Annotated in this window: 53 protein-coding genes (2 of these 53 running past the window's edge); 28 read left to right on the forward strand and 25 right to left on the reverse strand. The window is 70.4% G+C overall.

Annotated elements, in window-relative coordinates:
• On the forward strand, positions 1-1014 hold the 3' portion of the coding sequence (gene glyA / locus ACIHCQ_RS04425; RefSeq protein WP_399657846.1) for a serine hydroxymethyltransferase. 300 nt of this gene lie to the left of the window's left edge; the window shows 1014 of its 1314 coding nt (coding positions 301-1314); the start codon falls outside the window, past its left edge; the stop codon is at positions 1012-1014.
• Between the two features lie 60 nt (positions 1015-1074).
• Here glyA and ACIHCQ_RS04430 read toward each other — a convergent pair whose 3' ends face one another.
• The gene (locus ACIHCQ_RS04430) at positions 1075-1785 is read right to left on the reverse strand and encodes a transposase (protein ID WP_399657848.1); all 711 of its coding nucleotides are present in this window, start codon (positions 1783-1785) and stop codon (positions 1075-1077) included.
• Between the two features lie 240 nt (positions 1786-2025).
• Between ACIHCQ_RS04430 and ACIHCQ_RS04435 the strand changes: the two genes are divergently transcribed.
• The gene (locus ACIHCQ_RS04435) at positions 2026-4041 is read left to right on the forward strand and encodes a transposase (RefSeq protein WP_399657850.1); all 2016 of its coding nucleotides are present in this window, start codon (positions 2026-2028) and stop codon (positions 4039-4041) included.
• Here ACIHCQ_RS04435 and ACIHCQ_RS04440 read toward each other — a convergent pair.
• The 3 genes from ACIHCQ_RS04440 to ACIHCQ_RS04450 all read right to left on the reverse strand — a co-directional run bounded on the left by ACIHCQ_RS04440 (position 4038) and on the right by ACIHCQ_RS04450 (position 6421).
• On the reverse strand, positions 4038-4778 hold the full coding sequence (locus ACIHCQ_RS04440; protein WP_399657852.1) for a hypothetical protein: 741 nt from the start codon (positions 4776-4778) through the stop codon (positions 4038-4040). The two genes, ACIHCQ_RS04435 and ACIHCQ_RS04440, sit on opposite strands and share 4 nt — an antisense overlap.
• 103 nt (positions 4779-4881) lie before the next feature.
• Positions 4882-5775, reverse strand: a complete 894-nt coding sequence (locus ACIHCQ_RS04445; protein ID WP_399657854.1) for a hypothetical protein — start codon at positions 5773-5775, stop codon at positions 4882-4884.
• Positions 5768-6421 (reverse strand): RNA polymerase sigma factor, encoded by a 654-nt coding sequence (locus tag ACIHCQ_RS04450; RefSeq protein ID WP_399657856.1) that lies wholly within the window; start codon positions 6419-6421, stop codon positions 5768-5770. The genes ACIHCQ_RS04445 and ACIHCQ_RS04450 overlap by 8 nt, the downstream gene beginning before the upstream one ends.
• 101 nt (positions 6422-6522) lie before the next feature.
• Here ACIHCQ_RS04450 and trpS point away from each other — a divergent pair, with 101 nt between their 5' ends.
• Together trpS and ACIHCQ_RS04460 are read left to right on the forward strand one after the other, a co-directional pair.
• Positions 6523-7536, forward strand: coding sequence for a tryptophan--tRNA ligase (gene trpS, locus ACIHCQ_RS04455; protein ID WP_399657858.1), 1014 nt, complete (start codon positions 6523-6525; stop codon positions 7534-7536).
• 141 nt (positions 7537-7677) lie between these two features.
• Complete coding sequence (locus ACIHCQ_RS04460) at positions 7678-8265, forward strand: 2'-5' RNA ligase family protein (protein ID WP_399657860.1); 588 nt, start codon at positions 7678-7680, stop codon at positions 8263-8265.
• A gap of 78 nt (positions 8266-8343) precedes the next feature.
• Here the strand turns inward: ACIHCQ_RS04460 and ACIHCQ_RS04465 are convergent, their stop codons facing one another.
• Positions 8344-9099: a decaprenylphospho-beta-D-erythro-pentofuranosid-2-ulose 2-reductase gene (locus ACIHCQ_RS04465; protein WP_399657863.1), complete on the reverse strand. Its 756-nt coding sequence runs from the start codon at positions 9097-9099 to the stop codon at positions 8344-8346.
• Between the two features lie 33 nt (positions 9100-9132).
• Positions 9133-10530: an FAD-binding protein gene (locus tag ACIHCQ_RS04470; protein ID WP_399657865.1), complete on the reverse strand. Its 1398-nt coding sequence runs from the start codon at positions 10528-10530 to the stop codon at positions 9133-9135.
• A 159-nt stretch (positions 10531-10689) separates the two neighbouring features.
• On the opposite strand from ACIHCQ_RS04470, the gene ACIHCQ_RS04475 reads away from it, so the two are divergent.
• The 3 genes from ACIHCQ_RS04475 to ACIHCQ_RS04485 are packed head-to-tail and all read left to right on the forward strand — an operon-like array spanning position 10690 to position 13178.
• Positions 10690-11283, forward strand: coding sequence for a phosphatase PAP2 family protein (locus ACIHCQ_RS04475; protein ID WP_399657868.1), 594 nt, complete (start codon positions 10690-10692; stop codon positions 11281-11283).
• A complete protein-coding gene (locus ACIHCQ_RS04480; RefSeq protein WP_399657870.1) occupies positions 11276-12277 on the forward strand; it encodes a decaprenyl-phosphate phosphoribosyltransferase in 1002 nt (333 codons plus the stop codon). Before ACIHCQ_RS04475 ends, ACIHCQ_RS04480 begins: the two co-directional genes overlap by 8 nt.
• A gap of 16 nt (positions 12278-12293) precedes the next feature.
• Positions 12294-13178: a YihY/virulence factor BrkB family protein gene (locus ACIHCQ_RS04485; RefSeq protein WP_399657871.1), complete on the forward strand. Its 885-nt coding sequence runs from the start codon at positions 12294-12296 to the stop codon at positions 13176-13178.
• Here ACIHCQ_RS04485 and ACIHCQ_RS04490 read toward each other — a convergent pair.
• On the reverse strand, positions 13147-14379 hold the full coding sequence (locus ACIHCQ_RS04490) for a D-alanyl-D-alanine carboxypeptidase family protein (protein ID WP_399657873.1): 1233 nt from the start codon (positions 14377-14379) through the stop codon (positions 13147-13149). The two genes, ACIHCQ_RS04485 and ACIHCQ_RS04490, sit on opposite strands and share 32 nt — an antisense overlap.
• Positions 14380-14500: 121 nt before the next feature.
• On the opposite strand from ACIHCQ_RS04490, the gene ACIHCQ_RS04495 reads away from it, so the two are divergent.
• Both ACIHCQ_RS04495 and ACIHCQ_RS04500 read left to right on the forward strand, forming a co-directional pair.
• A complete protein-coding gene (locus tag ACIHCQ_RS04495) occupies positions 14501-14770 on the forward strand; it encodes an SCO4848 family membrane protein (protein ID WP_399657875.1) in 270 nt (89 codons plus the stop codon).
• 38 nt (positions 14771-14808) lie between these two features.
• Positions 14809-16284 carry a metallophosphoesterase gene (locus ACIHCQ_RS04500; protein ID WP_399658638.1) on the forward strand — a complete coding sequence of 492 codons (1476 nt, stop codon included), beginning with the start codon at positions 14809-14811 and terminating at the stop codon, positions 16282-16284.
• 193 nt (positions 16285-16477) lie between these two features.
• On the opposite strand, the gene ACIHCQ_RS04505 is transcribed toward ACIHCQ_RS04500, so the two are convergent.
• Together ACIHCQ_RS04505 and ACIHCQ_RS04510 are read right to left on the reverse strand one after the other, a co-directional pair.
• Positions 16478-17950: an ATP-binding protein gene (locus ACIHCQ_RS04505; RefSeq protein ID WP_399657877.1), complete on the reverse strand. Its 1473-nt coding sequence runs from the start codon at positions 17948-17950 to the stop codon at positions 16478-16480.
• 71 nt (positions 17951-18021) lie between these two features.
• Positions 18022-18720, reverse strand: a complete 699-nt coding sequence (locus tag ACIHCQ_RS04510) for a response regulator transcription factor (RefSeq protein ID WP_399657879.1) — start codon at positions 18718-18720, stop codon at positions 18022-18024.
• Positions 18721-18854: 134 nt separating this feature from the next.
• Between ACIHCQ_RS04510 and ACIHCQ_RS04515 the strand changes: the two genes are divergently transcribed.
• The gene (locus ACIHCQ_RS04515) at positions 18855-21329 is read left to right on the forward strand and encodes an MMPL family transporter (protein ID WP_399657881.1); all 2475 of its coding nucleotides are present in this window, start codon (positions 18855-18857) and stop codon (positions 21327-21329) included.
• 369 nt (positions 21330-21698) lie between these two features.
• Here ACIHCQ_RS04515 and ACIHCQ_RS04520 read toward each other — a convergent pair whose 3' ends face one another.
• From ACIHCQ_RS04520 to ACIHCQ_RS04535, 4 genes are read right to left on the reverse strand one after another with little or no spacing between them, the layout of a single operon-like run.
• Positions 21699-22406: a TetR/AcrR family transcriptional regulator gene (locus ACIHCQ_RS04520; RefSeq protein ID WP_399657883.1), complete on the reverse strand. Its 708-nt coding sequence runs from the start codon at positions 22404-22406 to the stop codon at positions 21699-21701.
• A gap of 11 nt (positions 22407-22417) precedes the next feature.
• On the reverse strand, positions 22418-22843 hold the full coding sequence (locus tag ACIHCQ_RS04525; protein ID WP_399657885.1) for a thiol-disulfide oxidoreductase DCC family protein: 426 nt from the start codon (positions 22841-22843) through the stop codon (positions 22418-22420).
• A gap of 6 nt (positions 22844-22849) precedes the next feature.
• The gene (locus ACIHCQ_RS04530) at positions 22850-23293 is read right to left on the reverse strand and encodes a hypothetical protein (RefSeq protein ID WP_399657887.1); all 444 of its coding nucleotides are present in this window, start codon (positions 23291-23293) and stop codon (positions 22850-22852) included.
• 37 nt (positions 23294-23330) lie between these two features.
• Positions 23331-24566, reverse strand: coding sequence for an MFS transporter (locus ACIHCQ_RS04535; RefSeq protein WP_399657889.1), 1236 nt, complete (start codon positions 24564-24566; stop codon positions 23331-23333).
• Positions 24567-24652: 86 nt separating this feature from the next.
• Between ACIHCQ_RS04535 and ACIHCQ_RS04540 the strand changes: the two genes are divergently transcribed.
• Positions 24653-25165, forward strand: a complete 513-nt coding sequence (locus ACIHCQ_RS04540; protein WP_399657891.1) for a MarR family winged helix-turn-helix transcriptional regulator — start codon at positions 24653-24655, stop codon at positions 25163-25165.
• Positions 25166-25178: 13 nt separating this feature from the next.
• Here the strand turns inward: ACIHCQ_RS04540 and ACIHCQ_RS04545 are convergent, their stop codons facing one another.
• From ACIHCQ_RS04545 to ACIHCQ_RS04570, 6 genes are all read right to left on the reverse strand, one after another.
• Positions 25179-25709: a hypothetical protein gene (locus tag ACIHCQ_RS04545; protein ID WP_399658639.1), complete on the reverse strand. Its 531-nt coding sequence runs from the start codon at positions 25707-25709 to the stop codon at positions 25179-25181.
• Between the two features lie 161 nt (positions 25710-25870).
• Positions 25871-26629, reverse strand: coding sequence for a succinate dehydrogenase iron-sulfur subunit (locus tag ACIHCQ_RS04550; protein WP_399657893.1), 759 nt, complete (start codon positions 26627-26629; stop codon positions 25871-25873).
• Positions 26629-28383 (reverse strand): succinate dehydrogenase flavoprotein subunit, encoded by a 1755-nt coding sequence (gene sdhA / locus ACIHCQ_RS04555; protein WP_399657896.1) that lies wholly within the window; start codon positions 28381-28383, stop codon positions 26629-26631. Before sdhA ends, ACIHCQ_RS04550 begins: the two co-directional genes overlap by 1 nt.
• 20 nt (positions 28384-28403) lie before the next feature.
• On the reverse strand, positions 28404-28892 hold the full coding sequence (locus ACIHCQ_RS04560; protein WP_399657898.1) for a succinate dehydrogenase hydrophobic membrane anchor subunit: 489 nt from the start codon (positions 28890-28892) through the stop codon (positions 28404-28406).
• 8 nt (positions 28893-28900) lie between these two features.
• Entirely contained in the window at positions 28901-29281 is a 381-nt protein-coding gene (gene sdhC / locus ACIHCQ_RS04565) for a succinate dehydrogenase, cytochrome b556 subunit (RefSeq protein ID WP_399657900.1), read from the reverse strand.
• 149 nt (positions 29282-29430) lie between these two features.
• Positions 29431-30066: a 2-oxo-4-hydroxy-4-carboxy-5-ureidoimidazoline decarboxylase gene (locus tag ACIHCQ_RS04570; protein ID WP_399658640.1), complete on the reverse strand. Its 636-nt coding sequence runs from the start codon at positions 30064-30066 to the stop codon at positions 29431-29433.
• A 203-nt stretch (positions 30067-30269) separates the two neighbouring features.
• Here ACIHCQ_RS04570 and ACIHCQ_RS04575 point away from each other — a divergent pair, with 203 nt between their 5' ends.
• The 4 genes from ACIHCQ_RS04575 to ACIHCQ_RS04590 all read left to right on the forward strand — a co-directional run bounded on the left by ACIHCQ_RS04575 (position 30270) and on the right by ACIHCQ_RS04590 (position 34777).
• Positions 30270-31904: a glycoside hydrolase family 20 protein gene (locus tag ACIHCQ_RS04575; protein WP_399657902.1), complete on the forward strand. Its 1635-nt coding sequence runs from the start codon at positions 30270-30272 to the stop codon at positions 31902-31904.
• 246 nt (positions 31905-32150) lie between these two features.
• Positions 32151-32741, forward strand: coding sequence for a hypothetical protein (locus ACIHCQ_RS04580; RefSeq protein WP_399657904.1), 591 nt, complete (start codon positions 32151-32153; stop codon positions 32739-32741).
• 348 nt (positions 32742-33089) lie between these two features.
• Positions 33090-33785, forward strand: coding sequence for an RNA polymerase sigma factor (locus tag ACIHCQ_RS04585; protein ID WP_399657906.1), 696 nt, complete (start codon positions 33090-33092; stop codon positions 33783-33785).
• Positions 33785-34777 carry a hypothetical protein gene (locus ACIHCQ_RS04590; RefSeq protein ID WP_399657908.1) on the forward strand — a complete coding sequence of 331 codons (993 nt, stop codon included), beginning with the start codon at positions 33785-33787 and terminating at the stop codon, positions 34775-34777. The genes ACIHCQ_RS04585 and ACIHCQ_RS04590 overlap by 1 nt, the downstream gene beginning before the upstream one ends.
• A 197-nt stretch (positions 34778-34974) precedes the next feature.
• Here the strand turns inward: ACIHCQ_RS04590 and ACIHCQ_RS04595 are convergent, their stop codons facing one another.
• Positions 34975-35865: a L,D-transpeptidase family protein gene (locus ACIHCQ_RS04595; RefSeq protein WP_399657910.1), complete on the reverse strand. Its 891-nt coding sequence runs from the start codon at positions 35863-35865 to the stop codon at positions 34975-34977.
• 201 nt (positions 35866-36066) lie between these two features.
• Here ACIHCQ_RS04595 and ACIHCQ_RS04600 point away from each other — a divergent pair, with 201 nt between their 5' ends.
• Positions 36067-37674, forward strand: coding sequence for a methylmalonyl-CoA mutase (locus ACIHCQ_RS04600; RefSeq protein WP_399657912.1), 1608 nt, complete (start codon positions 36067-36069; stop codon positions 37672-37674).
• A 93-nt stretch (positions 37675-37767) separates the two neighbouring features.
• The gene (locus tag ACIHCQ_RS04605; protein ID WP_399657914.1) at positions 37768-38388 is read left to right on the forward strand and encodes a Uma2 family endonuclease; all 621 of its coding nucleotides are present in this window, start codon (positions 37768-37770) and stop codon (positions 38386-38388) included.
• 39 nt (positions 38389-38427) lie between these two features.
• Here the strand turns inward: ACIHCQ_RS04605 and ACIHCQ_RS04610 are convergent, their stop codons facing one another.
• Positions 38428-38592: a hypothetical protein gene (locus tag ACIHCQ_RS04610; RefSeq protein ID WP_399657916.1), complete on the reverse strand. Its 165-nt coding sequence runs from the start codon at positions 38590-38592 to the stop codon at positions 38428-38430.
• On the opposite strand from ACIHCQ_RS04610, the gene ACIHCQ_RS04615 reads away from it, so the two are divergent.
• From ACIHCQ_RS04615 to ACIHCQ_RS04655, 9 genes are all read left to right on the forward strand, one after another.
• Positions 38528-38887, forward strand: coding sequence for a TetR/AcrR family transcriptional regulator C-terminal domain-containing protein (locus tag ACIHCQ_RS04615; RefSeq protein ID WP_399657918.1), 360 nt, complete (start codon positions 38528-38530; stop codon positions 38885-38887). The genes ACIHCQ_RS04610 and ACIHCQ_RS04615 overlap by 65 nt on opposite strands.
• 190 nt (positions 38888-39077) lie before the next feature.
• Positions 39078-40313 carry an amidohydrolase gene (locus ACIHCQ_RS04620; protein ID WP_399658641.1) on the forward strand — a complete coding sequence of 412 codons (1236 nt, stop codon included), beginning with the start codon at positions 39078-39080 and terminating at the stop codon, positions 40311-40313.
• Between the two features lie 285 nt (positions 40314-40598).
• Positions 40599-41648 carry a BMP family protein gene (locus ACIHCQ_RS04625; protein ID WP_399657920.1) on the forward strand — a complete coding sequence of 350 codons (1050 nt, stop codon included), beginning with the start codon at positions 40599-40601 and terminating at the stop codon, positions 41646-41648.
• Between the two features lie 252 nt (positions 41649-41900).
• Positions 41901-43430 (forward strand): ABC transporter ATP-binding protein, encoded by a 1530-nt coding sequence (locus ACIHCQ_RS04630; protein ID WP_399658643.1) that lies wholly within the window; start codon positions 41901-41903, stop codon positions 43428-43430.
• Positions 43427-44539: an ABC transporter permease gene (locus ACIHCQ_RS04635; RefSeq protein ID WP_399657922.1), complete on the forward strand. Its 1113-nt coding sequence runs from the start codon at positions 43427-43429 to the stop codon at positions 44537-44539. The genes ACIHCQ_RS04630 and ACIHCQ_RS04635 overlap by 4 nt, the downstream gene beginning before the upstream one ends.
• Complete coding sequence (locus ACIHCQ_RS04640) at positions 44536-45801, forward strand: ABC transporter permease (RefSeq protein WP_399657925.1); 1266 nt, start codon at positions 44536-44538, stop codon at positions 45799-45801. Before ACIHCQ_RS04635 ends, ACIHCQ_RS04640 begins: the two co-directional genes overlap by 4 nt.
• Complete coding sequence (locus ACIHCQ_RS04645) at positions 45798-46190, forward strand: cytidine deaminase (RefSeq protein WP_399657927.1); 393 nt, start codon at positions 45798-45800, stop codon at positions 46188-46190. The genes ACIHCQ_RS04640 and ACIHCQ_RS04645 overlap by 4 nt, the downstream gene beginning before the upstream one ends.
• 51 nt (positions 46191-46241) lie before the next feature.
• Positions 46242-47519, forward strand: a complete 1278-nt coding sequence (locus tag ACIHCQ_RS04650; protein WP_399657929.1) for a thymidine phosphorylase — start codon at positions 46242-46244, stop codon at positions 47517-47519.
• Positions 47520-47586: 67 nt separating this feature from the next.
• Positions 47587-47901 carry an STAS domain-containing protein gene (locus ACIHCQ_RS04655; RefSeq protein ID WP_399657931.1) on the forward strand — a complete coding sequence of 105 codons (315 nt, stop codon included), beginning with the start codon at positions 47587-47589 and terminating at the stop codon, positions 47899-47901.
• On the opposite strand, the gene ACIHCQ_RS04660 is transcribed toward ACIHCQ_RS04655, so the two are convergent.
• The 3 genes from ACIHCQ_RS04660 to ACIHCQ_RS04670 form a co-directional block, all read right to left on the reverse strand.
• Positions 47898-48944 carry a sigma-70 family RNA polymerase sigma factor gene (locus ACIHCQ_RS04660; protein ID WP_399657933.1) on the reverse strand — a complete coding sequence of 349 codons (1047 nt, stop codon included), beginning with the start codon at positions 48942-48944 and terminating at the stop codon, positions 47898-47900. The genes ACIHCQ_RS04655 and ACIHCQ_RS04660 overlap by 4 nt on opposite strands.
• A gap of 68 nt (positions 48945-49012) precedes the next feature.
• The gene (locus ACIHCQ_RS04665; protein WP_399657935.1) at positions 49013-49681 is read right to left on the reverse strand and encodes a L,D-transpeptidase family protein; all 669 of its coding nucleotides are present in this window, start codon (positions 49679-49681) and stop codon (positions 49013-49015) included.
• 229 nt (positions 49682-49910) lie between these two features.
• Positions 49911-51185 carry an MFS transporter gene (locus ACIHCQ_RS04670; RefSeq protein ID WP_399657937.1) on the reverse strand — a complete coding sequence of 425 codons (1275 nt, stop codon included), beginning with the start codon at positions 51183-51185 and terminating at the stop codon, positions 49911-49913.
• Positions 51186-51247: 62 nt separating this feature from the next.
• Here ACIHCQ_RS04670 and ACIHCQ_RS04675 point away from each other — a divergent pair, with 62 nt between their 5' ends.
• Positions 51248-52201, forward strand: a complete 954-nt coding sequence (locus tag ACIHCQ_RS04675; RefSeq protein ID WP_399657939.1) for a LysR family transcriptional regulator — start codon at positions 51248-51250, stop codon at positions 52199-52201.
• A gap of 903 nt (positions 52202-53104) precedes the next feature.
• Here ACIHCQ_RS04675 and ACIHCQ_RS04680 read toward each other — a convergent pair.
• Positions 53105-53824, reverse strand: coding sequence for an alpha/beta hydrolase (locus ACIHCQ_RS04680; protein WP_399658645.1), 720 nt, complete (start codon positions 53822-53824; stop codon positions 53105-53107).
• Positions 53825-54076: 252 nt separating this feature from the next.
• Here ACIHCQ_RS04680 and ACIHCQ_RS04685 point away from each other — a divergent pair, with 252 nt between their 5' ends.
• Positions 54077-54769 carry the 5' portion of an adenosine deaminase gene (locus tag ACIHCQ_RS04685; protein WP_399657941.1) on the forward strand. Its footprint extends 462 nt past the window's final position, so only the first 693 of its 1155 coding nucleotides appear in the window; its start codon is at positions 54077-54079; its stop codon lies beyond the right edge, outside the window.

Consider the following 54769-nt stretch of genomic DNA (forward strand, 5'->3'; position numbering starts at 1 on the left):
CCCTACTCCGGCTCCCCGGCCAACCTCGCCGTCTATCTCGCCTTCGCCGAGCCCGGCGACACGGTGATGGGCATGGCCCTGCCGATGGGCGGCCACCTCACCCACGGCTGGGGCGTGTCCGCCACCGGCAAGTGGTTCCGCGGCGTCCAGTACGGCGTACGCAAGGACACCGGCCTCATCGACTTCGACGAGGTGCGCGAACTCGCCCTCAAGGAACGCCCGAAGGTCATCTTCTGCGGGGGCACCGCGCTGCCCCGCACCATCGACTTCCCGGCCTTCGCGGAGATCGCCCGCGAGTGCGGTGCCGTCCTGGTCGCCGATGTCGCCCATATCGCGGGTCTGATCGCGGGCGGAGCCCATCCCTCGCCCGTGCCGCACGCCGACGTGATCTCCACGACCACCCACAAGACCCTGCGCGGCCCGCGCGGGGCGATGCTGATGTGCCGTGAGGAGCACGCCAAGGCCATCGACAAGGCGGTGTTCCCCGGTCTCCAGGGCGGTCCGCACAACCAGACCACCGCGGCCATCGCGGTCGCCCTCCACGAGGCCGCCCAGCCCTCCTTCCGTACGTACGCGCAGTCGGTCGTCGCCAATGCCAAGGCGCTCGCCGGCGAACTGCTCGCCCGTGGCTTCGACCTCGTCTCCGGCGGCACCGACAACCACCTGATCCTGATGGACCTCACACCCAAGGACGTGCCCGGCAAGGTGGCGGCGAAGGCCCTCGACCGGGCCGGGATCGTCGTCAACTACAACACCGTCCCGTACGACCCGAGGAAGCCCTTCGACCCCTCCGGCGTCCGCATCGGCACCCCCTCCCTCACCTCTCGCGGTCTCGGTACGGAGCACATGGCCGCCGTCGCCGACTGGATCGACCGGGGCGTCGCCGCGGCGGGCGCGGGGGACGAGGACGCTCTGGTCCTCATCCGGTCCGAGGTCGCCGAGCTGATGTCCGCCTTCCCCGCGCCCGGTCTGCCCGACCCCGAGCGGCCCGACCCGGGGCTGCCCCGCCGCTAAGAGATATCCCGTAATGCCAGGTCAGGCGCGCTTTCCCGTGGGCAGTTGCCGCCTCTGTGGTCAGCCGTTGATCTCCAGTTTCAGGTTGTGCGGGGCGGCGATGCCGGCGACGGCGTAGTTGATCCCTTCTGCCTTGCGGCGGCACTGGCGGAGGACCTGGTGGTCCTTGAGGCGCGCGATGGTGTGCTCGGCGACGGCCCGGCGCTCGCGGATCCGCCGGTAGGCCCGGTCCTTGATGATCTTCCGGTCAGGCCCGCGCCGGGGCGAGCGGATCCGCTCGATGCCTTGATAACCACCGTCGCCGGACAGGCGGGGATGATCGGGCAGGGTCTTGCCGACGGTCTCCCGGAAGACCACCACATCGTTGCGGTTGCCCGGCCAGGCGTCACCGACCGCGACGATGCGGCGGTCGCGGGCCCGGCAGAGGATCTGCACATGCACACTGCGCCGGTAGTTCTTCGTCTTCTTCTGGTCGTGCACCGCAATGAGGGTGCCGTTCACCAGCCACAGCTTCCGCCGGTCGGTGGGCGGCGGGCCGAGCAGGGCTGCGAGGTGCGGCGCGACGTCGGCGGTGACCTGGTGCACGGTGGAGTCCGTGGTAGCGAACAGCGCGGCCAGCTGCTCCATGGTGAGGTTCGTACGGTAGCCCAGGACGACCAGCAGCACCCGGTCGCCGAAGGCAAGTGACCAGGGCCGGCCGCACCCGCTGTCCGGGCGGCGCCGCCACAAACGGGTGGTCAGGGCGTGCAGCTGCGGCCCGGACAGCCCCATCCACGCCTTCAACTGAGCTGAACGGCAGGTGGCGAGAGGAAGTTCCGTACAACTGACCGTAACCCGAACTGACTTCATGGCGTTATGCCTGGCAATGACGCTGGAGCTGGTTCGGGAGAGGGGGAGGGGGAGGGGGAGGGCGTGGCGAGTCGATCACCGGCTGCTCCTGCTTCTGGGGAGGGGCGGCGGTTTCGGGGGCCGAACCGGGGTGAGGTGTGGCGGCGGGCGAAGGACGCGCCGGTGTCGGTGATCCGGCTGCCGCTGGTCGTCGACGATGCGGGTGTCCGCCGCCGGGTCGAGCAGTTGTTTTCGGCGATGTGGCAGGTCAAACGCGCCGTGCAGCGTGATGCGCGGGATGTGGTGGACGCCTACTGGGCCGGTGACGTGCGGCGTGAGAGGGACGTGAAGGCCTGGCGGGCCGACCTGGGCCTGTCCCGCACCGGGCTGGAGCACCGCGCGTACCGGCATCTGGAGCGCTCGGTGTGGCTGAGCGATCATGTGTCGAAGGCGCTGGTGATGCACCAGGCCGACGAAGTGTTCACCGGCGTGGCCCGCCACCTGCACCCCGACGCATCGGGCAGGCGGGCCGGGCGTCCCAGGACCGGGACGTGGTGGGAGTACACCCGTATCCCGGGCCGGGCCCGCTCGCACACCACCGACCGCAAGTGGGAGACTTTCCGCCTGCACGGCACCCTGGCCGGGCACCTGGACACCTTCCGGCATCCGGGGCTGCCGCCCTCGGTCACCACCCCCGCTCAGGCCGCCGGGCTCGCGCCGGGCATGCGGGTGCTGGCCCAGCCGCGCCGTCTGCCCGCCCCCGCCCGGCCCACCGGGCGCATCCCCACCCACGCCCGGGGACGCGCGCGCGGCAGGGCGGCAACGTGGTTCGACCACACCGGGCCGCTGACTGTCGTCTTCGCCGGAGGGCCCACCGGATGCGGGGAGATCGTCCTGCCCATCCGGCTGCCGCAGGGCGCCGGACGCTGGCCCTACCTGTTGCACTATCTGAACGATCCGGGCCTGTGGCACAAGATCGACCTGGTGCGGCGGCGGGATCCGGCCGCCCCCGGCGGCTGGGCCTATGAGGCGCATCTGATGGTCCTTGGCCCCGGTTATGCCTCCACCGCCACCGGTACCCGGCGTCGTCAGGCCGCCGCCCTGGAGCGCGTCGGCGGGGTCGACGGCAACGTCTCCAACCTGGCCGTCGTCTCCCTGCCCGCCACGCTGGACCCCGACGACGGTGACGTGCGCTCCGACCGCATCACCCTGACCCAGCAGGAGCAGCACGCCCTGGCCACGGGGCGCAAGAAGGCCCGGGGGCGTCAGCGTGCCCTTGACCGTTCGCGGCGCGCCACCAACCCCCGGCACTACCGGCGCTCCCGCCGCCAGCAGGCCCGCCACGAACGCCGGCAGGCAGCAGGCCTGCCGGCGAAGACGGTCATGGTCCCTGCCGGACCCCGGCGCACCACCGAGGCTGGAAAGCCTCAACAGGCATACCGCCGCGACACGGTGTCCACCAGCTTCCGCACGCTGCGGGCCCGCCACAGTGCCGCGGCTGCGAGCGCGGCCGAGGCCTCCCGCCACCGCGCGAAGAAGATCGCAGCCACCCTGGTCGCCGCCCACGGCCCGAACCTGACCGTCGAGGACTGCGACATCCGCACCTGGTTCCGCCTGTGGGGCCGCGCCTGCTCCGCCACCACCCCCGGACGACTGATCACCGCACTCGCCGCCGAGTGCACGGCCACCGGCGGACGACTCCTGCGCGCCTCCACCTTCACCACCGCCCTGTCCCAGCACTGCCTGTGCGGCAGGCGCGTGACCAAGTCCCTGCGCCAACGTACCCATTACTGTGACCCGGCCGAAGGCGGCTGCGGGCTGAAGGGCGACCGCGACCTCATCTCCGCTGCCCTGGCCGCCTTCACCACCCTCACCGACCCCGACGACCCCGCCACCGCCCGCCTGGACCACACCCGCGCCCGGGCCGCCCAAATCCTCTTCGCCCAAGGGCTGCAAGAAGCCCTGACCGAGTCAACCGCACCGCAGTCCGCGCCCCCGGGCCGGACCCACGCGGCAGCCGAACCCCGCGGGAACACCCTTCCCCGGCAACGGACGGCCCCTGCTCGGCGAAATGCCGGACCCTGCACCGTGGCAACCCCGGAAGAGACCCGACCCGCACCCAAGCGGCACAAGGCCCACGCCGGAACGACACGACCGCACACCGGCCGCCCCCGTACGCACATACGGGATAAGTCTTAGTTGTCGAGCAGCTGTTGCCGGGGGCCGGGCTCCGGCTCCGGTGTGCCGCCCCGCCCGAACGGCGGGCGCGGCAGCCGGGCGACCATCGGCCGCGCCACCAGCGTCAGGGCTGCCCCGGCCACGAGCCCCGGTATCGCCCACCACCAGTCCGTGGTGTCGTCACCGGCCGATGCCGCCGCGGCATTGTCCTGGCGCGTGTCCGGCGCGGTCGCGCCCGTGCTCGCGGTCCCTTCGTCCCCCTGCTCCCAGGTGGGCGGGTACAGATTGGTGCCGCCCTCGCCGGTCTTCTTGCCCATCACGCCCAGCTTCTTCAGGAGCCGCGTCAGCTTCGCCGGCTCCTGCGCCTGGTGCCAGGAGCCCTTCTGCTGTGCGTCACCCTCATATACGGACGTGTATATCCATGTGCTGTCCGGTTGCCCGCCCGGATATATCCGGTCCACCCGCCAGGGCTGCACATCGTGGACCATCCAGGTCACAGTGATCAGCCGGGTCTCCACCTCCATGGTCTCCGGCGGCGGCTGGTCCTTCTGGCCGTTCGCCACGCCCTGCCCATCGGGGCCCAGCAGGTCCGACAGGGTGCCGTAGTCCTTGTCGGAGGTGTAGAGCGAAGCCGTCTCACCGCTCTCCGGCGAGGTGAGCAGCACGCTGGTCGGCCCTCCCGCCACCGCGCCCGGAGCGAAGATCCAACTCAGGGCGAGCACCGTCATCAACGCCGCAAGTCGTCGTACCAGTCGCATACTTCCCCCAGCCGACGCCCGGTGCGGTCCATCCGCGCCGTGCCCGCGTCACCTCTGATACACCGCCCGCGCCCGCCAGGTTCCCAATCCGCGACCACAGATTTCAGGGCGTGGATTCGGCGATCTCCCGGGCGCGCTGGAGCGACGCCACACCCTCCAGCCGCAGCGTCGTCCGCCCGTCCGACGCCCCCCACAGCAGCGTCGGACCGGCCGTGCGCTCCGACTCGGTCCATACCTCGCCACGCGCGTCCTTCATCCCGAACCGCAGCAGGTGCGGCTCGGCGAACCACATCGCCGTCCCCCCGCCGGCCAGCTGCAGCCACTCGGGCATGATCCGCGCCTGCTTGGCGAAGCCGAAGTCCAGCTCCGCCGGGAACTCGTCCAGCCGTATGGTCCCCGCCGGTTCGCTCCAGCACAGGGTCACCATCGACCGGCCCTCAGACCCCTCAGACCCCGCAGGCCCCTCGGTCACCGAGACCGCGTCAGGCTCGCCGAGCTCGCCCGGCAGCCGCGCCTGGAAGCCCGCGCGCCGCTCCGCCTCGGCCAGCGGAACCGGCTTGTGGCATCCCGGCACCGGTGCGCCCGGAGGAGGCGACGACGAAGGGTCGTACCGCACCTGGACGCCGCCGAAGCCGAACCAGTCCGCCACGGTCGCCCGCACGGGGGGCGTGAGCACCAGCACCACCAGCAACCCGGACAGGCCGACCGCCAGGGCCCTCCCCCAGCGCCCGCGCGTGAACCGCGTCCATCGTGTCCATCGCGTCGACCGCGTCCACCGCCAGGCGCGCCCGGTCCGTGCACGCCCGGTCCAGGCGCGCAGCCGGTCCATCCGCCCCGGCGCGGCGGGCACGGGCACCGCCTCGGCGAGGAGCTGGGCCAGCACCCGCTCCGCCATCGTCTCGCCGTCGACGTCCGGAATCCTGATCCCGCGTCCCAGCCCGCGCAGCTCCGCCCGCAAGGCGTCGTGCTCGTCAGAGAGCCGATCCTCCTCACTCATGCTCCTCACCTCCCTCGCGTCCCGTCTCCGGCAGCAGGCCAGGAAGCAGTCCCCCCAGCTTCGTCAGCGCCCGGTTCAGCCGGGACTTGACCGTGCCGCGTGGCCAGCCCAGCGCCTCGGCCGTCTCCGCCTCGTCCATCTCCAGCAGATAGCGGTAGGTGACCACCTGCCGCTGCTCCTCGCTCAACTCGTCCAGCGCCGCCAGCAACAGTGCCCGCCGCTCCTCCGCCAGGGCGGCCACCGCCGGGTCCGCCGACTCCGGTATCAGCGGCTCCGCCCCGAGCAGCACCGCCTCCCGCCCCGCGAGCGCCCGCAGCCGCACCACCGAGCGCACTGTGTTCCTGGTCTCATTGACCACGATCCGCAGCAGCCACGGCCGGAACGCGGCCCCGTCCCGGAACCGCCCCAGCGATTGGTACGCCTTGAGGAAGGCGCTCTGCACCACATCCTCCGCGTCCGCGCCCGCCCCGAACGCCGCAGCCGCCCGCAGCGCGACATGCGTGTGAGCGCGCACCAGTTCCGCGTACGCCTCGGGGTCTCCGGCGCGTACCCGCGCGATCACCGCAGTCTCGTCTACGACGATGCGGCCCCCCTCCGATGTCCCCGCCGATGTCCCCTCCAAGGTGCCCTTCAAGGTCCCTTCCAAGGCCCCCTCCAGGGTCCTCTCCCTCGTGCTGACACCTTTGATACACCGGTGGCCGCCGATCGGTTCCACACCTGCCAGATCGACCTGAGAGAATGATGAACATGGCCTCTGACCGACCCCGCGCGCTCTCCGGTATCCAGCCCACCGCAGGCTCGTTCCACCTCGGGAACTACCTGGGCGCGATCCGCCAGTACGTAGCGCTGCAAGAGACCCACGACGCCTTCTACACAGTCGTGGACCTGCACGCGATCACCCTGCCGCAGGACCCCGCCCAGCTGCGCGCCAATACCCGTCTCGCCGCCGCCCAGCTGCTCGCCGCCGGTCTCGACCCCGAGCGCTGCACCCTCTTCGTCCAGAGCCATGTCCCCGAGCACGCCCAGCTCGGCTGGATCATGAACTGCCTCGCGGGCTTCGGCGAGGCCTCCCGGATGACGCAGTTCAAGGACAAGTCCGCCAGGCAGGGCGCCGACCGCGCCACCGTCGGCCTCTTCACCTATCCGATCCTCCAGGTCGCGGACATCCTGCTCTACAAGGCCGACTCCGTCCCGGTCGGCGAGGACCAGCGCCAGCACATCGAGCTCACCCGCGACCTCGCCGAGCGCTTCAACACCCGCTTCGGGGACACCTTCCCGCTGCCGTCGCCGCACATCGTCAAGGAGGTCGCGAAGATCTACGACCTCCAGGACCCGTCGATCAAGATGAGCAAGTCGGCCTCCACGCCCAAGGGCCTGGTCAACCTGCTCGACGACCCCAAGGCGAGCGCCAAGAAGGTCAAGAGCGCGGTCACCGACACCGAAACGGTGATCCGTTACGACCCCGAGAAGAAGCCGGGCATCTCCAACCTCCTCACCATCCACTCCACCCTCACCGGCACTCCCATCGCCGAGCTGGAGACGGCGTACGAGGGCAAGCTGTACGGCGCGCTGAAGACCGACCTCGCCGACATCGTCGTGGACTTCGTCACGCCCTTCCGCACCCGTACGCAGGAGTATCTGGACGACCCCGAGACGTTGGACTCGATCCTGGCCAAGGGCGCGGAGAAGGCCCGCACGGTCGCTGCCGAGACTCTGGCCGTCGCGTACGACCGGGTGGGCTTCCTTCCCGCGAAGCACTGAAGCCCGTGAAGCACTGAAGCGCCCACTCACGCCCCACTCACGCACTGTGTCCAAGGTCCGTCCGAGGACTCTGGCCACACACCCGGTGCAGCCGCCACACTGGCGGCTGCACACCTGCCTACCGAGTCTGAGGAGAACGACGTGGGGACCGTAACGCTCGGCGTTTCGATCGCGGTCCCGGAGCCTTACGGCAGCCTGCTCCAGGAGCGGCGCGCGGGCTTCGGTGATCCCGCCGCGCACAGCATTCCCACGCACATCACCCTCCTCCCGCCCACCGAGGTCGACACCGGGGTCCTGCCCGCGATCGAGGCGCACCTCGCCGCCGTCGCGACGAGCGGCCGGCCGTTCCCCATGCGCCTCTTCGGCACCGGGACCTTCCGCCCGCTCTCGCCTGTCGTCTTCATCCAGGTGGTCGAGGGCGCCGCGGCCTGCACCTGGCTCCAGAAGCAGGTGCGGGACGCCTCCGGGCCGTTGGTGCGCGAGCTCCAGTTCTCGTACCACCCGCATGTCACCGTCGCGCACGGCATCGGCGAGCAGGCGATGGACCGGGCGTACGAGGAGCTGGCCGACTACGAGGCGGCGTGGACCTGCGCCTCCTTCGCGCTGTACGAGCAGGGCGCGGACGGCGTGTGGCGCAAGATCCGTGAGTACGCCTTCGGGGGCGGCATCGGGGCCGTTCCCACGCAGGGCTCCCCGGTCGACCTCGACGAGCCCGCCAAGACCCGCTGAACCCACCTGACGCCTGACGACCGGACGACCGGACGACCGGACGACCGGACGACCGGACAACCGGACGACCGGACGGCGTCAGACGGGCAGTTTGCGGAAGACCGGGCGTGGCACATGCCGCAGCGCCGACATCACCACCCGCAGCGCCCCCGGCACCCACACCGTCTCCGACCTGCGCCGCAGCCCCAGTTCGATGGCGGTGGCGACCGCCTCGGGGGTGGCGGCGAGCGGTGCGGCGGGCAGCCCCGCCGTCATCTTCGTACGGACGAATCCGGGGCGTACGACCATCACGTGCACGCCCCGGGTACGCATCGCGTCCCCGAGCCCCTGCGCGAAGGCGTCCAGGCCCGCCTTGCTGGAGCCGTAGATGAAGTTGGCGCGGCGGGCCCGCTCGCCCGCCACCGACGAGAGCACCACGAGCGAGCCGTGGCCCTGCGCCTGGAGTGCGCCCGCGCACACCAGCGATGCCGAGAGCGCCCCGGTGTAGTTGGTCTGCGCGACCCGGACCGCGGCCAGGGGCTCCAGCTCGTCGTTCGTCTGGTCGCCGAGGACGCCGAACGCGAGCAGCACCATGTCGATGTCGCCCTCCGCGAAGACCTTGCCCAGCACCGTCCCGTGGGCGGTGGGGTCGAGGGCGTCGAAAGCGACGGTGTGCGTCTGGGCGCCGAGATTGCGCAGCTCGGCGGCAGCCGCCTCCAGGGCGGGCGATGGACGGCCCGCGAGCCAGACCGTGCGGGTGCGGCGGGCGACGAGGCGGCGGGCGGTGGCCAGGCCGATGTCCGACGTACCGCCGAGGAGAAGCAGGGACTGCGGGGTGCCGAAGGCGTCCTTCATGTCGTTCCTTCCCTGTCGTGTCCTTCATGGATGTCATGGCTGAGTTCTCATGGCTGAGTTCTCATGGAGAGACAGGCGGCGGGCGAGGTCGGAGGTGAAGACCCCGCGAGGGTCCAGCGTGGCCCGCAGGCTGCGGAAGCCGGGCAGCCGCGGGTACATCGCGGCGAGCAGTTCGGGGCGCAGCCGCGAGTCCTTCGCCAGATAGACCCGGCCGCCCGCCCCGGCGACCTCCTCGTCCAGCTCGTCCAGGAACGGGCCGAGTCCCGGCAGCCGCGCCGGAAGGTCCAGGGCGAGTGTCCAGCCGGGCATCGGGAACGACAGCCACCCGGGGTCCCCGGCGCCGAAGCGCTTCAGCACTGCCAGGAACGAGGGACAGCGGCGCCCCGAGATGCGCCGCACGATCCGGCGCAGGGTCTCCTCCTGCCCGTATCCCACCGCGAACTGGTACTGGACGAAGCCCCCGCGTCCGTAGATCCGGTTCCAGTGCGGCACGCCGTCCAGCGGATGGAAGAAGGCGGAGACGGTCTGCAACTCGCCGGTCCGGCGGTGGCGGGGGGCCCGGCGGTACCAGAGCTCGTTGAAAAGCCCCACGGCGGTACGTGAGAGCAGGCGTTCCGGTACGAAGTCGGGGGCGGCGGGCAGTTGCCGGGGCCGGAAGTCGAAGGGGGCGCGGCGGGCCCGGCGGGGGAGCGCGTCCAAGGGGGCGTGCTCCCCTCGCGTCACCACCGAGCGCCCCAGCGCACGTCCGCGCGCGAGGAGGTCGATCCAGGCGACCGAGTACCGGTAGCGGTGGTCCGTCGTGGTGAGCCTGGCCAGCAAGTCGTCGAGATCGGCGGCCCGTTCGGTGTCGACGGACATCAGGGACGTCTCGACCGGGTGGAGCAGGACGGTCGCGGAGAGGATCACTCCGGTCAAACCCATGCCACCCGCCGTGGCGTCGAAAAGATCAGTCCCGGGCAGAACCGTACGGATCTCGCCATCGGCGGTCAGCAGTTCCAGCGACCGCACATGGCGCGAGAACGATCCGCAGACATGGTGGTTCTTGCCGTGGATGTCGGCGCCGATCGCGCCGCCGACCGTGACATAGCGGGTCCCGGGCGTCACCGGCACGAACCAGCCCAGCGGCAGCAGCACCTCCATCAGCCGGTGCAGGCTCACGCCCGCGTCGCAGACGACGAGGCCCGCCTCCGCGTCGACCGTACGGATCCGGTTCATGGCCGTCATGTCCAGTACGGCTCCGCCCGCGTTCTGCGCCGCGTCGCCGTACGCGCGCCCGAGTCCCCGCGCGATTCCGCCGCGTGCGCCCCAGCTCCGTACCGCTGCGGCGGCCTCCTCGGGCGTACGGGGACGATCCAGGCGGGCGGTGGTCGTGGGGGCGGTCCGGCCCCAACCGGTGACGGATACGAACTCGGCGGCGGCTTCGACGGGCATGGCGTCGACCGTATCGCCGCGTATTGCCTATTCCCTCCATGCCTCCCCGTACTGGGCAAAACGGGTGATTAATACGAGTGTCATTAAAGAATTACGCCGGGATGGGCCGATCGCCGAGAAGAGTCACCCCTGGCTCAGGAAAAGGGGTGGCACAGCCATATGAGATACGCGTACGCGGACTGCGCGGCGGCCGACCGCCGGCTGCTGGCGGCGATGCGCGACTGCGGCAGCGAACCACGCGTGGCCGCCGCCGCCCGCGCGCTCTCCCGCACCGGCGAGCACGGCGCGCTCTGGATCGCCGCCGGGCTCGCGGGCGCGGCGGCCGACCGGGAGCGGCGCGAGGCGTGGCTGCGCGCCACCGCGCTGGTGGCCGCGGCCCAGCTGGCGAGCATGGGCGTCAAGCGGGTCGTACGCCGCCCCAGGCCGCGCATCCCGGCCCGCGAGCCCCTCGTCCGCACCCTGGGACGCCACTCGTTCCCCAGCTCGCACGCCACCTCGGCGGCTGCGGCCGTCGTCGCCTTCGGCGCGCTGCGACCGGCCGTCGGGCGACGGCTCGCGGTGCCGCTGGCCGCCGCGATGTGCGTGTCCCGGCTCGTCGTCGGCGTCCACTACCCGACGGACATCGCGGCGGGCGCGGTGCTCGGCGGGCTCACGGCGGGCCTGGGCACGGCCTGGATCACGGGCTGCGGGGAGACGGGACGCGGGGAGACAAGTGGAAGTGGCGGGGGAACGGGAGGCGGAAGGCATGGCTGACCGCTCCACCACGCTCCTCGAACTTCCCGAACGTCCCGAAGGCCCGGAAGGCCAGGAAGGCCCCGAAGGCCGCCCACGACGGTCCTCGCAGCCCCGGGTCGTGAGCCTGCCCATCGGCCTCATCAGAGCTGCCCGGCCGCGCCAGTGGATCAAGAATGTGCTCGTCGCTGCCGCGCCCGCCGCCGCCGGACAGCTCGTCTCGCTCCACACCGCCGCACGGCTGGCCGTCGTCTTCGCCCTCTTCACGGCCGCGTCCGCCGCCGTGTACCTGATCAACGACGCCCTCGACGCCGAGGCCGACCGCGCGCACCCCGACAAATGCCGACGGCCCGTCGCCGCCGGGGACGTACCGGTGAGCGTGGCGTACGGGGCGGGCGCGCTGCTCGCCGTCGCGGCGGTCGCCGGCGCCGCCGCCCTGTGCACCGCCATGACCGCCGCGCTGCTCACCGCGTATCTGGCGATACAACTCGCGTACTGCGTCTGGCTCAAGCATGTTCTCGTCGTCGATCTGGCGGTCGTCACGACCGGGTTCCTGATGCGCGCGATGATCGGCGGGGTCGCCCTCGCCATCCCCCTGTCCCGCTGGTTCCTGATCACCACCGGCTTCGGCGCGCTGTTCATGGTGGCCGCGAAGCGGTACTCGGAGGCCGTGCAGATGGCGCAGCGGGCAGAGCCGGACAAGGGGGTGACCCGTGCCCTGCTCAACGAGTACACGACCGGCTATCTCCGCTTCGTCTGGCAGCTCGCGGCCGGTGTCGCCGTGCTCGCCTACTGCCTCTGGGCGCTGGAGAGCGGCGGCGTCGCCGACCGTGCGCTGCTGCCCTGGCGGCAGTTGTCGGTGATCGCGTTCATTCTGGCGGTGCTGCGGTACGCGGTATTCGCGGACCGGGGCACGGCCGGCGCACCCGAGGATGTGGTGCTGCGGGACCGGGCGCTGGCCGTCATCGGGCTGGTCTGGGCGGCGATGTACGGACTGGCGGTCGCCGACCTGTGAGGGTGACCCTTGCGGCATGGACTGGCTGACCAAACTCCCCGTCATCGGCCCGCTCGTGGCCCGGCTGATGCGTACGCATGTCTGGTATTCGTACGAGACACTCGACCGGGTGCACTGGTCGCGCCTCGCCGCCGCGATCACCTTTCTCAGCTTTCTCGCGCTCTTCCCGCTGATCACGGTCGGCGCGGCCGTCGGCGCGGCGCTGCTCGACGAGGAACAACTGGCCCGGTTCAAGAGGGAGATCAGCGCCCAGGTGCCGGGCATCTCCGACCAGCTCGACGTCGACTCGCTCGTCGCCAACGCGGGCACGGTCGGGCTCATCGGGGGCGCGGTGCTGCTCTTCACCGGCATCGGCTGGGTCGGCTCGATGAGGGACTGCCTGCGCGCCGTATGGGAACTGGACGACGAGGACGAGTCCAACATCATCCTGCGCAAGCTCAAGGACGCGGTGGCGCTGCTCGGGCTCGGCGTGACCGTGCTCGCCTCGCTGGCCGCGTCCGCGCTCGGCTCCACCGCCGTCGGCTGGACCGCCGACCTGCTCGGCATCGACAAGGGCGGGGCGGGCGGCGTACTGCTGCAGATTGTCGCCCTCGCGGTCGCCGTCGTCGCCGATTTCCTCCTGCTGCTGTACCTGCTGACGCTGCTGCCGGGGGTGCAGCCGCCGCGCCGCCGTCTGGTCACGGCGGCACTGATCGGCGCGGTCGGCTTCGAAGCGTTCAAGCTGCTGCTCGGCGGCTATATGAAGGGTGTCGCGGCGAAGAGCATGTACGGCGCGTTCGGTGTGCCGATCGCGCTGCTGCTGTGGATCAACTTCACCGCGAAGCTGCTGCTGTTCTGCGCCGCCTGGACCGCGACACCCGCACGGCGTTCTAGCGGCGGCGCAGCGGCCAGCGGCGATTGACGAGGTAGACCGCGCCCGCCAGTACCACCAGTGCCCCGCCTGTGACGGCGAACGCCGTGCCGACGCCCCCCGAGCCGCCCTGCGACGCGGCGGTGACCTCGGCGGGACCGCCCTTGCCGCCTGTGCCCCCCTCGTCCGCCCCGTCCAGCTCCGGGCCGCCCGAGGCGGGGACCACGGACTTCGGCGGCACCAGCTCGCCGACCGGCTTGACCTTCCCGGCCGCCGCGAAGCCCCAGTCGAGCAGCCGGCCCGCTTCCTTGTAGACGGCCTGGCTCTCGCCGGAGTCCGGGTTCATGACGGTGACGAGCAGTACCTTGCCGTCGCGCTCGGCGACTCCGGTGAAGGTACTGCCCGCGTGCGTGGTGGTGCCGTTCTTGACGCCCGCGATGCCCTTGTACGGGGCGAGTCCGTAGTCGCCGGTGAGCAGGCGGTTGGTGTTCTGGATCTCGAACGTCTCGCGCTTCTTGCCCCGGACCTTTTCGCCCGGGAACTTGGCGGTCGCGGTGGAGGCGTACTCCCGGAAGTCCTTCTTCTGCATGCCGCTGCGGGCGATGAGCGTGAGGTCGTACGCGGAGGAGACCTGGCCGTTGGAGTCGTAGCCGTCCGGCGAGACGACATGGGTGTCGAGCGCCTGGAGCTCCTCGGCATGCGCCTGCATTTCCAGGACGGTCTTGCCGATGCCGCCGTTCATCGAGGCCAGCGCATGCACGGCGTCGTTGCCGGAGCGCAGGAAGACGCCGAGCCACAAGTCGCGTACGGAGTATCTGTGGTCCTCCTTGAGCCCCACCAGGCTGCTGCCCTCGCCCAGGTTCGCGAGGTCGGCGTCGGTCACCGTGTGGAGCTCGGTCCTCGGCAGCCGGGGGAGCAGGGTGTCCGCGAACAGCATCTTCAGGGTCGACGCGGGAGCCAGCCGCCAGTGGGCGTTGTGCGAGGCCAGCACATCGCCGGTCTCCGCGTCCGCGACGATCCAGGACCGGCCGCTCAGTTTCTGGGGCAGTACGGGCACGCCGGGCACGAGGCTGACCTGCGTGCCGGGTTTCCCGAGCTGGGCTCCGCCGACGGTGGACATGGCTGCCGGCGGGTTCGGCTGCTTCCGGTCCGCGCTGATGTCATCGGTGTCCGCCGACGCGGGCGTGAGACTGAGAGCGGGCAGCAACGCGGCAGCGGTGACCGTCAACGCGGTCTTCTTCAGAGCAGACACGCACGTGAACGTACAGTGCACTGTTGAAAATATGGACATCGGCCCGACGAACCGCCGGGGGTGACGCCGGGACGGCCCACCCCGGAGGACCCGATCGGATGATGGCCGCGATACTGGATGTATGAAGCTCAGCCGCCCCGTCTCCTGGTTCCTGCTCGCGTTCGGGGTCTGGAGCTGGATCATCTGGGTCACTTTCATCAAGAACCTGTGGCAGGACGGGAGCGGGCTCGCTTTCGACGACGCGGGTGACCCGACCGCTTACTTCTGGGTGCATTTGCTGCTCGCGATTACGTCCCTGCTTCTGGGGACGGTCGTCGGGGGGATCGGGTTGCGCGGCGTACGCGCATTGCGTCGCGAATCGCGGGAATCGCGCGAAGCGCGCAAGGGATAGGGGAGCGGTCGGTGGTTGTGGTTGTGGTGCTCGGGGTGATGCTGGTTGTCGCTGTGCTCGCGGGGGTGCACTGGTACGTATGGCGGCGGCTGGTGCGCGACACGACCGCGCGGGGCGGCGTGGCGCGGCGGGCGGGGACGACGGCGGTGTGGGTGCTGCCCTTCCTGTCGGTGGCGGCGCTGGTTTCGGGGCGGGCCGGGGCGCCGTTCTGGCTGGAGCGGGTACTGGCGTGGCCGGGGTATCTGTGGCTCGCGGTGCTGCTGTATCTGACGCTGGCGCTGGCGGTGGGGGAGGCGGTACGGCCGGTGCTGCGGCGGGTGCTCGCGCGGCGAGCCCCCGAGCCCCCGGCGCGGGAGCTGGACACGGGCGTCGCCCGTACTGACGTGACTGACGTGGGCGCGGCGCGGGAGGCGCGTACCGGTGTGACTCGTACGGCCGCGAGCCCGGATCGCGTACGGGGCGTGGAGGGCAGCGATACCGACGCGGCTCCTGTGGCAGGGGCCGCCGCTGCCGACGCCGCCGACGCGGCAGGCGAGTCCCGTACGGGAGCGACCCGTACCGCCGAGCGCTCCGAGTCCGGGGCACACCCGGGACCGGAGCCGGTTGCGGGCGCCGCCCGCACCGACGCGAACGACCCGGCCCCCGACCCGGCCTCCGACGCGGTTTCCGCGTCCTCCGGGCAGACCGGCCTCTCGCGGCGGCTCTTCGTCTCCCGGGTCGTCGGCGGCGGTGCCGCCGCCGTCGCCCTCGGGACCGTTGGGTACGGGACGTACGGCGTCCTGCGCGGGCCGAGCGTCAAGCGGGTCACCGTGCCGCTCGCCAAGCTGCCGCGCGCCGCGCACGGCTTCCGGATCGCTGTCGTCAGCGATATCCACCTCGGACCCATCCTGGGGCGCGGCCACACGCAGCGGATCGTCGACACCATCAACGCCACCGGGCCCGACCTGATCGCCGTGGTCGGCGATCTCGTCGACGGCAGCGTCGCGGACCTCGGCTCGGCCGCTGAGCCGCTCGCGCAGTTGCGGGCAAAGCACGGCGCATTTTTCGTCACCGGCAATCACGAGTACTTCTCGGGCGTCGCCGAGTGGGTCGACCACGTCCGCGAGCTCGGGCTGCGGCCACTGCTCAACGAGCGCGTCCAGATCGGCGGCTTCGACCTCGCCGGGGTCAACGACATCGCGGGCGAGAGCGAGGGTGACGGACCCGACTTCGGGAAGGCCCTCGGGGATCGCGACCGGGCGCGGGCGTCCGTACTGCTCGCGCATCAGCCCGTGGTCATTCACGATGCTGTCGAGCACGGCGTGGACCTCCAGCTGTCCGGGCACACGCACGGCGGTCAGCTCTGGCCCGGGAATCACCTCGCGGCTCTCGCCAACCCGACTGTCGCCGGGCTTGAACGCTACGGCGACACCCAGCTGTACGTGACCCGGGGCGCGGGCGCGTGGGGGCCGCCCGTGCGCGTAGGAGCGTCGTCCGACATCACCGTCGTACAGCTGGCTTCCCGTCAGGCCTAGCAGTGCTTTGTCAGGCCGTTGCGACCCTACAAGGACGCTGGTTGCGCCCGCCTGCCGCTGCGAGCGGCGGGCGGCGGGCGCGCTGCTGGGTCCGTTCCCGCAGGCCGGTGCGGGACGGGCCCGCATCCGCCGACGAGTCGGACAGACGTGGGCCCGAACCCGGCAAAGTCCTGTTGAGCAGGACCCGCCCGCCCTACGGGCTGACGGCGCTGCTCTCCCCCCGCGCCCCGGCCGCCGCCGGAAACGTGACCGTCACCGCGAGGCCCCCCTCCGGCGCGGTCTCCACCCGCACCGAGCCGCCGTGCGAGGCGACCACCGCCTGGACTATCGCCATACCAAGACCGCTGCCCGCGCGACTCCCCCCGCCCGCCCGGAAGAACCGGTCGAAGATACGCTCCGCGTCCTCGTCCGACATGCCCGGGCCATCGTCCGCGACCAGCAGCCGGATCCCGCCGGGCCCGTGACCATCGCCGTTCTCGCGCGCCAGTTCCACCCGTACCGGCACGTCCGCCGGGGTGTGGACGCGGACATTGGCCAGCAGATTGCCCACGATCTGCCGCAGCCCCGACTCGTCGCCCTGGACGACCATCGCGCCGTCCGCCCGGACGACCAGCGGACGCCGCGGCTGCTGCGCCCGCAGATCGTCCGCCGCGTCCCGCACCAGGCTGCTCAGGTCGACCCCGCACACCCGGAGCCGGGGGTGCTGGTCCAGCCGGGCCAGGGTGAGGAGCTCCTCGACGAGCCGGCCCATCCGGTCGGCCTCCGCGGTCATCCGGGCCAGCGCCCGGGTCCGCTCCGCCGGCTCGCGCAGCATCCCCTTGTCGTACAGCTGGAGGTAGCCGCGGATCGCGGACAGCGGCGTACGCAGCTCGTGCGAGGCGTCCGCGACGAAGCGCCGCAGCTGGGCCGCGCTGTGCTCGCGCGTCTCGAAGGCCGACTCGACCTGGTGGAGCATGGAGTTGAGGGCGACCCGCAGCTGTTCGATCTCGCTGACGGGGTCCCGCCCGGCCGGCACCCGCCGGGTCAGATCGCCCTCCGCTATGGCGGACGCCGTCTCGACCATGTCCTCCAGCGATCGCAGCCGGTGCCGTGCGCCCAGCATGGTGAGCAGCGCGAGCAGCGCCAGCAGCAGCGTGCCGAAGGCCAGATCGAGCTTGAGCGCCTTGCGTACGCCGTCGTGCACGGCCTCCGTGTTGGCCGCCATCAGGACGTACGTACCGTCGCCGAGGCGCGCCGCGACCCCGCGGTACGGATCTTTGCCGATGGAGAGTTCCGCCGCCGCCTCCGAGCGGGCCAGCGCGGCCGGATCCTCGATCGCCGCGGCGAGTTCGCGCTGCTGCCCCGTGGGCTCGACACCGGCGAAGGTGACCGGCGCGCCCTTCGCGTCGAGGGCCACGAAGATCGTCTCCCGGTTCGCCAGGGTGGACGCCGCCGCTTTGCCCGGCCTGAACTGATCGGCCAGCGCGCCGATCGCGCTGATGGAGTCGATCTGGTCGCGGGTGAGCCCGGCGCCCTGCACGGCGTTACGGGAGCCGAGCAGCTCAGAGTCCACGCTCTCCAGCAGATAGTGCCGCATGCCCATCAGGCTGACCGCGGTGGCCGCGACGATGCCGAGCGCCAGCAGCGCCACGTTCACCACGGTCAGCTTGGCCCGCAGGGACTGCATCCCGCGACGCGGACACAACTCGCCCGTACGCCTTCCCGTGACCCGTCCCGTATGCCTTCTCATGCGAGTCCTCATGCGAGCCCGTATCCGACACCCCGCCGCGTGGTGATCAGCGGTGGCCCCAGCGTGTCCAGCTTCCGCCGCAGATAGCTGATGTAGGTCTCGACGACCGTCGACTCGGCCTGGTGCTCGTACTGCCAGACATGGCGCAGCAGCTGCTCCTTGGGCACGACGCGCCCGCCGTTGCGCACGAGGAAGCGCAGCAGCGCGTACTCGGTCGGGGTGAGCAGCACCGACCGGCCCCCGCGCCGTGCCGCGTATGTCGCGTCGTCCAGCTCCAGGTCCCCGTACCGCAGCGGCGGCCGGACCGGCAGCACATCGGTGGGTCTGGTGCGGCGCAGCACCGCCCTGATGCGGGCCACCACCTCGTCCACATTGAAGGGCTTGGTGATGTAGTCGTCCCCGAAGTCCAGCGCGCCCACGATCTCGGCGGGCGCGTCCCGCGCGGTGACGAACACGACGGCCATCTCCGGGTGAGTGACGCGCAGTTCACGCCCCAGCACACGCCCGTCGCCGTCCGGCAGCATCACATCGAGTAGCGCCACATCGGGGCGCGTCTGCCCAGCCAGCCGCTGTGCCTGCCGTACGGTCCCCGCAGTGATCACCTCGAAGCGGTGATAGCGCAGGGCGATGGCGAGGATGTCGGCGATGCTCGGCTCGTCCTCGACCAGCAGCACGGTCGCTCCCTCGTGCGCTCCCTCGTGGTTCATCTCCCCAGTATCGGCGCGCACGCTCCGCGGGGAGCCGGTCCTTGTCTTGGAGTTACTTGAGAGTCGCGGCCTTGACACATCAGACGCGGTGTCCACAGCTGATCCTTGTGCCAGGCCTTGGGGGAGACCGATCGATGAAGGAGCGGGAAATCGTGGCGGCATTGGCACGGTGGTGCTATCAACACAGGGCGGTGGTCCTGCTGCTGTGGGTGGGGGCGCTCTTGGGCCTCGGGGTGGCGGGCAGCGCGGCAGGCACAAGTTACAAGGGCGTCTTCAGCCTTCCGAACACCGACTCCACTCACGCGTACGACCTGATGGCGAAGGCCTTCCCGGAGCGCTCGGGTGACACCGACACCGTCGTGTGGCGGGTCTCCGAGGGCTCGGTGCGTGATGGGTCCGTACGGGAGCGGATGGAGCCCGCGCTCAAGGAGATCGCGGGCATGAAGGGCGTCGGCGAGGTCGCGAGCCCGTACGCCGGGGCAGCGGGCGCGACGCAGATCAGCGAGGACGGGCGGATCGCCTACGCCCAGGTCACCTTTACCGAGCAGGCCAACGGTGTGGAGAAGGAGCTCGTAGAGGACGTCGTCGACACCGCGCAGGGCGCGGAACGCGACGGGCTTCAGGTCGAACTCGGCGGGCAGGCGATCACCCTCATCCAGGAGCCGCCGGCCGGCATGTCCGAGATGGTCGGCCTCGGGGCCGCGGCCATCGTGCTCTTCCTGGCGTTCGGTTCGCTCTTCGCGATGGTGCTGCCGCTGGTGATAGCCGTTTTCGCTGTGGGCATGGGGATGCTGGGGACCTCGCTGCTCAGCCATGTGACGAATGTGCCGGATGTGGCACCGCTGCTCGGCTCGTTGATCGGCCTCGGGGTCGGCATCGACTACGCGCTGTTCATCGTCACCCGCCACCGCAAGGGGATCATGCGGGGCGCCAAGCCCCTGGACGCGGCGGTCACCGCGCTCAACACCTCCGGGCGCGCGGTGCTGTTCGCGGGCGGCACGGTGGTCATAGCGCTCGCCGGCATGCTCGTGATGAACATGCGTTTCCTCGACGGTGTGGTGATCGCGACCTCGCTGACGGTCGTACTGAGCGTGCTGGCCGCGACCACGCTGCTGCCCGCGCTCCTCGGCGTCCTCGGCATGCGGGTACTGAGCCGCAAGCAGCGGCGCAAGCTCGCCGCGGAGGGGCCGGAGTCGCAGGAGTCGAACGGCGCCGCGGCCCGCTGGTCCGCCCAGGTGCAGAAGCGGCCCAAGTCGATCGCGCTGATCGCGGTCGTGGTGATGGCGGCTCTCGCCATCCCCGTGCTGTCGCTGCGGCTCGGCGCGAACGACCAGGGCAACCACCGGGAGGACACCACCACCAGGCAGGCGTACGACCTGCTCGCCGAGGGCTTCGGACCCGGCTTCAACGGGCCACTTCAACTGGTCGCCGACGGCGCCGAACCCGCCGCCGTCAAGGCGTTGGTCGGCGTGGTGAGCAAGACGGAAGGGGTCGCCCGGGCCATCGCGCTGCCCTCGCCCCCGAACTCCGGCGTCACGGTGATCCAGGTCGTACCGACGACCTCACCCCAGTCCGTGGAGACGGACGAACTGATCGACCGGCTGCGCGGCGAGGTGATCCCGCAGTCGGGTGAGAAGGTCCACGTCGGCGGAGTCACCGCCGTATTCAAGGATTTCGCCGCGGTCACCTCCGACCGGCTGCCGTACTTCGTCGCGACGATCATCGCGCTGGGCTTCGTGCTGTTGATGATCGCGTTCAGGTCGCTGGTCGTCCCGCTCACCGCCGCCGTGATGAACCTGATCGCCGCCGCGGCCTCCTTCGGCGTACTGGTCGCCATCTTCCAGTGGGGCTGGGGCGCGGATCTGCTCGGCCTCGGCAAGGAAGGCCCGATCACGTCCTTCCTGCCAGTGATCATGCTGTCCCTGCTCTTCGGGCTCTCCATGGACTACCAGGTCTTCCTGGTCAGCCGGATGCACGAGGAGTGGGTGCACACGAAGGACAACGCCCGGGCGGTCCGCGTGGGTCTCGCCGAGACCAGCCGGGTCATCAACGCCGCCGCGCTCATCATGATCTGCGTCTTCAGCGCGTTCGTGCTGAGCGGTGACATGGAGGGCGCGATGGCGGGCATCGGCCTTGCGGCGGCGGTGGCGCTGGACGCGTTCATCCTGCGTACGGCACTGGTGCCGGCGGCGATGCACCTGCTGGGGAACTCCAACTGGTGGCTGCCCGCCGGTCTTGAGAAGCGGCTGCCGCATCTGGCGGTGGAGCCACAGGAGGACGGGCCGGACGCGGCGTCCGGACGGGCATCCGTCCCGGCGACGGGCCAGGCATCGGCCGCCCGTGGGTCTGCCGTGCACGGGTTCGTCCGTACGGAGCACGGCGAGCCGGTCGGGGACGTGGTCCTCACCCTCGCCGCGCCGGACGGCAGTCAGGTCGACCGGGTGGAATCGCTGGCGGACGGCTCGTACATCCTGTCCGCGCCGGCCGGGGGCACGTATCTGCTCGCCGCGAGGTCGGGGATGAGCGAGCCGTGGGTCCGCCACATAGTGATCGGCGGCGACCCGATGGTTCACGATGTGGTCCTGACGGACCTGGGAGTGAGCCGCTGACCACCGGCTCAGCACCCGCTCAGGGCAACACCCCGGCCGCCCGGGGCGTGTTTGAGAAGTCCCTCCCCCTGGACTTCGTCCGGTGGGGGTCCCCTGGGGGCACCTCCCGTGCGAAGCCACGGGGGAGAAGCCAGGGGGACCCCCAGCCCGCGACGCCTGGCACGCACATTCGCGATGTTGTCGGAGTCGCCCAAGTACTCCCCCAGAGCTTCGCCTGGGGGTGCCCCCATTCGTACGAGGGCGACCTCCCCCAGAGCTTCGCCTGGGGGTACCCCCACCGCCTTGCGACTGCACGCACCAGACGCCGCAGGGCCCGCCCTCCGGACGGACGGCGCTACTTTTAAAACACGCCCCAGGCCGGGGTGTTGGTCATTTCTCCCGCGGCTTCCTGGTGATCGCGCCCGGCATGAACTCCTCCAGTACGTCGTGCACCTGCCGCACGATGGGCCGCAGCACCCGGTAGCGGGACAGCGCGATCAGCCGGGCGAGGATCGGCGCGGTCCGCTCGACCAGCCGGCGGCTGCGCTCCGCGCCCTCGGACCGGTCGTACACCCAGAAGAGCACAAGGCCCATCTGGTTGAGCCACATCAAATGCGGCAGCAGCTCGGCCAGTTCGGGCGCGGTCTTGGTGTCCGAGCCCGCGAGGACCCGCTCATGGATGGAGATCGCCGCCTCGCGCGCCGCGACCGAGTCCGGCGAGAAGGGGCTGAGCGGGCTCTGGGGATCGGCGGCGTTCTTGAAGAACTGCGAGGCGAAACGGTGGTACGGATCCGCGATGTCCAGCCAGGCCAGCAGTACGCCCCGGATCCGCGCCGTCAGGTCCGTGTCCCCCTCCAGAACCGGCTGGACCGCCGCCTCGTGCTCGGCGGCGATCCGGTCGTAGAAGCCCTGGACGAGGTGTTCCTTGGAGGAGAAGTAGTAGTACGCGTTCCCCACCGAGACCCCGGCCTCCTGGGCGACGGCACGCATCGTCGTCTTGTCGAAACCGCGCTCCTGAAAGAGCCGGAGCGCGGTTTCGAGGATGAGCGTGCGGGTCTGCTCGCTCTTGGGGGGCTTGGCCTGCTGTACGTCCGTCACGTCGACCGAGCCTAACCGGGCCCACCGCGTACGTCGCACTCGCCGCCGCAGGGGGCCGCCGTCTCCCCCGCCGTTACCCCCGCCGCCGTCACCTCCCGGTACTTGGCCGCCGCGAGCACCGTCACGCGGGCGAACGGCGCGCCGGCCGGGGTGGCCAGCCAGTTGGCCCGGGGCCGGTGCTCGGCGAGCGCCCACAGGCAGACGATCCAGGCGGAGGTCCCGCGGTAGATCTGGCCGCTGTCCCCGATCACGGTGATCTCGGTGAGGGTGGTGGCGTGGTCGAGACCGGGGAAGCGGCGGCTGGCCTCATGGGACGCAGCGGGCACCAGGTCGAGCGGTACGAGCTGGTGCTGCCGTTGCAGCCAGTGCCGCAAGTGGACGCAGAGCGAGCACTGCGCGTCGTACAGCACGGTCAGCCGCTTCACCGGAACGCCCATGACCGGTCACGCCCCGGTGGCAGGCGCGGCGGGAGCGGCCCACGGGCGCTGGCCGCCGGGTCCGGTCCAGCCCTGCGGCGGTACCGGCGGCACCTGCTGGCGCTCCATCATCCCCCGCCGCCGGATCTTGTTCAGCACGTAGACATTGCCGAGGTGCATCCCGCCGAGCACGAGCAGGACGACGCCGATCTTCACCGAGAGCGCCTCGAAGAGGCCGCGGGCGTCCACGACGGCGTCGGCCGCCTTGAGGTACAGGGCGACGAAGCCCAGGTTCACCAGGTAGAAGCCGACCACTAGGAGGTGGTTCACGGCATCGGCGAGTTTCTCGTCCCCCTGGAGCACATCGGCCAGAAAGATCCGGCCGTTCCGGCTGAGCGTGCGGGCCACCCAGATGGTGAGCCCCACGCTGATCAGCAGGTAAATGACGTACGCGACAACAGTGAGGTCCATGCCCCACCCTCCCTTGAACGCGTTCAAAAAGCTCTTGTCATGGACTGTAGACCTCATTTTGAACATGTTCAAGCCGGGGTGGCCCCGCCCCGAACCGGCGCACCCCGGGCACTGCCGCCGTGCCCGCGCACGCCACGCCCACCACCACCGCGGCGACCGCGAGCGGCACCGCCGGACCCCAGGCAGCGGCGACCGGCGGCGCGAGCGCGTAGCCCAGCGGCATCGCGCCGAGCGAGAGCAGCCAGTCGTACGACGTCACGCGGGCCAGCGCGTGCGCCGGGATCGCCTGCTGGACCGCGGTCTCCCAGATGGGGGAGAGGAAGCCGAGGCCCGCCTGGGCGACGCCGTACGCGGCGATGGTCAGCGGCGCGGGCGCGGAGAGAGCCAGCAGCCCCAGCGGCAGGGCGTAGGTCGCGAGCCCCAGATTGGCCATCAGCACCGGCCGCTTGGGCCGGGCGCGGCTCGCGGCCAGGGAGCCCAGCAGCAGCCCGACGGCGCCGGTCTGGAGCATGGCGATCCAGGCGCCGGGGCCGCCCAGCTCGCTCACGGCGATGGCGGGACCGAGCGTCATCAGCACGGCCGCCGCGCCGTTCCAGGCGGCGTGCGCGACGAGGCTGGTCCAGTACCAGTCACGGGAGCGGACCTCGCCCCAGCCCTCCTTGAGGTCGGCGAGCAGCGACCGGTGCTCGATGGGCACGCGCCGTACGCGTACCGCCGCGAGCAGCAGGGCGCTCACGGCGAAGCTCGCGCCGTCGAGTACGAAGGCCCAGCCCGGCCCGACGGTGTAGATCAGCACACCGGCGAGCGCGGGCCCGCCGAGGCGGGTGGCGCTCTGGGCGATCCCCATCAGGGCGTTGGCCTTCTGCCGCCCCGCCTCCTGGACCGTGCCGGTGATCAGCGGTGAGACGGTCGGCATGGCGAAGGCGCCCGCCGCCCCGCCGATCGCCTCCGCGACGGCGATGTGCCACAACCGCGGCTCGCCGCTGAGGAGTTCCACCCCGACCAGGAGCTGGCTGAGGCACCGTACGACGTCGGTGACGAGCGCGACCGTACGGGCGTTGAAGCGGTCCCCGGCGACGCCGCCCAGGGGCAGCAGCAGGAGTTTCGGAATGACAGCGCAGGCCAGTACGAGCGCGAGCGCGCCGGTCGAGCCGGTCGCCTCGTACACGGCGAGGGCGAGCGCGGCGGGGATGACCGCGTCGCCGAGGAGGGACAGGGTGCGGCCGGCGAAGAGCAGCCGGAAGGAGCGCGTGCGCAGTGGATGGGGTGGCATGCCGGAGAATGTACTTCGACACCGAACTATTCGGCAACGAAGTATATTGCGTCGAGAGTGTGCGCGTCCTGCGTACCATCGGGGTTATGGAGCGCCGCGACTGGACCGACGGACATGTGGAGCGCTGGATCCCCGTCCTGCCCGAACTCGACCCGTACGTGGAAGGCGCGGTCATCCGGATGCAGCGGCTCACCGTCCATCTCCAGCGCGTCCGTGAACAGGCCCTGGTCGACTTCGCGCTGGAGCGCCACGAGTACGACACGCTCCACAAGCTCGCGGGCCGGGGCGGCCGGGCCACCCCCTCCGAACTCGCCGGCGACCTCGGCCTCGCGCCCGCCTCGGTCACCGGCCGCCTGGACGCACTCGAACGCCGGGGCTTCGTCCGCCGTACGCCCTCCACCACGGACCGCCGCCGCGTCGACGTCGAACTGACCGAGTCGGGGCGCGCGACCTGGCTGGGCGCGATGGACGCGCTCGGTCACGAGGAGGACCGCCTGATCGGGGTCCTCGACAAGGACGAGCGCCGTCTGCTCAACGACATGCTGCGCCGCGTGATGCTGGCGGCGGAGGACTCGGGCACCGGGCGGCGCGAGTCCTGACCGCCCCGCATGCCTACATGGCGCTGATCGACCGCGCGTAGTTGATCTGGCCCATGATCTGCTGGAACGTCTCGGGTCCCCGGGCCTGGATCATGGTCGAGTGGTGCCTGCCCGCGCTGGTCACCGTGACCTGGATGTAGCCGGTGGTCTTCTTCTCCTTCATCAGTAGGAAGAGCAGACCCAGCAGGCAGAAGATGAAGAAGATGACCGCGAGCACGATGGCGTGGGCGGGTATTTTCTCCTCTGTGTGCGACATGTCGGTGGCGTTCCACACGGAGCCGCGCAGCGGGAGGGTGCCCGCGGGCGTCACGATCGAGTCGCCCATGACCGTGATGTCACCGATCGACACCAGCGGCGCGCCGCCCATCGGAGCGGGCGGGCCCATCGGGACCGGTGCGGGGGCGCCGGGCTGCTGCTGCGGATAGCCGTAGCCCTGCGGGGGGTTGGGATAGCCGTAGCCCGGGACTCCGTCGGCCTGCGTCGGAGTCGGCTGCGCCGGCCCCCACTTGTACTCCCCGTCCGTGTACGGATTGGGCTCGCTCATGTTCTCGTCCCCGTTCTCGTGCTGTGTCACGTCAGACGTACCGATCCTGCCAGGTATGGGGCCGGTCGGTGAAGCCCGCACCGTCACACCGTCAGTACGAAGAGGGCCCCGCCTCCCGGGAATTCACCCAACGGGAAGAGGGGCCCTCATACGTCAACAGGTCAGAAACGGCGCGTGATCAGCGCCCGCTTCACTTCCTGGATGGCCTTGGTGACCTCGATACCGCGCGGGCAGGCGTCGGTGCAGTTGAACGTCGTACGGCAACGCCACACGCCGTCCTGCCCGTTGAGGATCTCCAGCCGCTGCTCCGCCGCCTCGTCACGCGAGTCGAAGATGAAGCGGTGCGCGTTGACGATCGCCGCCGGGCCGAAGTACTGCCCGTCGTTCCAGAACACCGGGCACGAGGACGTGCACGCCGCGCACAGGATGCACTTGGTGGTGTCGTCGAAGCGCTCGCGGTCCTCGGCGGACTGCAGCCGCTCCCGCGTCGGCTCGTTCCCGGACGTGATCAGGAACGGCATCACATCGCGGAACGCCTGGAAGAACGGGTCCATGTCCACGATCAGGTCCTTGAGGACCGTCAGGCCCTTTATGGCCTCGATCGTGATCGGCTTCGCCGGGTTGATGTCCTTGATCAGCGTCTTGCAGGCGAGCCTGTTCTTGCCGTTGATCCGCATCGCGTCGGAGCCGCAGATGCCGTGCGCGCACGAGCGGCGGAAGGTGAGCGAGCCGTCGACCTCCCACTTGATCTTGTGGAGAGCGTCGAGCACCCGCTCCTTGGGGTCGATCTCGATCGCGAAGTCCTGCCACCACGCGTCGGCCGCGACCTCGGGGTTGAAGCGGCGGATCCGGAAAGTGACCGTGATGTACGGCGAGGCGACGGCCTCGGCCTGGACCTTGTCCATTACGGGAGTTGCCATCAGTACTTACGCTCCATCGGCTGGTAGCGGGTCTGGACGACCGGCTTGTAGTCGAGCCGGATCGACTCGACGCCGTCGTCGCCCACCTCGCGGTACGCCATGGTGTGGCGCATGAAGTTGACGTCGTCGCGGTTGGGGTAGTCCTCGCGGTAGTGACCGCCGCGGGACTCCTTGCGGGCGAGCGCGGAGACGGCCATGACCTCGGCCAGGTCGAGCAGGTTGCCCAGCTCGATGGCCTCCAGCAGGTCGGTGTTGAACCGCTTGCCCTTGTCCTGGACCGAGACGCTGAGATAGCGCTCGCGCAGCTCGCCGATTTTCTCGACCGCGGTCTTGATCGTCTGCTCGGTGCGGAACACCATCACATTGGCGTCCATGCACTCCTGCAGCTCGCGGCGGATGTCGGAGACCCGCTCCTTGCCGGTGGCGCTGCGCAACATCTCGACCCGGTTCTGGACGAACGCCGCCGGGTCCTCGGGGAGCTCCACGAAGTCGTTCGCCGCGGAGTACTCGGCGGCGGCGATGCCCGCCCGCTTGCCGAAGACGTTGATGTCCAGCAGCGAGTTGGTGCCCAGGCGGTTGGCGCCGTGCACCGACACGCAGGCGACCTCACCGGCGGCGTACAGCCCCGGAACGACGGTGGTGTTGTCCCGCAGGACCTCGCCCTGGACGTTCGTCGGGATGCCGCCCATGGCGTAGTGCGCGGTCGGCTGGATCGGGATCGGGTCCGTGTACGGCTCGATGCCCAGGTACGTACGCGCGAACTCGGTGATGTCCGGGAGCTTCGCGTCCAGCTGCTCCGGCGGCAGGTGGGTGAGGTCCAGGAAGACGTGGTCGCCCTCGGGCCCGCAGCCGCGGCCCTCGCGGATCTCGGTGTAGATCGACCGGGACACGACGTCACGCGACGCCAGGTCCTTCATCACCGGCGCGTACTTCTCCATGAAGCGCTCGCCGTCCTTGTTGCGCAGGATGCCGCCCTCACCGCGGGCGCCCTCCGTCAGCAGGATGCCCATGCGCCAGATGCCCGTCGGGTGGAACTGGAAGAACTCCATGTCCTCCAGCGGCAGCCCGCGGCGGTAGCAGGCGGCCTGCCCGTCGCCGGTCAGCGTGTGGGCGTTGGAGGTCACCTTGAAGAACTTGCCGGTGCCGCCGGAGGCGTAGATGACCGACTTGGCCTGGAAGATGTGGATCTCGCCGGTGGCCAGCTCGTACGCGACCACACCCGCCGACCGCTTGACGCCGTCGACCTCGGTGAGCAGCTGGTCCAGGACGTAGAACTCGTTGTAGAACTCCACGCCCTCCTTGACGCAGTTCTGGTACAGCGTCTGGAGGATCATGTGACCGGTGCGGTCGGCCGCGTAGCAGGACCGGCGGACCGGGGCCTCGCCGTGGTTGCGGGAGTGGCCGCCGAAGCGGCGCTGGTCGATGGTGCCGTCCGGGGTCCGGTTGAACGGCAGGCCCATCTTCTCCAGGTCGAGGACCGCGTCGATGGCTTCCTTCGCCAGGATCTCGGCGGCGTCCTGGTCGACCAGGTAGTCACCGCCCTTGATCGTGTCGAAGGTGTGCCACTCCCAGTTGTCCTCTTCCACGTTGGCGAGCGCGGCGGCCATGCCGCCCTGCGCGGCGCCCGTGTGGGAGCGGGTCGGGTAGAGCTTCGTCAGCACGGCGGTACGGCTGCGCTTGGTCGACTCGATGGCCGCGCGCATGCCGGCGCCGCCCGCGCCGACGATGACGGTGTCGTACTTGTGGATCTTCATGGTTCTCGTCAGCCCCGGCTTTAGCGGATGTTCGGGTCGAAGGTGAAGATCACCAGCGTGCCCAGAAGGATGGTGAACACCGTGGCGGTGTACAGCAGGCCCTTGAGCCACAGTCGCGTGCCCGGCCGTTCCGCGTAGTCATTGATAACGGTACGGAGTCCATTGGTGCCGTGCAGCATGGCAAGCCACAGCATCAGCAGGTCCCAGGTCTGCCAGAACGGGGACGCCCAGCGGCCCGCCACAAAGGCGAAGCCGATCTTGGAGACGCCGCCGTCGAGCACCAGCTGAATCAGCAGGTGACCGATGACCAGGACGACCAGGACGACACCGGACAGGCGCATGAAGAGCCATGCGATCATCTCGAAGTTGCCGCGGGCCGACTTCGGGGTCTTTGTGGTGCGCTTGCGCGGCGGCTCGATGAGCGGCGCCGGGTGGTCGATATTGAACGATCCCAGAGGCTCTGCGCCTTCGACCGGACCGATCGCGGAAGTGGTGGTGTCAGTGGACATGTCTGGCGTCAGCTCCCGAAGACTTCACGGACGGCATGGCCGAGCACCGGATACAGGGCGCCCACCATCAGCACGATCCAGATACCCATGACGGTCCACAGCATCTGCTTCTGATAGCGCGGGCCCTTGGACCAGAAGTCGACAGCGATGACACGCAGGCCGTTGAGCGCGTGGAAAAGAATGGCGGCCACCAGGCCGTATTCGAGCAGCGCGACGATTGGCGTCTTGTACGTGGCAACGACGTCGTCGTACGCCTCGGGCGAGACGCGGACGAGAGCGGTGTCCAGGACGTGAACGAACAGGAAGAAGAAGATGAGGACGCCGGTGACTCGGTGAGCCACCCATGACCACATTCCTTCCCGGCCGCGGTACAGCGTTCCAGCCGGCACGGCAGAACCCTCCGGGAGCGGGGATTAGGGCCTGCCGGCTTGGGGGGTCGGTCTGGCCCGGCCGGGTACGGTCCACCGGCCCTGGCCATCGTAGCGACGTGTTGTCGGTTCCTTCGCGCGGGGTCCACAGGTTGTGATCAAAGAGGCAATCAAACAGCCTCGGACGGGCTACTGGCCACCTGGCTGGTCACTGCCTGTGCCAGCCGGGAGCGGGCGAGGCCGCGCAGCTCCTCGGCGGAGACGGCCCGCTCCTCGTCCGGCTCGTGCGCGAGGCGGGCGCGGATGCCCGCGAGTACCCGGTCGAGGTACTCGTCGGGGCGGCATCCCGCCAGGCTGATCACGAAGGCGTGGCCGAAGCGGCTCTCGTACGCGGCGTGGGCGGCGGACAGCGCGGTGTGCGCCGCCTGGGGCGCGCCGGGGTGCAGGCCGACGGAGGACTCGTCGGCCAGCGCCTCGGAGACATCGGCGGGGGAGAGGTCGTAACCGGCCTCGTCGGAGGCCGCGAGCAGCGTGTCGAGATCGGGATAGGGACGGTGGGCGACCATCCGCTGGGCCCAGCGGTGGCTGTGACAGCAGCTGAGCAGGATGGTTTCAGCGACTTCGGCGGGCGCGGTGTTGAAGCGCGCGAGGCCGGGCGTGCCGCTGCGCTGGGACGGCAGTGGTAGCGGGTCCCGAGGAGTGTGGTGAAGTGTCGGCGGTCGCTTCGACAGGCCGGTGTGGGCTTCGCTGGACAGCGTGCGCTCCTCGAAAGGGCCAGCGGGACGGCTGGGAAGCAGGGGATGGATAGGTACTCACGCTATCCATTGGTGACCGGAGTTGTCCGACGGATGCACGAATTTCACCCGGACGAGAGGTTTCGGTCCATGTAATGGACGATGGTACGAGGTACTCCGGGTACCTTCAGGCACTTCGTTCACTTCCGTCGCTCTAGCCACTCTCTTCGGCGGTTATATGAACTTCTTTGCAGTTGCACCCTAAACGGCCACATATGGGAGGTATCCGAGTGAAACGGCACTCTGTGCGCACGCGGGCCACCACCGCGCTCGTCGCCGCGGCCGCGGCCTTCTCGATGACGCTGGCCGGCTGCTCCAGCGGCGAGTCCGGCACCTCGGGCACAACAGGCGGCGCGCCCGTGCGAGGCGCGGTGAAGGCGCCCACGCCGACCCCCTCGCCCTCCAGGACGTACGCCCTGTCCAAGGCGCCGGACACCATCCCCGCCGTACGCGAGCACGAGCCCGCTCGCGGTCCCGGCTGGCGGCCGGGGCGCGGCGGCGTCGTCGTCGCCAAGGGCAGCGAGGGGCTCGCCGACGAGGGCAGGCTGCTGGCCCAGGAGCTGAAGATCGGCTACCGGGGCGTGGCAGCCGCCGGCGCGGCCGATGTCGAGCTGGCGCTCCAGCCCGCACCCAAGGGGGCCGCCAAGCAGCCCCCCGAGTCGTACACCGTCCTCACCCGCGGCGGCGGGGTCAGGATCACCGGGGCCGACGAGGCCGGGGTCTTCTACGGGACGCGGACGCTGAAGCAGGCGGTGCGGTCGGGCGGCGCGATGCCGGAGGGTCTCGTACGGGACCGGCCGGACCGGCCGCAGCGCGGGCTGATGGTTGACATCGCGCGCAAGCACTTCACCGCGGCCTGGATCGAGGACCGGCTGCGCGAGATGGCCGACCTCAAGCTCAACCAGCTCGGCCTGCACTTCTCGGACGACCAGGGGTTCCGTATCGCCTCCGACTCGCATCCCGAGGTCGTCTCGCGCGAGCATCTGACCAAGGCCGAGGTCCGGCGGATCGTCGAGCTCGCCGCCCGGTTGCACATCACGGTCATCCCGGAGATCGACTCGCCCGGCCACCTGGGCGCGGTGATCGCCGCGCATCCGCAGCTCCAGCTGCGGAACGTGTCGGGCAGGGCCACCCGCGGCGCGATCGACATCGGACAGCCCGAGTCGGCGCGGATCGTGGACGAGCTGCTGCGCGAATACACGCCGCTGTTCGGCAGCGCGTACTGGCACATCGGCGGGGACGAGTACCAGGCGCTGACCGTGCAGAACCCGGAGGCGTCCTTCCCGCGGCTCGCGGAGCTCGCCCGCCAGAAGTACGGACCGAACGCCCGGGTCCAGGACCTGGCGGCGGCCTGGGTGAACGACCGCGCGGCGGTGGTGCGCTCGCTGGGCAAGAAGGCCAAGGCATGGAACGACGGCTTCTTCCGGAACGGGGTCGTCACCGGGAACAAGGACATCGAGATCGAGTACTGGACCGGCAAGGAGATCGGCGCGCGCCAGCCGGACGAGTATCTGCGCGAGGGCCGTCGGGTGGTCAACCTCAACGACGAGTACCTCTACTACGTGCTCGGCGAGCCGAACCAGTTCCGCTACCCCACCGGCCGGCGGATCTACGAGCAGTGGACGCCGCTGGTGCTGCGCGGCACCCAGCCGGTGGCGAAGGGCTACTCGGACCAGATCCTGGGCGGGCGGTTCGCAGTCTGGTGCGACCTCTCGCAGGCACAGACCCAGGACCAGGTGGCGAGCGGCATCAGGATGCCGCTGCGGGCCACGGCCCAGAAGCTGTGGGACCCGCGCACCCCGGCGCGTGACTGGCGGGGGTTCCAGGCCCTGTCCCAGAAGCTCGGCTGAGCCGGGCGCAGGGATGTGCTCGCATGGCTTGGCCGATGGCGTGCTCGATGGCGTGACCATGGCGGAAAACCCACCGAAGGGGGTACTTTGCGCCAAGAGGCCCCGAGCCCTCCGCCGAGGAAAACCTCCTCAGATCCCTGGATACGACTGGGAACCACCGGTCTGCCGCGGTGACGCATTTGAGCCACGGGGCGCAGAAAGAGGAAGTACTGCGTCCAGTACTGCGTCCGTGAAGGGGAGCATCCGGTGGCGTCGAAGAGCCCGAGTCTGAGGGAACTGATCGCACAGGCGGATGAGCGAGGCCTGGCCGCCAGCGGTCTCGCCTGCCTGGACCGCTGTCTGCCGCTGCTCGCGTCCGAGGCGGACGCCCTGCGTCCGCTCTGGGCCGGTCTGGCGTACGGCGAGAAGGACTGGTCCGGACACCTCGCGACGGCCAGACAGGCCATGGAGGGCACGCCCGTCGAGGACGGGACCGCCGCTCTCGTACGGCAGATGCTTGGCGCCGCGCCCTCCGAGTGGGAGGCGGAACCGCTGCGGGAGTGGGCGGACGACTGTTCCGTGGCGGCACTCGAACTCCACCACCGCTTCGACGCGGGCGCCGCGACCGGCATCCCGGACGCGGCCGATGTGGTGGAGGTGCTGAAGCGCTGCCGCGCGGGCGAGCCGGATGGCGCAGGTCCGCTGGTCGCCGGTGAGCTGCGCCGCCAGGTCCGGATACTGGAGATCCTGGCGGAGGCAGAGGGCCGCGTCGGGCTGCGCCAGGTGCTGGATCTGTCGATCGAGGGGCAGCGGGTGCTGCGGGCGGTCGTCTCGCGCCGCGCGCGCGTCCAGGGCTGAGCGGAGACGGGTGCCGAGAGTGTTCGAGGGTGACGGGAGGCGGCCGGGAATGGCTGGAAACAGCCGGAAGGCGAGCCGGGACGGGAGCCGGAATGGCCGGAATGGAAGGACGACCGGGGCCGCCACCCCCCACAGGAGAGGCCCCGGTCGTCTTCCGACGGTGCCGCTGAGCGGCCCCGTACCCCTCTCAGCGCCACGCGTGCGTTTTCTGTCACACCACGCCGGACCGCCGCTTTGTTGCAACTTGTACAAGGCATGGACGCGGCCCCCGAAGAGGACGTAGCGTGCTGATTCGCCCAGGGCGGCGCGGCAGTGGTGACCAGCTGCGATTCAGGACAGGTTGAGGGAGTGCTGGGGGACGACGCGGAGCTGACCACCGCGGTGCTGGCGGCACAGGACGGGGACGAAGACGGCTTCCGTACTGTGTACCGCGCCGTGCACCCGCGGTTGCTCGGCTATGTCAGGACGCTGGTCGGCGAGCCGGACGCGGAGGATGTGGCCTCGGAGGCCTGGCTGCAGATAGCCCGGGACCTCGACCGGTTCAGCGGCGACGCGGACCGCTTCCGCGGCTGGGCCGCGCGCATCGCACGCAACCGGGCGCTCGACCACATACGTATGCGGGGCCGCCGCCCCGCTGTCGGCGGCGACGAGACCGAGCTGAACGGGCAGCCCTCCGAGTCGGACACCGCGGACGAGGCCCTGGAGGCGCTGGCCACCGGCTCGGCCATGGCGCTCATCGCGCAATTGCCGCAGGACCAGGCCGAGGCGGTGGTGCTGCGCGTCGTGGTCGGCCTCGACGCGAAGAGCGCGGCCATGACGCTGGGCAAGCGGCCCGGAGCCGTACGGACCGCGGCGCACCGCGGACTGAAGCGGCTGGCCGAGCTGCTGGGCGCGGAGGGCGGCGGCGCGGGCCTCACGGACGGCACGGGCCCCGTGGGTGGGGCGGACCTCAGTGGCGTACCGTCGCAGCGAGCCTCCCGGCCCGGCGTGACGGCACCCGCGGGTGTGACGCATACACGTCTGCGGACGCAGAAGGACATGTGATGGCCGACGAGCGGTACGAATGGCTCGACAAGGCCGCGGCGGAGAAGCTGCTGAGCGGTGAACCGGTCGAGATCACCGACGAGCACGCCCGCGCGCAGGCCGCACGGCTCTCCCGGCTCCTGTACAGCGCGGAGCGGGCCGGTTACGCCGATCACGCCGGTTACGCGGACGAGCAGGCCGCCGAGGGCGAAATGCCGGGCGAGGCCGCAGCGCTGGCCGCCTACCGGAAGGCCAGGGCGGACGCCGACGCGCCCGCCGCCGACGCCCTCAGGGGCGTACGCGTCGCCCGGCCCCCGCGCACAGGACACCGGCGGCTCTTCGGCCGCCCGGTCCGCTTCGGGATCGCCGCGGCGGTGGCGGGCTGTGCGCTCGGCGGCGTGGCCATCGCGGCGGGTACGGGCTTTCTGCCCGCTCCCTTCGACGGTGACGGCGGCAAGCCGCTGCCCGCGCCCTCGGTCTCGGGGGCCGCGACACCGGGGCCGCTGGTCTCGGACACGCCGACCCGCGGCGGGGTGCTGCCGGTGGCGCCGCCCGCGCCGAGCGACGGCACGGCCCAGCAGGACGGGGACGGCAAGCAGGCCGAGGCGTACGGCACGTCGGGCGCGGACTGCCGCGAGTACCGCAGCGGTCGTATGGTTCCGGGCCACCAGCAGCGGCTGGAGGCGGCGGCCAAGGGGCCCGGGCGGGTGGCGGGGTTCTGCGCCCGGGCGCTCGGCGACTCACAGGGCACCACGGGCACCACGGGTGCCGGGGAGGGCGCGGACGCTCAGGGCGCCAAGAGCACCCCGGGCCCCAAGCCGGGCAAGTCCACCGGCGCGGGAAAGGCGAAAGCGGAGAAGCCCAAACCGGCAAAGCCCAAGCCCGCGAAGCCCAATCCCAAACCGGCAAAGCCCGGGCCCGCGAAGCCGAAGCCGAAGCCGGCAAAGCCCGCGAAGCCCGCGAAGGCGGCTCCTGACCCAGGTGTGACGTTTCTTGAGCCGACGGCGCAGTAGAGAGTGAGCCGACTGGTCATCGGCTGCGCCCGAGCCGGGGGTTCCCCCCGTACCTACGGTTCGACGCAAATGGCGCGGGCGGGACACGTTCCCCCGGTCCCGCCCGCGCCCCTTTTTGCGCCTAAGCCGGCGCCGCTCTCGCGGATGTGGCCCGCCGCCGTTGTGGGTGCTCAATTGGTGGTTGCTGTTACCAGCAACTACCAATAGATGACGACCTTGTCACCGGTGCTGACCTGGTTGAAGAGGTTGGCGATCTTCCCCTTGTCCCGGACATTGACGCAGCCGTGCGAAGCGCCGTTGTAGCCGCGGGCCGCGAAGTCCGAGGAGTAGTGCACCGCCTGGCCGCCGCTGAAGAACATCGCGTACGGCATGGGGGTGTCGTAGATCGACGAGACATGGTCCTTGGACTTCCAGCCCACGCTGAACGTGCCCTCGCGGGTCGGCGTGTACTGCGAGCCGAAGCGCACATCCATCGTTGACTGCACCTTGCCGTCGATCACCCAGGAGAGCGTGCGGGTGGTCTTGCTGATGCAGATCACGCGGCCCGTCTTGCAGCGCGCGTCCAGCTTCTCCGCCGGCTTGTTGACGGCCTTCCCGGTCAGCTCTTCCCGCGTCGGCTTCGTCGTCATGGCGAGCAGCTTCTGCCAGGTCACGGTATCCGTGTCACCCGTCGTGGGCAGCCCGCGCCTGCCCTGGAAGCCCTTGACCGAGGCGGCCGTCACAGGACCGTACGTCCCGGTCGGGGTGTCATCGAACCAGCCGATCTGGGCCAGCCTGGCCTGGAGCTCACGCACCCGCTCGCCCGTCGAGCCGCGCTCCATCAGGACCTCGGGGGGCGGCGCGCTCTCGGTCGGTTCGCCGGATTCGCTGGGCTCGGCCGTCGGCGTGGCCGGGGCCGAAGGCGACGGCGACTGCGTGGTGTCGGCAGCGGGTGAGGCGGTGCCCGCTGCCGCCGGGCTACCCGTACTGCCCGGCTTGGCGTCGGCCGCCGGGCTGTTGTCCGTCACGGCCTGTGCCGTACAGCCCACCGTCATGGCGAGCACGGCCGCCGCGCCGAGTGTTCTGCGTACGACGTTCGTCCGAAGCATGTCGCCCCCCTGATCTCCTGTGCCTCATGAGACAGAATCCTGCTCTGCCTGGTTGCGCGATCCCGCGCATTATGGGGAAAAAGCTGTGAGCAAATTCCCAGTGTCCGGCTCTCCAATGGTCGCGGACGCGCCGCTACAGTCCGTCGCGGGGGTCGGTTACCGATGAGTCACCACTGAGTGCTCCACCGGGAGGCACACGACATGGCGCGCGAGTCCAGCAGTGTTCGCATCACCGAGAGCGGTCTGCCCATCGAGCCGGTCTACGGGCCGGAGGCACTGGACGGCTGGGATCCCGGGGAGAAACTGGGCGAGCCCGGCGCGTACCCCTTCACCCGCGGTGTCTACCCGTCGATGTACACCGGCCGCCCCTGGACGATGCGCCAGTACGCGGGTTTCGGCACGGCAGTCGAGTCCAATTCCCGCTATAAGCAGCTGATCGACCACGGCACGATGGGTCTGTCCGTCGCCTTCGACCTGCCGACCCAGATGGGCTACGACAGCGACGCGCCGATCGCGAGCGGCGAGGTGGGCAAGGTCGGTGTCGCGATCGACTCGATCGACGACATGAGGGTGCTGTTCGACGGGATCCCGCTGGACAAGGTCTCCACGTCGATGACGATCAACGCTCCCGCGGCCCTGCTGCTCCTGATGTACCAGCTGGTGGGCGAGGAACAGGGCGTGCCCGCGGACCGGCTCACCGGCACCGTCCAGAACGATGTGCTCAAGGAGTACATCGCCCGTGGCACATACATCTTCCCGCCCAAGCCGTCGCTGCGGCTGATCGCCGACATCTTCAAGTACTGCAAGGCCGAGATCCCCAAGTGGAACACCATCTCGATCTCCGGCTACCACATGGCGGAGGCCGGGGCCTCGCCCGCGCAGGAGATCGCCTTCACGCTCGCCGACGGCATCGAGTACGTCCGTACGGCCGTCGCGGCGGGCATGGACGTGGACGACTTCGCGCCGCGCCTGTCCTTCTTCTTCGTCTCGCGTACGACGATCCTCGAAGAGGTCGCCAAGTTCCGCGCCGCCCGTCGTATCTGGGCGCGGGTCATGCGCGACGAGTTCGGGGCGAAGAACCCCAAGTCGCTGATGCTGCGCTTCCACACCCAGACGGCGGGTGTGCAGCTGACCGCGCAGCAGCCAGAACTGAACCTGGTGCGCGTGGCGGTCCAGGGGCTCGCGGCGGTCCTCGGCGGTACGCAGTCGCTGCACACCAACTCCTTCGACGAGGCGATCGCGCTGCCGACGGACAAGTCCGCGCGGCTGGCCCTGCGTACGCAGCAGGTCCTGGCGTACGAGACGGATGTGACGGCCACCGTCGACCCGTTCGCGGGCAGCTATGTGGTGGAGAAGCTGACGGACGAGGTGGAGGCGGCGGCGGTGGCGCTGATGGAGCGGGTCGAGGACCTGGGCGGCGCGGTCAGCGCGATCGAGCACGGCTTCCAGAAGAACGAGATCGAGCGGAGCGCGTACCGCATCGCGCAGGAGACGGACAGCGGCGAACGGGTCGTCGTCGGCGTCAACCGCTACACGCTGGACGAGGAGGAGCCGTACGAACCGCTGCGGGTCGACCCGGCGATCGAGGCACAGCAGGCGGAACGGCTGGCGAAACTGCGGGCGGAACGTGACCAGCGGGCGGTGGACGCGGCGCTGGACGCGCTGCGGGAGGCGGCGGGGAGCGAGGTGGGCACGGCGAATGTGCTGTACCCGATGAAGGACGCGCTGCGGGCGCGGGCGACGGTGGGGGAGGTCTGCGATGCGCTGCGGGAGGTGTGGGGTACGTATGTCCCGGCGAACGTGTTCTGAGGCGGGGTCCGTCCAACGGACGGGTGATCCCCGGCGGAAATGTCGGCGGTGGCGGATACGCTCGTAGACAGTGGACTCCCTAAGGAGGTTGCCGTGGCCGTAATACAGCATGAGGTGACGATCGCCGAGGCCGCCGATTGTCTCTCCCGCCAGCTGCCCGGGCACCGCGTGGAGATCCTCAAGGGGAGCATTGTTGTGACGCCACCGCCGGATGGCCCGCATCAGGAGACGCTGAGCGATCTGGACTATGAGTTCCGGCAGGCCGGGGGCAGGAAGGCAGGACTCAAGGCTCTTCAGGGAATCGGGCTGTGGCTGCCGACCGGGCCCGACGACTACGCCGTCCCGGACCTGTCCATCGTGGACGCCGACTACAAGGACGCGCTCGTCGAGAAGAACTGCTACGCGCCGCACGTGTTCCGTTTGGTACTGGAGGTCACGTCCTCCAACTGGGGTAATGACTTGGCGACCAAGGTCGAGACATACGCCGAAGCGAGGATCCCGGTGTACGTGATCGCGGACCGTAAGCACGATCAGGTCCTGGTGTGCACAGCGCCCGAGGGAGACAGATACCGCATCACCACGCCGTACAAGCGGGGGACCACCGCGCCACTGCCCGCGTCCGTCGGCGTTGCCCTGGAGCTGTCCGTGGACCGGCTCCTCGACGGCGACGAGGACGACATCGCCGAGGCGGCGGCCCGGCAGACGGACCGCTGAGTCACCCTGCTGGGGAGTACCTGCTCCATCAGTACCTGGTCAGGTACTGGAGCAGCCCGTCGCATCGTCGCCCGCCCAGCCGACATAGCCGTCCGGCCTGACCAGGAAGAGCCCCTTCCCGACCGAGCTGCTCCGGCGGATGGCCGCGGATCTGCTGGCGTCCGTCCCGCCCGCCGACTGGCGCGAAGGCCTCACCGCCGCCATGCGCGGGCTGCGCGAGCACCTGCTGCGCTACCGCGACGGCGCCAAGGTCTACAGCGGCACCCACTTCACCGACCTGAGCTACGCCGCCCCGAGGGAGGCGCACCTTCGTATGCTCGCCGAGGCGGGCTTCACCCCAGCCGCAGCGGCCCGCGCCGAGCGCCTCAAGCAGCACCCCCTTTGCCGCCGCCGCGGGCGGGGAGGTCTTCGGGGGCGTGACGCCGGGTTCGAGACGGGTCTCGCGGCGGTCGTCGCGGGGATCGGCGAGGTGCTGCTCGCACGGACGCAGTCAACCTGAGGGGCCAACGTGAGGGCCCAGCGTAAGAGTCCGACTTGAGGGCCGCTCGAAAAAAGGTTCAGCTTACCCACCGTGAGCAGTGGTCATGCGTCCGACAGCCAGGGTTTCTTCCCCTGTGAGGCTGAATTTTTACAGAACGGACGTTAGCCCCTCCCCAAAGGGGCCTACTCTTCACTGGGTGAGCCAGTTGATGTCCAGTGGGTCCCAAGAAGCCGAGCTGCCCGGTGAAGGTGTACTGCCTGTACTGCCCGGCACGCTGTCCGAGTCCCTGCGCGCGGAGCTGATCGCCTTCCGCCGGGACCTGCACATGCACCCGGAGCTGGGCAACCAGGAGTTCCGTACCACCGCCGCGCTCAAGGCCCGTCTGGAGCGGGCCGGGCTCGCGCCCGAGGTGCTCGCCATCGGCACCGGGCTCATCTGCGACATAGGCGACTGGGACGGCGTACGTCCCCGCCTCGCCCTCCGCGCCGACATCGACGCGCTGCCCATCCCCGATACCAAGACCGGGGTCGCGTACCGCTCCACGGTCCCCGATCGGGCGCACGCCTGCGGGCACGACGTGCACACCACCACCGTTCTCGGCGCCGGGATCGTCCTCGCCGAGCTCGACCGGCAGGGACTCCTCCCGCAGCCCGTCCGGCTGATCTTCCAGCCCGCCGAGGAGCTGATGCCCGGCGGTGCCACCGACGCCATCGACTGCGGCGTGCTGGACGGCGTCGGCAAGATCATCGCGGTGCACTGCGACCCCCGGGTCGACGCCGGACTGATCGGGCTGCGGACCGGACCCATCACCTCCGCCTGCGACCGTCTTGAGGTCACCCTCGACGGTCCCGGCGGCCACACCGCCCGCCCGCATCTGACCACCGACCTGGTCAACGCGGTCGCGAAGGTCATCACCGAGGTCCCCGCCCTCCTCGCCCGCCGGGTCGACGCCCGCTCCGGGCTCGCCGTCACCTGGGGCCGCGTCGAGGCGGGCCACGCCTGCAATGTCATCCCGCAGCGCGCCGAGCTCTCCGGCACCGTGCGCTGCCTGGACCTGCCCGGCTGGCGCGCGGCTCCGGACCTGCTGCACGCCGCGATCGACGAGATCGCCACACTCCACCGGGCGAAGTCCCAGATCAACTACGTCCGCGGGGTCCCGCCGGTGGTCAACGACCCGGTCGTGACCGAGCTGCTGCACGACGCGCAGGTCATGCGCCGGGGGGCGTATGCGATTGAGGACACGGAACAGAGTCTGGGCGGCGAGGACTTCTCCTGGTACCTGGAGCGGGTGCCGGGCGCCATGGCGCGGCTGGGCGTGCGTACGCCCGGCGACACGGCCAGGCGTGATCTGCACCGGGGCGACTTCGATGTCGACGAGCACGCGATCGAGACCGGCGTGGAGCTGTTCACGGCCGCCGCGTTGCTCGACGGTCAGCGCGACTAGCCGCATGAGCGGGACGCGAGGACGCAGGACGCGAGGACGTGGGGATACGTGGATACGGCGCTACGGCGATACGGGCAGCCCCCGGCCGTCCAGCCGCGCCGACGCCCCGCACGCCTGTACGCAGGCCCTGCTTCCGCCCGAGGGCCTGCTACTGCCAGGTGGCCTATTCGCGACGATCCGATAACGACTGATGAACGGGTCCTTAACTGACATCTACGCGCGTTACGATCGCCGCGAACCCAGCGCCGGAAGAGGCGCTTTCGGTCAGGTTTAAGGAGCCTCCCAGTGCGCCGGATCACCAGGATCGCCACCGTGGGCGTCGCCTCCACGGCTCTCGCCCTGTCTGTCGCCGCGTGTGGCGGCAAAACGTCGTCCGAGGGCAACTCGGACGATGGTGGCGGCAAGACTGCCATCGCGTACGACATCGGTGGCCGAGGAGACCAGTCGTTCAACGACGCCGCCTATGCCGGTCTGCAGAAGGCCGAAACGGACCTCAAGATCAAGGGCGTCGAGGCGGAGCCCACTGAGGGCGAAGGGGACCCTGACAAGATCCAGCGCCTCACCGAGCTGGCTCGTGCCGGGAACAACCCCGTGATCGGCGTCGGCTTCGCCTATGCCCCGGCCATCGCGGCGGTCGCCCCGAAGTTCCCGAAGACGACCTTCGGCCTCATCGACGACACCTCCAAGACCGGCGCGAACATCGCGAACCTGGTTTTCAACGAGGAGCAGGGCTCCTACCTGGCCGGCGTTGCCGCCGCCAAGGTGACCAAGTCCAACACCGTCGGCTTCATCGGTGGTGTCGAGACCCCGCTGATCAAGAAGTTCGAGGCGGGCTTCGTCCAGGGCGTCAAGGCAACCAACAAGAACGTCAACGTCAAGGTCCAGTACCTGACCCAGCCGCCGGACTTCGGTGGGTTCTCCAAGCCCGACCTGGGCAAGGCCGCCGCGCAGGGCCAGCTCGACGCGGGCGCCGACGTGATCTACGCCGCCGCGGGCCTCGCCGGCTCGGGCTCGATCGAGGCCGCCGCCAAGGCCAAGAAGTGGGCCATCGGCGTCGACTCGGACCAGTACAACCAGAAGGGTCTCGCGGCCTACAAGGACTACATCCTCACTTCGGTGACCAAGGGTGTCGCCGACTCCGTCTACAACCTGATCAAGTCGGTCAAGGACGGCAAGCCGCAGAACGGTGAGATCCGATACGGCCTCGACAAGGGCGGCGTGGGCCTGGCTGCCACCAACCCGGCCTACACCAAGCTGACCGAGGTGACCGCCGCGGTCGACAAGGCCAGGGCCGACATCATCGCCGGCAAGATCACGGTCAAGATCACTCCGTAATCGCGCGACCGGAGTGAAGGTCCGTGGATCCGCAGGGCGCGGCGAACAGCCGTCCCCGCGGGTCCACGGACCGGCCTTCGGTGCACGATGCTTGCTATTCGGTATCGCTACGCGCGTAGATCCGCCTCTGGCGCGATACCTTTCACTCCCGCCCCTGCCCGCCCAGACCGTTACTTCCGCCTGCCCTCCCTGCTCCTTTCCCGCCAAGGAGAGTGCGTCATCAACGCGCCCAGCCCTCCTGCCGCCGTACAACTGCGCGGCATCACCAAGCGCTTCCCCGGTGTCGTCGCCAATCACGACATCGACATCACCATCAGCAAGGGCACCGTGCATGCCCTCGTTGGCGAGAACGGTGCCGGCAAGTCGACCCTGATGAAGATCCTTTACGGCATGCAGAAGCCGGATGAAGGCACCATCACCATCGACGGCGATCAGGTCAGCCTCTCCAGCCCGGCCGATGCCATCGGGCGCGGCATCGGCATGGTCCACCAGCACTTCATGCTGGCCGACAACCTCACCGTGCTCGAGAACGTCGTTCTCGGCGCCGAGAAGCTGCACGGCATCGCGGCCAGGGCCAGGCAGAAGATCACGGAGATTTCGGACGCGTACGGGTTGAACATCCGCCCCGACGTCCTGGTGGAGCAACTCGGTGTCGCGGACCGTCAGCGAGTGGAGATCCTCAAGGTCCTCTACCGCGGCGCCCACACCCTGATCCTCGACGAGCCCACCGCCGTGCTGGTTCCGCAGGAGGTGGACGCGCTCTTCGACAACCTGCGCGAGCTCAAGGCGGAGGGCCTGACCGTCATCTTCATCTCGCACAAGCTGGGCGAGGTGCTGTCGGTCGCCGACGAGATCACAGTGATCCGCCGCGGTACGACCGTGGGCACCGTCGACCCCCGCACGACCACCACCAAGCAGCTCGCCGAACTGATGGTCGGCAGCGAGCTGCCCTCGCCGGAAACCCGTGAGTCGACGGTGACCGATACGCCGATGCTCACGGTCGACGACCTGCGGCTGACCGCGGTCGACCCCGACGGCGTCGTCCGCGAGGTCCTCGCGGGCATCAGCTTCACCATTCACAAGGGTGAAGTCATGGGCATCGCCGGGGTCGAGGGCAACGGGCAGACCGAACTCATCGAGGCCCTCATGGGCATGCGTGACCCCGACGGCGGTGTGATCACCCTCGGCGAGAACGACATCTCCCACGCGCCGACCCGCAAGCGCCGCGAGGACGGCATCGGCTACATCCCCGAGGACCGCCACCGGCACGGCCTGCTGCTGGAGTCACCGCTCTGGGAGAACCGCATTCTCGGCCATGTCACCGAGCGGCCCAACAGCCGCAAGGGCCTGCTCGACCTCAAGGCCGCCCGCCGTGACACCGAGCGGATCGTCAGGGAGTACGACGTCCGCACCCCGGGCATCGAGGTGACCGCGGCGTCCCTCTCCGGCGGCAACCAGCAGAAGCTGATCGTCGGCCGCGAGATGAGCCACACGCCGAAGCTGCTGATCGCCGCCCACCCGACACGCGGTGTGGACGTCGGCGCGCAGGCGCAGATCTGGGACCAGATCCGCGAGGCGCGCCGCGAGGGCCTGGCGGTGCTGCTCATCTCCGCCGACCTGGACGAGCTGATCGGCCTGTCGGACACCCTGCGGGTGATGTACCGCGGCCGTCTGGTCGCGGACGCCGACCCCGCCACGATCACCCCGGAGGAGCTGGGCTCGGCCATGACCGGCGCCGCCACCGGCCACCTCGAGCACAACGAGAACGGTGAGGGCCGATGAAGAAGCTCGACAAGGACCGGCTGATCCTGGGCCTCGCCGGCCCGGTGCTCGCCCTGTTCGTGGCTTTCGCGCTCACCTCCGTGGTGCTGCTCGTTTCGAACCGCGATCCCATCGAGCCGTATCAGCTGATGGTCGAGAACGCCGAGTACGTCGACGTTCAGGTGCTGATCGTCAATCAGGCCGGCACGTACTTCCTCGCCGCGCTCGCCGTCGCCATCGGGTTCCGGATGAACCTGTTCAACATCGGTGTCGACGGCCAGTACCGTCTCGCGGCGATGATCGCCGCCGCCGTCGGCGCCGCCATCGATCTGCCCGGACCGCTCCACATCGCGCTGATCGTGCTCGTCGCGATGGCCGTCGGCGCCTTCTGGGCCGGTATCGCGGGCATCCTGAAGACCACCCGCGGGGTCAGCGAGGTCGTCTCCACGATCATGCTGAACGCCATCGCCACCAGTCTGATCGCCTGGCTGATCCTGCCGGCCAACCTCGGTGTGCAGCCGGAGGGTTCCAACGACCTGACCACAGGGGAGATCGCCGAGTCCGGCTGGTTCCCCGGCATGAACGTGGGTGACGGCGGAGTCGTCTACGGCTTCACCTTCGTCGCCTTCGCCCTGGGCATCGTCTACTGGTTCGTGCTCAACCGCACCCGCTTCGGCTTCGACCTGCGTGCCACCGGCGCCAGTGCCTCCGCCGCTCGGGCGAGCGGTGTCGACGCCAAGAAGATGGTCGTCACGGCCATGCTGATCTCCGGCGCGGTCGCGGGTCTCGCCGGTATGCCGTTGCTGCTCGGCCAGACCCACACGTACAGCCTGAGCTTCCCGGTCGGCGTCGGCTTCACGGGCATCACCATCGCCCTGCTCGGCCGGAACAATCCGATCGGCATCTTCTTCGCCGCGCTGCTCGTCTCCTTCCTGGAGAAGACGTCCGCCTCGCTGGACCAGTACGGCTACGAGAAGGAGATCGCCACGATCATGCAGGGCCTGATCGTGATCTCGGTCGTCGTGTCGTACGAACTCGTCCGGCAGTACGGGCTCCGCCGCCAGCAGCAGAAGGTCGGCGAAGAACTTGCCGCCCAGGCCGGCAAGAACGAAAGCAGGGCAGCAGCATGAGTACGAGCACCGTCTCGATGGCGAGCACCGCGCCCAAGAAGGGCGGCGGACGCCGCAAGCTGTCCCTGCCGGTGATGATGCTGATCATCGCGGGTGGTCTGGCGTTGTTCTCGCTGGTCCGCGTGATCAGCGGGGCGGACGACCTCAGCTCTGCCGGCCAGGTCTCGGGTGCCCTCCAGCTGGCCGTGCCGATCGGTCTCGCCGGGCTCGGCGGTCTGTGGGCGGAGCGCGCGGGTGTGGTCAACATCGGCCTTGAGGGCATGATGGTCCTGGGCACCTGGTTCGGCGCCTGGGCGGGCTATCAGTCGGGTCCGTGGGCCGGTGTTCTGATGGGCATCGTCGGCGGGGCGCTCGGCGGCCTGCTGCACGCGATCATCACCGTGACGTTCAACGTCAATCACATCGTCTCCGGTGTGGCCATCAACATCCTGGCCGTCGGCGCCACCCGCTATCTCTCGAACTTCACCTTCGCCGAGGCCGAGGGAGGCTCCTCCAAGCAGTCTCCGCGCATCGACCAGATCACCGATGTCACCGTGCCGGGACTCTCGGACTGGCTGGCCGACCTCCAGGCCAGGCACTGGTTCTTCGTGTCCGACCTGGCCGGCCTCCTGGGCGGTCTGGTGACCAATCTGTCGCTGCTGACGATCCTGGCGCTGCTGCTGATCCCGGGAACCTGGTGGGTGCTGTGGCGTACGGCCTTCGGACTGCGACTGCGGTCCTGCGGTGAGAACCCGGTGGCCGCCGAGTCCCTGGGCGTCAACGTCTACAAGTACAAGTACATCGCCGTCACCGTCTCGGGCGGGCTGGCCGGCCTCGCGGGCGCGTTCCTCGCCATCGTCGCCACCGGCATCTACCAGGAGGGCCAGACCGGTGGGCGCGGCTACATCGGCCTCGCCGCCATGATCTTCGGAAACTGGATGCCGGGCGGCATGGCGCTGGGCGCCGGGCTCTTCGGTTTCACCGACAGCCTCAAGCTGCGGGGCGGTGCCGAGAACGTGCACGCGATGCTGCTGCTGCTCGCCATCCTGCTGGTGCTGGTGGTGTTCTGGCAGCTGTACCGGAAGAAGTACGTGGCCGCGGTGATCTCGGCGGCCGTCTCCGCGCTGCTCTTCACGTGGTACGCGCTGACCGACCAGGTCCCGAGCCAGTTCGTCGATGCCGCCCCGTACGTCACGACACTGCTGGTACTCGCGCTCTCCGCGCAACGGCTGCGGATGCCGAAGGCCGACGGCATGCCCTACCGCAAGGGCCAGGGCACGTGACGGCGCCGGTCGACTGGGAAGCCCTGCGCGAGGCCGCCCGGGACGCCATGTCCCGTGCGTACGCGCCGTATTCGGGCTACCCGGTCGGCGTCGCGGCCCTCGTCGACGACGGCCGTACGGTCACCGGCTGCAACGTGGAAAACGCTTCGTACGGGCTCAGCCTGTGCGCCGAGTGCGGGCTGATCTCCCAGCTCCAGCTGACGGGCGGCGGCCGGCTGACCCACTTCACGTGTGTGGACGGCCGGGGCGAGATCCTGGTGCCGTGCGGTCGTTGCCGGCAGTTGCTGTACGAATTCGGCGGCGCCGATCTGCTGGTGGACACCCCCGAAGGGGTGCTGTCCCTGGCCGAGATGCTGCCGCAGGCGTTCGGCCCACAGCACTTGGTGTGACGGCCGCCGAAGTTCCAACGAGCCACACAGAAAGAGCTGGAAGGAAATCCCATGGACGCCATCTCCGTCATCCGCACGAAGCGTGACCGAGGCGAGCTGAGCCCTGAGCAGATCGACTGGGTCATCGACGCCTATACGCGCGGTGAGGTCGCCGACGAACAGATGGCGGCGCTGGCAATGGCCATCCTCCTGAACGGCATGAACCGTACGGAGATCGCCCGCTGGACGGCCGCGATGATCGCCTCGGGCGAGCGCATGAACTTCGACGCGCTCTCCCGGCCGACCGCCGACAAGCACTCCACCGGCGGCGTCGGCGACAAGATCACGCTGCCGCTCGCGCCGCTGGTCGCGGCGTGCGGCGCGGCCGTCCCGCAGCTGAGCGGCCGCGGCCTCGGCCACACCGGCGGCACCCTCGACAAGCTGGAGTCCATCCCCGGTTGGCGGGCCCTGCTCTCCAACGCCGAGATGCTGGACGTGCTGAACTCCACGGGCGCGGTGATCTGCGCGGCGGGCGACGGGCTCGCCCCGGCGGACAAGAAGCTGTACGCGCTCCGCGATGTCACCGGCACCGTCGAGGCGATCCCGCTCATCGCGTCGTCGATCATGTCCAAGAAGATCGCCGAGGGCACGGGCTCACTGGTCCTGGACGTCAAGGTCGGCACCGGCGCGTTCATGAAGAACATCGAGGACGCCCGCGAACTCGCCGCCACCATGGTCGGACTGGGCACCGACCACGGCGTGAAGACGGTCGCCCTGCTCACCGACATGTCCACCCCGCTCGGCCTCACGGCGGGCAACGCCCTGGAGGTACGCGAGTCCATCGAGGTCCTCGCGGGCGGTGGTCCGGCCGATGTGGTCGAGCTGACCTTGGCACTGGCCCGCGAAATGCTGGACGCGGCGGGCATCAAGGACGTGGACCCCGCGAAGGCACTGGCCGACGGCTCGGCGATGGACGTCTGGCGCCGCATGATCGCGGCCCAGGGCGGCGACCCGGACGCCGCCCTCCCCGTCGCCCGCGAACAGCATGTGGTGACGGCTCCTTCCTCGGGCGTCCTCACCCGCCTGGACGCGTACGGCGTCGGCGTCGCCGCCTGGCGGCTGGGCGCGGGCCGCGCCCGCAAGGAGGACCCGGTCCAGGCGGGCGCGGGCGTCGAGCTCCACGCCAAGCCGGGCGAGACGGTGACGGCGGGCCAGCCGCTGCTGACGCTGCACACGGACACCCCGGAGCGGTTCGCGTACGCGCTGGACTCGCTGACGTCGGCGTACGACATCGCCCCGGCGGGCACGGCGTTCACGGCGAACCCGATCGTGCTGGACCGTATCGCCTGAGCTGGTCCCCTACCGGGCTCGCGGTCGCGCTCCGCGTCCGCTTCCGCACCGAGAGCGGAGGGCGGCGATGAGTTACGGCCGCCGGCGCGGTCTATGGGATGTGGACAACACACAGCCCATCCTCGTGCGCATCGCCGGCAGACTGACCCCGGCCGACGCGGAGCGCCTGTGCGGCGAGCTGTCCGTGCGGCTGGCCGGGATCCATGCCGTCGAGGTGATCTACGACGTCGGCGGGATCACGCACCCCAACCTCGCCGCCGTGAACGCGATCGCCCGCCTTCAGCTCACCGCCCGGCGCCTGGGGTGCCGGATCCGGCTGCGAAACGCCGGGCCCCAGCTGCGCGCGCTGCTGGAACTCCTGGGGCTCGGCGAGGTCGCCTAAGGCAGATGTGTCTCAGGAGCCGTCTGCTCAGCCGGCTGCTCCGCAACGTCGACCGGGGTGCCGTCCTTGGCGAGGCGCGCGGGCAGATCGAACAGCGGGAACCAGCGCTCCGTGTCCAGGAAGGAATTGATCCCCGAGATCCGGCCGTCCACGATCTCGATGACCATGAGCGCCCACGGCGTGAAGCCCTCGCCGTCCTCCGCCGGATGGTAGTGCGCGAACGCCGGGGTGCCGTTGGCCACGGTCGAGACCAGCCGCGAGCCGCGGCAGACCGCTCCGACGCCCAGCATCCAGCCCACGATGTCGTCGTGGCCCTGGAGCCACAGGTCGTACGGCGGCATGGAGAGCGTGGCGTCCTCATGCAGGAGCGCCGTCAGCGCCTGCATGTCGTACCCCTCGAAGGCCGCGACATAGCGGTCGAGCAGCTTCTTCTGCTCCTCGTCCAGCGGATCGGCCGCGTCCGTCGACGAGGGCTCCGACTCGGCGAGCGTCGCCCGCGCCCGCTGCAGGGCGCTGTTGACCGAGGCCACCGTCGTGGACAGCAGCTCGGCCACCTCGCTCGCCTTCCACGCCAGCACTTCCCGCAGGATCAGCACCGCGCGCTGCTTCGGCGGCAGATGCTGGAGCGCGGCGACGAACGCCAGCCGGATGGTCTCGCGCTCCACCGCCGTCTCGGCCGGGTCCGCGACCGACGGCAGCACCCGCCCGTCCGGCACCGGCTCCAGCCAGGTGACCTCCGGACGGGCATTCAGCTGGGCCTGAGCCACCGGCGTGGGCGAGGTCAGGTCCATGGGGCGGGCCCGGCGGTTCCCGGCGTTCAGCATGTCGAGACAGACGTTCGTCGCGATGCGGTAGAGCCAGGAGCGCAGCGAGGACCGCCCCTCGAACTTCTCGAAGTTCCGCCAGGCGCGGACCATCGTGTCCTGGACGGCGTCCTCCGCCTCGAAAGCGGAGCCCAGCATCCGGTAGCAGTAACCGGTCAGCTCTCTCCGGTGCTGCTCCAGCCTGGAATCCAGGTCCTGCGTCGTTGCCAGCTCACTCATCGGGTCCACCCCTGTCGCCCATCGGTCCCAGCGATTTGGAACCTACAGGAGGGCACTGACAATGGGCCTCAGGTTCCGGGCTTGCGGCCGTAGACGAAGACGTCGTCGCCGTTCTTCAGGAGATTCCAGTATGCCTTCGCGTCCGAGGGGCGCATATTGACGCAACCGCCCGAGCCGGGCGGGTTGTACATCGACTTGGTGGTGGAGTGGAACGCCTGCCCGCCGTCGAAGAACTGCGAGTACGGCATCCGTACGTTGTAGAGCGTCGACCAGTGGTTGATGTTCCGCCAGTAGATCTTCTTCGCGCCGGTCCGGGTCTCGGTGCCGTTCTTGCCCGTCCGCACCGCCACCGGCCCGAACTTCAGCGTCTTGCCGTCCTGGATCCAGGTCAGCTGCCTGGTCAGGTCGACGCACGCGATGCGGCCCTTGTTGGTCGGGCACTTCCCGGCCTTGTTCGGGGTCTTGCCCGCCGCCCGCTGCTGAAGGATGGTGTTCATCGTCTGCCAGGTCAGCGGCCCCGCGTACCCGATGGTGGGGGTGATCCCGTGCGTGGCCTGGAAGGCGCGGATGGCCTTGCAGTCGGCCGCCGACTGCTTCCCGTCCACCGGGCGGCCCAGGAACTTCTCCACCTGCTTCTGGTACGGGCCGGTGGAGGTCGAGCACGAGGCGGCCTGCGCGGGCGCGCTGCCCAGCGCCACTGTCAGCGGGACGACCAGACCGGTCAGCCCGAGGACCATGCCCGCGCGCCGGCGTATACCGCTTCCCCTGCTTCCCCCGCTTGCCCCTCCGCTTACCCCTCGTGTCCCGATTGTCCATCTTGCCCCGCGTGTCCCGCCTGTGTCTGCCACAGCCGTCAACTCCCCTCCATGCACCCTGCGACTGTCATGACTCTGACCGTTGGACGCACGTCATGGCGCTGTAGTTGCACGGAGTCAGTCACGGATCAGTACAAAATCTCAGGCGGCCTCAGTGCCGGATGGCCGCCGCGAGCCGCAGCCGGTGCTCCACCTGGGCCACCCGCGTCCCGTACAGCGTGATCGACACGACGCCGAGGACCGCGAGCAGCCCCAGCAGCACCGTGCCCGCCCAGCCGCCCCCGTGGAAGGCGACCGCGCCGAGCGTCCCGCCCACGCTGCTGCCCAGGTAGTACACGGACTGGTAGAGCGCCGAAGCCTGGGCGCGGCCCGTTTTCGCCGTACGGCTGACCGAGGACGAGGCGACCGTGTGGCCCGCGAAGAAGCCCGCGGTGATCAGTACGAGTCCGAGCAGCACGGCCGCCAGCGAGTCCGCGAGGGAGAGCAGCAGCCCGCCCGCCGTGGTGGAGACGGCCAGATAGAGGGCGCCCCGGCGGCCCATGCGCGCGACCAGCTGACCTGCCGCGGCGGACGAGGCCGTACCGACGAGATAGACCAGGAAGATCGAACCGACGACGCCCTGGGGAAGACTGAAGGGCTCCTCGACCAGCCGGTAGCCGATCACCGTGTAGACCGCGCCGAAGACGGTCATGAACAGCGCGCCGATCGCGTACAGCCGCAGCAGCAGCGGGTCGGCCAGATGACCGCGTACGGTCTTCGCCAGGGCGCGCGGGTTGAGTGAACCGGGCGTGAAGTTGCGTGCCTTGGGGAGCAGCGCGCGGAAGATCAGCGCGCACGCCACCGCCATCAGCCCGACCGCGGCGAGCGCCGCCCGCCAGCCCCAGAGCTGGGCCACCCAGCCGGTGACGATCCGGCCGCTCATGCCGCCGATGCTGTTGCCCGCCACGAACAGGCCGATCGCGGCCACCAGCGCCTTGGGCCGTACCTCTTCGGCGAGGTACGCCATCGCCGAAGCGGGCAGCCCGGCGAGTGCCGCGCCCTGCACGGCGCGCAGCGCCACCAGCCACTCCAGGTTCGGCGCGAACGGCACGAGCAGTGCGACCACGACGGCGATCGCGAGGGACGCGGTCATCACCGGGCGCCGCCCGAACCGCTCCGAGAGCGCGCTCATCGGCAGGACGAACAGGGCGAGCGCGCCCGTGGCGGCGGAGACCGTCCAGCTGGCGGCGCTCGCGCTCACGCCGAAGTCGGCGGAGACGGCGGGCAGCAGCGCCTGCGTGGAGTAGAGGAGAGCGAAGGTCGCGACTCCGGCGGCGAAGAGCGCGAAGCTCATACGGCGGTAGCCGGGGCGGCCTGGGGAGAGAAGTTCGGGGGACGACGGGGCGGCGCCCACGGGTGTGGACGCCTTGGTACTTGCGGAAGGCATACCTCGAAAATAGGCTTCCGCATTTCATGCGTCCAATGCACGGAATGGCAATAATCGTTCCCATGGTGCATCAACACAGCTCAGAGCCGCGGCTGTCACCGAGCGGTTACGAAGAAGACATCACGCTGAAGCTCGCGCCACGCCTGGCGTACTTCGCGGGGGTCGCCCGGCATGAGCATGTGACGCGCGCCGCGCAGGAGATGGGCGTGCCCCAGTCCACGCTGTCGCGGGCGATCGTCCGGCTCGAACAGGACCTGGGGGTCACGCTGTTCGCCCGTAAGGGCCGTACGGTGTCGCTGACCCCGGCCGGCCGGGCGCTGCTCACCTCCGTGGAGCGGGCGCTCGCGGAGGTGGAACGGGCGGCGGAGTCGGTACGGGCGGACGCGGACCCGACGGGCGGCAAGGTGGCGTTCGGCTTCCTGCACACGATGGGCTCGGAGACGGTGCCGGGGCTGATCCGGGCCTTCCGGGTGGACCATCCGCGTATCCGCTTCACGCTGATGCAGAACTACGGCGAGGCGATGATCGAACGCCTCCGCTCGGGCGATCTCGACCTGTGCCTCACCTCGCCGATGCCGGACGCCCCCGACCTGGTGGCCCGCCGCCTGGACGAACAGCGGCTGCGTCTGGTGGTGCCGGACGACCACCGCCTGGCGGGCCGCAGACGTGTCCGCCTGGCGGAGGCGGCGGACGAGGCCTTCGTCACGCTGGAGCCGGGCTACGGCCTGCGCCGCATCACGGACGATCTGTGCGCGGAGGCGGGCTTCACTCCGCGGGTCGCCTTCGAGGGCGAGGAGGCGGAGACGCTGCGCGGCCTGGTGGCGGCGGGCCTGGGCGTGGCGCTGCTGCCGCCCCCGGCGGTGGCGCGCCCGGGGGTCGTGGAATTGACGGTGACGGCGCCGCGGGCGGTCCGGGAAATCGGCGTGGCCTGGCTGGACGGCCACCCTGACACGGCCCCGGTGGCGGCGTTCAAGAAGTTCCTGCTGTCGCGCAGGGGCCGCTTGCTGCCGGAGTGAGGGCGGACGCGCCTACGGGCTCCCGCTGGGTGAACCGGTGCGGTGCGGGCCGTGCCGACGGCGCCCCCAGTGCGGGTGGCGCCGGGCCCCCGGCCCCTGGGACTTCCCGCCGGAGGCCGACCACCAGCCGGGGCCGCCCGCAACGAACTGGGCGCGCCGGCCCGCTACCCGTCCGTGCCCGGCGCGCCGGGGCAGTCCGTACGCCGCCGGATCGGCGACCTGGGGTGCGAGGCGCTGCGTCGGACCGGGCTTGGCACCGCCGCGGGGGTTGTGGGTCAGTCAGGCAGTTCGAGGACTCACCGCCCGCGCCGGGCGCGGCGCGCGGTCAGGGGCGCGTCCCAGGGCAAGCGTCCCAGACAAGTCGAGCGTTTACGGTGCGGGCCGGGCCGCCCGTAGTGCGAGCCGTTGCAATGCCGGCCGTCAGGGGCGCGGCTTCCGGAACCGGCCAGGTCCGCGCCCGTCCCAGGACCAGTCGAGCGCTTACGGTGCCCGGCCGCACCGGGCAAGGGCCTTCCGTAGGGCGAGCCCCGCGGTGCGCGGCCGTGCCCCGCGCGGGTCGCGGTTCCCGCGCCGGGGGCGCGAGGCATCCCCGGGCCAGGGGGCCGACTGATCCTATGGCCGCGCCCCGCCGTCCCCTGGGACCCCCCATAGGGTGAGCCGTTGATATGCCGGTCGTCAGGGGCGCGGCCCCGGGAACCGGTCAGGTCCGCACCGGCTGATGGCCTCCCCGGGCGAGCCCGCGCCGGTCGCGGCTTCCGCGCCGTTGCGCGGCGCCCCCGGCCAGGGGCCCAAAGGCTCCTCGGCCACGACCCGCCGCCCCCCATGCGGCTTTCCACGGGTGTGGCTTTCCACGGGCGAATCGTTGATGCGCCGAGCCCGGCCAAGCCCTCGCAGCCCCGCCCCTCAAGGCCGCAACGAGCGGCCGAACCCCCCCGCCAGCGGCATCCGCAAACCCAGCGGCGGCGGGGCCGCCAGCGCGTCCGCCACCGGGCGGGCGTACGAGCGGTGGAACAGCGCGCCCAGCACGAAGTCCGCCGCCAGCGCCAGCACCTCCTCGTGGTACTGGCGCAGCGCGTGGCCGTCCGAGTGCACCTCGAAGCGGCAGATGTCGCGGCTGGCCTTCTTGGCGCGCTCCGCCAGCCGGTACGACAACTCCGGATTCGTCCGCGCGTCATTCGTGCCGTGCACGATCAGCACCTGCCTGCCGACCAGCTGCCGCACCGGCTCCGGCTCCGCGGCCGTGTCCTCCTCCGGCAGCCAGGGGGCCAGCGCCAGCACGGAGTTCACGGCCGGATGGCCCGCCGCGCGCAGGGCCGCCCGGCCGCCCATGCCGTGGCCCGCGAGGCACACCGGGACATCGCCGTACCGTCGTACGACCTCGTCCGCCGCCCACGTCGCGTCCGCCGCCGGCTGCGCTTCGGGGCCGTTCCAGCCGCGGTAGCGGTAGTGGACCGGGTGCACGACCAGCCCGTCCGCGCGCCCCGCCCGCGCCAGCGCGCGGCCCAGCGGCAGTGCCGCCGCGTACGACAGCAGCGAGGGTCCGCGTATCGACTCCGGCCTCCCGTCCGGCAGGATCAGCACCACGCCGCCCGCGGAGTCGCGCGCCGAGGAGCGGCCACCCATCGCGCGGCCCAGGCGAGCGGTGGGCGCGGTACGGCCGCGTCGCGCTCCCCGTGCCGCACCCGCACCCGCACCCGCACTCGTACCCGTGCCCGCTTCTTCGGCCGCGACGGCCAAACGCCCCCACCACAGGGGCAGTACGTGGTGTCCCATGGCAGAACAGTCTCAGAAGGAACGGCGCACTCCACCCGTACGGGCGGTCACCGTTTCGTATCGGCACAAGCGATCTACGCGCGTAGGGGCTAGAGTGCGCAGATGACGAGCCAGACCCTCAATTCGCCCACCGCGGAACAGATCCGACGCGCCCCGAAGGTGCTCCTCCACGACCACCTCGACGGCGGGCTGCGGCCGGGCACGATCATCGAACTCGCCCGTGAGACGGGCTATGCCGCGCTCCCCGAGGCCGAGCCGGACAAGCTCGCCATCTGGTTCCGCGAGGCCGCGGACTCCGGATCGCTGGAGCGCTATCTGGAGACCTTCGCGCACACGTGCGCCGTCATGCAGACCCGCGACGCCCTCTTCCGCGTCGCCGCCGAGTGCGCCCAGGATCTCGCCGAGGACGGAGTCGTCTACGCCGAGGTCCGGTACGCCCCCGAGCAGCACCTCGAAGCGGGCCTGACCCTCGAAGAGGTCGTCGAGGTGGTCAACGCGGGCTTCCGCGAAGGCGAGCGGCGGGCTCGCGAGAGCGGCCACCGTATCCGCGTCGGCGCCCTCCTCACCGCGATGCGGCACGCCGCCCGCGCCCTGGAGATCGCCGAACTGGCCAACCGCTACCGCGACACCGGCGTCGTCGGCTTCGACATCGCGGGCGCGGAGGCGGGCTTCCCGCCCACCCGCCACCTCGACGCCTTCGAGTACCTCAAGCGGGAGAACAACCACTTCACGATTCACGCCGGAGAGGCCTTCGGCCTGCCCTCCATCTGGCAGGCGCTCCAGTGGTGCGGCGCC

It is taken from the genome of Streptomyces sp. NPDC052236 (genome assembly GCF_044548015.1).
GTDB lineage: Bacteria > Actinomycetota > Actinomycetes > Streptomycetales > Streptomycetaceae > Streptomyces.

What these genes read in the sequence shown, in the direction of transcription:
- ACIHCQ_RS04430 (WP_399657848.1), bottom strand. Translation starts at nt 1,785, where the DNA reads ATGGGGCTGTCCGGGCCGCAGCTGCACGCCCTGACCACCCGTTTGTGG.
- ACIHCQ_RS04440 (WP_399657852.1), bottom strand. Translation starts at nt 4,778, where the DNA reads ATGCGACTGGTACGACGACTTGCGGCGTTGATGACGGTGCTCGCCCTG.
- ACIHCQ_RS04445 (WP_399657854.1), bottom strand. Translation starts at nt 5,775, where the DNA reads ATGAGTGAGGAGGATCGGCTCTCTGACGAGCACGACGCCTTGCGGGCG.
- trpS (WP_399657858.1), top strand. Translation starts at nt 6,523, where the DNA reads ATGGCCTCTGACCGACCCCGCGCGCTCTCCGGTATCCAGCCCACCGCA.
- ACIHCQ_RS04465 (WP_399657863.1), bottom strand. Translation starts at nt 9,099, where the DNA reads ATGAAGGACGCCTTCGGCACCCCGCAGTCCCTGCTTCTCCTCGGCGGT.
- ACIHCQ_RS04470 (WP_399657865.1), bottom strand. Translation starts at nt 10,530, where the DNA reads ATGCCCGTCGAAGCCGCCGCCGAGTTCGTATCCGTCACCGGTTGGGGC.
- ACIHCQ_RS04475 (WP_399657868.1), top strand. Translation starts at nt 10,690, where the DNA reads ATGAGATACGCGTACGCGGACTGCGCGGCGGCCGACCGCCGGCTGCTG.
- ACIHCQ_RS04480 (WP_399657870.1), top strand. Translation starts at nt 11,276, where the DNA reads ATGGCTGACCGCTCCACCACGCTCCTCGAACTTCCCGAACGTCCCGAA.
- ACIHCQ_RS04485 (WP_399657871.1), top strand. Translation starts at nt 12,294, where the DNA reads ATGGACTGGCTGACCAAACTCCCCGTCATCGGCCCGCTCGTGGCCCGG.
- ACIHCQ_RS04495 (WP_399657875.1), top strand. Translation starts at nt 14,501, where the DNA reads ATGAAGCTCAGCCGCCCCGTCTCCTGGTTCCTGCTCGCGTTCGGGGTC.
- ACIHCQ_RS04500 (WP_399658638.1), top strand. Translation starts at nt 14,809, where the DNA reads ATGCTGGTTGTCGCTGTGCTCGCGGGGGTGCACTGGTACGTATGGCGG.
- ACIHCQ_RS04505 (WP_399657877.1), bottom strand. Translation starts at nt 17,950, where the DNA reads ATGCAGTCCCTGCGGGCCAAGCTGACCGTGGTGAACGTGGCGCTGCTG.
- ACIHCQ_RS04510 (WP_399657879.1), bottom strand. Translation starts at nt 18,720, where the DNA reads ATGAACCACGAGGGAGCGCACGAGGGAGCGACCGTGCTGCTGGTCGAG.
- ACIHCQ_RS04515 (WP_399657881.1), top strand. Translation starts at nt 18,855, where the DNA reads ATGAAGGAGCGGGAAATCGTGGCGGCATTGGCACGGTGGTGCTATCAA.
- ACIHCQ_RS04525 (WP_399657885.1), bottom strand. Translation starts at nt 22,843, where the DNA reads ATGGGCGTTCCGGTGAAGCGGCTGACCGTGCTGTACGACGCGCAGTGC.
- ACIHCQ_RS04530 (WP_399657887.1), bottom strand. Translation starts at nt 23,293, where the DNA reads ATGGACCTCACTGTTGTCGCGTACGTCATTTACCTGCTGATCAGCGTG.
- ACIHCQ_RS04535 (WP_399657889.1), bottom strand. Translation starts at nt 24,566, where the DNA reads ATGCCACCCCATCCACTGCGCACGCGCTCCTTCCGGCTGCTCTTCGCC.
- ACIHCQ_RS04540 (WP_399657891.1), top strand. Translation starts at nt 24,653, where the DNA reads ATGGAGCGCCGCGACTGGACCGACGGACATGTGGAGCGCTGGATCCCC.
- ACIHCQ_RS04545 (WP_399658639.1), bottom strand. Translation starts at nt 25,709, where the DNA reads ATGAGCGAGCCCAATCCGTACACGGACGGGGAGTACAAGTGGGGGCCG.
- ACIHCQ_RS04550 (WP_399657893.1), bottom strand. Translation starts at nt 26,629, where the DNA reads ATGGCAACTCCCGTAATGGACAAGGTCCAGGCCGAGGCCGTCGCCTCG.
- sdhA (WP_399657896.1), bottom strand. Translation starts at nt 28,383, where the DNA reads ATGAAGATCCACAAGTACGACACCGTCATCGTCGGCGCGGGCGGCGCC.
- ACIHCQ_RS04560 (WP_399657898.1), bottom strand. Translation starts at nt 28,892, where the DNA reads ATGTCCACTGACACCACCACTTCCGCGATCGGTCCGGTCGAAGGCGCA.
- ACIHCQ_RS04575 (WP_399657902.1), top strand. Translation starts at nt 30,270, where the DNA reads ATGGGAGGTATCCGAGTGAAACGGCACTCTGTGCGCACGCGGGCCACC.
- ACIHCQ_RS04590 (WP_399657908.1), top strand. Translation starts at nt 33,785, where the DNA reads ATGGCCGACGAGCGGTACGAATGGCTCGACAAGGCCGCGGCGGAGAAG.
- ACIHCQ_RS04595 (WP_399657910.1), bottom strand. Translation starts at nt 35,865, where the DNA reads ATGCTTCGGACGAACGTCGTACGCAGAACACTCGGCGCGGCGGCCGTG.
- ACIHCQ_RS04600 (WP_399657912.1), top strand. Translation starts at nt 36,067, where the DNA reads ATGGCGCGCGAGTCCAGCAGTGTTCGCATCACCGAGAGCGGTCTGCCC.
- ACIHCQ_RS04615 (WP_399657918.1), top strand. Translation starts at nt 38,528, where the DNA reads ATGGCCGCGGATCTGCTGGCGTCCGTCCCGCCCGCCGACTGGCGCGAA.
- ACIHCQ_RS04610 (WP_399657916.1), bottom strand. Translation starts at nt 38,592, where the DNA reads ATGGCGGCGGTGAGGCCTTCGCGCCAGTCGGCGGGCGGGACGGACGCC.
- ACIHCQ_RS04620 (WP_399658641.1), top strand. Translation starts at nt 39,078, where the DNA reads ATGTCCAGTGGGTCCCAAGAAGCCGAGCTGCCCGGTGAAGGTGTACTG.
- ACIHCQ_RS04635 (WP_399657922.1), top strand. Translation starts at nt 43,427, where the DNA reads ATGAAGAAGCTCGACAAGGACCGGCTGATCCTGGGCCTCGCCGGCCCG.
- ACIHCQ_RS04640 (WP_399657925.1), top strand. Translation starts at nt 44,536, where the DNA reads ATGAGTACGAGCACCGTCTCGATGGCGAGCACCGCGCCCAAGAAGGGC.
- ACIHCQ_RS04650 (WP_399657929.1), top strand. Translation starts at nt 46,242, where the DNA reads ATGGACGCCATCTCCGTCATCCGCACGAAGCGTGACCGAGGCGAGCTG.
- ACIHCQ_RS04655 (WP_399657931.1), top strand. Translation starts at nt 47,587, where the DNA reads ATGAGTTACGGCCGCCGGCGCGGTCTATGGGATGTGGACAACACACAG.
- ACIHCQ_RS04660 (WP_399657933.1), bottom strand. Translation starts at nt 48,944, where the DNA reads ATGAGTGAGCTGGCAACGACGCAGGACCTGGATTCCAGGCTGGAGCAG.
- ACIHCQ_RS04665 (WP_399657935.1), bottom strand. Translation starts at nt 49,681, where the DNA reads ATGGTCCTCGGGCTGACCGGTCTGGTCGTCCCGCTGACAGTGGCGCTG.
- ACIHCQ_RS04670 (WP_399657937.1), bottom strand. Translation starts at nt 51,185, where the DNA reads ATGCCTTCCGCAAGTACCAAGGCGTCCACACCCGTGGGCGCCGCCCCG.
- ACIHCQ_RS04675 (WP_399657939.1), top strand. Translation starts at nt 51,248, where the DNA reads ATGGTGCATCAACACAGCTCAGAGCCGCGGCTGTCACCGAGCGGTTAC.
- ACIHCQ_RS04680 (WP_399658645.1), bottom strand. Translation starts at nt 53,824, where the DNA reads ATGGGTGGCCGCTCCTCGGCGCGCGACTCCGCGGGCGGCGTGGTGCTG.